Origin of the sequence: Bradyrhizobium sp. HKCCYLRH1030 (assembly GCF_051168395.1) — a bacterium.
In the GTDB taxonomy this organism is placed as follows: Bacteria; Pseudomonadota; Alphaproteobacteria; order Rhizobiales; family Xanthobacteraceae; genus Bradyrhizobium.
This window is the reverse complement of sequence record NZ_JBNPUY010000009.1, coordinates 281143-336333: the sequence shown is the minus strand read 5'-3', so window position 1 is coordinate 336333 and position 55191 is coordinate 281143. Positions and strand designations below refer to the sequence as shown.

The following is a 55191-nucleotide window of genomic DNA, read 5'->3' as shown; positions in this document are numbered from 1 at the left end:
ACGTTCAGCGGCGCCCGGTTCAGCCACACCGGCACGACGGCGGCCTGCGCGAGCTGCCACAACGGCATGGCCGCGACCGGCAAGCCGCAGAAGCACGTGGTCACCAGCGCGCCATGCGAGAGCTGCCACAAGAACACCGTGTCGTTCTCGGGCGCGCGGATGGATCACACCAGCCTGACTGCGCCGTGCGCCAGTTGTCACAACGGCTCCAATGCTACCGGCAAGTCGCCGAAGCACTTCGTGACCAACGTCCCCTGCGAGAGCTGCCACCGGACGATGAGCTGGAGCTCGGTCAATTACCGGCATATGTCGGCAAGCTATCCGAACCATAGCGCCGCCATTGGCTGCACCGCCTGCCACAGCGGCAATTCGCAAGCCGTCGTGTTCAAGTTCGCGGCCTACAAGCCCGACTGCGCCGCCTGCCACGCCAGTGATTTCCGCCCGCAGCAGCACGCCAAGCTCGTGAAGCCGGCGCCGATGGACTACACCGTCGCCGAGCTCAAGGACTGCACCGGCGCATGCCATATCTATGCTGACAAATCGCAGACCACCATCATCACCCGCCGCCAGCGGCAGCACCGGGTCAATGGAGGCGGCTGGTGATGCGCGGCTGCTTCGGACAAGCAGCGGCGGCGAGGTCGGCGGGATGGCTGATCAGTCTGCTGGCCGGCTTGCTCGCAATCCTGCTCGACGGAGCCTTTGGCGTTGCACCGGCCCAGCCGGTCATCGATCAGTTCGTCGCCAATGCAACTGCCACGACGATCGGAAACTGCAGCCTTCTGCGGGTCAACTTTCACGTTCGTGTCCGCTACACCGGGCATTTCCCGCTCGACCAGGGCAGCCAGCTCAGCGTCTCGCTGCAATTGGTCGATCGGGACGCAATCATGGCGCGCCGCCTGGTCAGGCGCGAAGGCGTGCGTGTCGACAACGCCCAGGGCTCCGGCATCCAGGACGTCTATCTGACGCTCGATCAGAACAGAGGACCAATCCTCGTCGTCCAGTTTGCCGGCGAGTTCACCTATCAGATCGTCCAATCCGGCAGCTTCGAGCAGGTGGCGATCGTGGTGGCCCGAAAGGGCCCGGTGTCGGCGTGCAAGGTGAAAGCCCTGGTGCCGAGCGTAGCCGCTCCGGATGCGCCGAAACCGGTTGCGATCCCCGGCGCGGCGGCGTCGGTCCGCAACGACAATCGCACGATGCAGCAGGCGTCCGCGGCGGACATCCGGTTTGCGGAGGCCTCGATGGACGAGGCTCGCGCGTCGATCAAGAAAGGCAATTTCAGCGCCGCGATCGATCTCCTGCGAAAGGTGCTGAAACTCCCCGAGAACGGCTCGAGCGCCGAGGCGCAGGAGCTGCTCGGCGTGGCGCGGCAGAAGGCCGGCCAGACCGCTGCCGCGCAGGCGGAGTATGAAGACTATCTGCGCCGCTATCCGAGCGGCGAGGGCGCCGAGCGGGTGAGGCAGCGGCTCGCTGCGCTTCTCACCGCGACCGGCAGCGCACCGGCGCGGCCGCGCGACATGTCTTCTGTCACGCCCGAGGGCGGAGACATGGGGACAGGCATGCCGACCAAGGCGGCAGGGCCGAACGGCGACACCCGCTGGTCGATGTCGGGCAGCCTCTCGACCACCTTCATCACGAACGACACGACCAGCGCCGTCAAGGACAGGGCGATTGCGCCGAACCCGAATGCGGATCCCGACGCGCACCGGGTGCATCAGAACACGCTGCTGACCAATTTCGACTTTCTCGGCACCGCCGACAACGATCGCATCAGGACCAAGTTCAGGCTGGCCTTCACCCATGAGCGCCAGTTCGATACCGGAAACGACAAATACGGCGTCTCGACCGCCCAGGTTGACTACACGCTGAAGGAGGCCGACGTGACGCTGCGCGTCGGACGGCAGTCCCGCAACACCGGCGGCGTGATCGGCCGCTTCGACGGCGCGGTGCTGAGCTGGCAGAAGAGCCCCGGGCTGCGCCTGAACGTGCTCGCAGGCTCGCCGAACTGGAGCCGTTTCGACGCACCGTTCAAGGATGGCAAGACGCTCTATGGCGCGAGCATCGACTTCGGCAAGATCCTGGGCGGCCTCGAGACTACGGTCTATCTGATCACGCAATACGACCGCAACATCGTCGACCGCCAGGCCATCGGCGCCGAATTCCGCTATTTCGACACCAACAAGTCGCTGCTCGGCCTGATCGACTACGACACGCATTTCCGTGCGCTCAATGCGGCCGTGTTCTCCGGAACCTATACGTTCGAGGACAAGTCGGTCGTCAACGCCTCGTTCGATTATCGAAGGGTGCCATTTCTCTCGACCTGGAATGCGCTGCAGGGGCAGCCGTTCCTCACGCTCTACGACATGATGAAGTTCAATACGGCCGGCGAGATCAGGCAGCTCGCGATCGACCGCACGCCGACGTTCCAGTCGGCGATGGTGAGCTATTCGCGGCCCCTGAACGAGACCTGGCAGGTCGCGGCCGATGCCACGGTGACCAATCTGACCGGCACGCTGCCCTCCGGAGGCGTCGACGGCACGCCGGCGAGCGGCCTCGAATATTATCTGTCGGCTCAACTGACCGGGAACGGCATCATCAAGCCGGGCGATCTGTTCATGGGCGCGCTGCGGTACGCGAGCCTGGCGGATTCGAAGTTCTACGTGCTCGATCTCGCCACGCGCTATCCGATCACGCCCGATCTCGCCATCAGCCCGCGGCTGCGGGCGGGGTACAGGTCCGGGACGAAGACCGACTTGAAGGAGTACACGATTCTGCCGTCGCTGCTGGTCAGCTATCTCTGGTCGAAGGAGATCAGCCTGGAAACGGAGATCGGCTACCGGTTCGTCGACAGCACGCTGGCCAACGTTAAGACGACGACCAAGGACTTGTTCGCGACGGTCACGTTGCGGCGCGATTTCAACGCCGACGGTGTCACGAAGTGCAACGCCTCGATTGTCAGTTGCGCCTGGGCCAGGCCTGCGGCGCTGCAGGGCGGCCAGGGGGCGGGCTCGGGCGATATGCCGCTGCGGTCGCGCGCGTCGATCCTGCCGTCCTACATGCTGGAGACCGGAGTGCGCTACTGGTTCAGCTCCGGGCAGAATCGATACCGCTATTTCGCCGATCAGGCTGCGACGCTTCAGGTCTCCCGGCTCGCCTATGGCGGCATGACCGGGCACAGCGGCGAGATGTTCTTCAGGGTCGATGCGCTCGACGGCCCGTTCACCAACATGTTTCTGAAGGGCTATTTCGGAGCGGGCAAGATCAGCTCGGGCACGCTCGTCGACGAGGACTTTGCGCCCTTCGTCAATCCGTCGTCCAAGACCGTCAGCAGCGTGGGCGGGCGGCTGCAATACGCAAATCTCGATGTCGGTTTCAACCTGCTGGAGACGGACCGCTTCCGGCTCGGCGCCTTCGTCGGCTATCAATATTGGACAGAAACGGTCGACGCGCGGGGCTGCACCCAGGTGGGTGGCAATCCGACGATCTGCAGTCCGGCTCTTGGGGCAGGCGTGAAGGTGGTGACCGAGCAGGATCGCTGGCATAGCGGACGGGCCGGTGTCTCACTCGACACGCGGCTGTCGGACCGGCTGAGCTGGCAGGCAGAGGCCGCCTATGTCTGGACTTCGCAGAATGCGATCGACACGCACTATTTCACCTTCGGGCGCGATCCCGCCTCGGGACAAGGATCCGGATTCCAGGCCGAGACCGTGCTGAACTACCAGTTGACCGACAATTTCCGCATCGGCATCGGTGGGCGCTGGTGGCATCTCAGCACCAATGCGGTCGATTCGTTCAATCAGGTGCTGCGATATACGACGGAGCGTTATGGCGTGTTTCTCCAGGGCTCCTACCAGTTCAATCGGGCAAGATAGTCTGCTGGAGTCGTCCAATCATGAACTACCAGATGCGGCCGTTCGGCCTTCTCCCTGAATATGACGCGATGTTCCGCGGTGCATTGGATCGACTGCATCAGGAACGACGCTACCGTGTCTTTGCGGACCTCGAACGCCTGGCGGGGCGCTATCCGTATGCGATCTGGCATTCGGAGGAAGGCAAGCGTGAGGTCGTGATCTGGTGCTCCAACGACTATCTGGGCATGAGCCAGCACCCGAATGTCATAGGAGCCATGATCGATGCCGCAGCGCGCATGGGCACAGGCGCGGGCGGCACCCGTAACATCGCGGGAACGAACCATCCGCTCGTCGCCCTCGAGCAGGAGCTGGCTGATCTCCACGGCAAGGAAGCCGCGCTGGTGTTTACCTCCGGCTACGTCTCCAACGAGGCGGGGATATCGACGATCGCCAAGCTGCTGCCTGGGTGTTTGCTGCTTTCCGACGAGCTGAACCACAACTCCATGATCGAGGGGGTTCGCAAGGCCGGTGCTGAGAAGCAGATCTGGCAGCACAATGATCCTGAGCATCTCGAACGGCTGCTGCGGGCGGCAGATCCCGAAAGGCCCAAGCTCATCGTGTGCGAGAGCCTGTACTCGATGGACGGGGATGTCGCGCCTCTGTATCGAATTTGTGACTTGGCCGAGCGCTACGGCGCTCTGACCTATGTCGACGAGGTGCACGCGGTCGGGATGTATGGCCCGCGCGGCGGCGGCATAGCTGAGCGCGACGGGGTCATGGAAAGGATCGACATTGTTGAGGGCACGCTGGCAAAGGCCTATGGCTGTCTCGGCGGCTATCTTGCGGCTGGGGCGAACCTGATCGATGCGGTGCGCTCCTACGCCCCCGGTTTCATCTTCACGACGGCATTGCCGCCTCCGGTCTGCGCAGCCGCGACCGCTGCAATCCGGCATCTGAAAACCTCGACAGCGGAGCGCGTCCGGCATCAGGATCGCGCAGCGCGGTTGAAGTCCGTCCTGACGGCAGCAGGCCTGCCCGTGATGCCGAGCGAGAGCCATATCGTGCCGGTGCATGTCGGCGATCCCGAGAAGTGCAGGGCGGCTTCGGACCTGCTGATGTCGGAGCATGGCATCTACATCCAGCCGATCAATTACCCCACTGTCCGGCGAGGACTGGAACGCCTGCGTCTTACCCCAACGCCCTATCACGACGACGCGCTCATGGACCAACTGGTCCATGCGATGATGAAGGTGTGGGACAGACTCCATCTCTGTTACCGCCGGGAGAGCGGCCTCACGCGTGGACATGAAGCGCCATAGCGCTGCCGGCGAAAGATTGGATCAGAAATCGGCGTCCGGCCGGTGTGCGGAAAGGCGGTCGTGCTTCAGCCACTGAACGAACGCACGTGTTCTCCCGCTCCGAGCGCACCATCCAACCTCTCCCTCCTTTCCAGTCCGTTTCCGATCTGTGTGCGGATGGCCGTGTCCAGCGACGAGCCCGAGCTGTCCGACGGCCCATGTCAGGCATCCGGCCGGATCAGCGCCAGGCCCGAGTCCGGATCGTGAAACTTGCGCAGATGCGCCGGCGTTTCGCTGATGATGATCTCGAGGGTCGGGCGGATGGCCCGACCTCATATAGGCGTAACCACCGAAGAAGTCCTCACCCTTGTCCTGCACGCCGATTTGATCGTGCCCGCGATGGTTGCGCTGAATTTGACTTCCACGAAGTGGTCATCGGATCGTTGTCTTCCGAGCTCTTATGCTAGGGAATGCAGCCAGAATCGGAGCGGCCCTCACCACAGCCGGAGATAGAATTGCGGCTGTCAGCCTGAATGAGAATCAACTACTTTAACGACGCAACCTGGACCATATGCAGCAATGAACCGTCGCGAGCGCCGAGCTTCACCCGCTAAAGTGAAGCTCCAACCTGTCAAGCCCGATGGTGCCGCGCTCTTCTATGACGCTGCTTTGCGCGATGTCGCCGATGGCCGACATGCGGATGCCGAACGGTGTTGCCATATGGCGCTTGCGATCGACGGAGGGCATGCGCCGACCCTCAACTTGCTGGGCATCCTTGCCCTGCAGGGGCAGCAGTATGAAGCTGCATTGCAGTGGGTATCCCGCGCGCTCCAGCAGGATGTTCAGCCGCAGTACTTCCTGAGTCTTGGCACGGTGCTGCAGGTCTTGGGACGCTCGGATGAGGTGCTGAAGGTCGTCGACAAGGCGACGGCGCTCGGTCTCGAAAGCGCCGATCTGTGGATGCTGAGGGGGAATGCCCTCGTCAACCTGCAGCAGCTCGCCGACGCCGTGTCGAGCTTCCAACGTGTGCTGGAGCTGAATTCCAGGCATTGGGATGCCGCCAACCAGTGCGGCATCACGCTTCAACGGCTGGGGCGGATCGACGACGCGCTTACCTATCTCGATCTGAGCGACGTCTTGCGGCCCAACCATGTCCCGACACTCTTGATGCGTGGCGCGCTTCTGAACGGCTTGAAGCGCTTCGACGAGGCCCTGACGATCTGCCAGCGAGCTCACGCCATCGAACCGGAAAACTCCGACATCTGCGTCAAGACCGGCATCGTGTTGCGGACGATGTGCCGAGACGAGGACGCGTTGGAATGGTTCGAGCGAGCCCTGGCTCTGCAGCCGGGTTCAAGGGATGCGCTGCACGACAAGGCCTCCGTGCTGACGAAGCTCCGTCGGTTCGACGAGGCGTTCGATATCTACAGGCAGTTGAAGGGGGCCGATCCGAGAGACGCGCTGGCCGATCTTGGAACGGCTCATTTGAACCTGTTGTTGGGAAATCTCGACGCGGGCTGGTCTGGCCGGGAGGCCCGTTGGAGCCTGCCGAGCTCTTATCCGCGCTTCCGGCGACCCATGTGGCTCGGCCAGGATGGCATCGCGGGACAAACCATCGTCATCGCCGCCGATGAAGGACTGGGCGATACGATCCAGTTTGTCCGCTACGTGCCGATGGTCGCAGCGTTGGGCGCGCGCGTCATCCTTGCCGTTCAAAAGCCGTTGCTTCCACTGTTGTCGAACATGCCAGGCATTTCGCAATGTATTCCGGTCTCGGAGGCCGCCGACCTTGCGGGGGTGGATGTCCATTGTCCGATCATGAGCCTGCCGTTTGCCTTTCGGACGACACTGGCCACGATTCCAGCGCCGGCGTCCTATTTGCCGGCGCCTGATCCGGATCGGATCCAACTCTGGCAGGAGCGCCTTGGCACGCCCGAGAAATTGCGCGTCGGCCTGGTCTGGTCAGGCAACCCCAATCATCTCGACGACCACAATCGCTCCATCCCGTTGCGCACGTTGTCCCGCCTGCTCGGCGCGGATGCGGCGTTTGTCAGCCTGCAGAAGGAGCCCAAGGCCGAAGACAAGGCCGTGCTCCAGGAGACGAGCGGGATCGTGGACCTGACGGGTCAACTTGCCGATTTCGCCGATACCGCCGCGCTGATCTCATGTCTGGATCTCGTGATCACGGTCGATACCAGTGTCGCTCATCTCGCCGGCGCGCTTGGCTGTCCGACCTGGACGCTTCTGTCGTACACGCCGGACTATCGCTGGCTGCTCGATCGGGACGACAGCGTCTGGTATCCGCGCATGCGCCTGTTCCGTCAGCGCGAAAGGCGCGATTGGGGCGAAGTCATCGATCAGGTCGGAGATGCGCTTCACGAACTGGTTGGGGCGAGGGCGCCGTCCCCGCCGGTCTCGAGCGATGAGATCGCGTGATCCGTCGCCGCTTCAATTCGACGGCTGGCGGCTTGCCGTCAGCTGCTGCCGGTAGCGTTCGGCGTCCCAGTTGAGCAGCAACTGCTCGTGCTGAGACGAGAGATAGCCGATATCGGCCGATAACGGCAGGCGGCTGGTCACGAGCGCGAGGCAGCTCAGCATGGCCTCGGCGCCCGGGCTGGCGTCGCTGCGGATGATGGCGCCGAGACCCGGCGCGAGGGCCGCGACGGGCGCGGGCAGGCGGCTCGCGTCCGCCCGTGCGAGCAGCGTGGCGAGGCCGCCGGCGCTCTCGATCGTCGGCAGGCCCGGGCCGAGAAACACGACGTGGTCCGGATACAACGAGCCGCCGGTCGCGATGGCGCGGCTGAACGGATCGGTGGCGATGCCGTGGCTACCGGCATCGTGCGGCAGGCGATAGGCGGTGCCGGCGCACAGACGGCGCAAGGCCGCGGCGTCGGCAGCGGGCGCCGGGCGCACCGGCAGCGCCAGCCTGCGCTCGACGTCATGGACCAACGCCTCGGCCTGATCGCAGCTTTCGGCGCCGACGACGAGGCCGTGATTGCCGAGGATCAGCACGTCGATGCGGTCGCGCGCGACGATGGCGCTTACCGCGCGCGCCAGCGGCAGTCCGGGATGAAAGTAGTCGAGATGGCGCCAGGCGAGCCCGTCCAGCCGCGCCGCAAATTCATCGCGCGCATCGCGCCGCACCGCCCAGGCGATGGTGTTGACGGCATGCACGTGCAGCACGACCCGGTGCGGCAGCAGCGCATGCAGCGCGGTCTCGATCGAGGCGCGCAGGGGGCCGGGAGCGGCCAGCGGAATGCGCTCGTCATCAGCGGCGAGCGCATCGCGCGCCGCAGGCAGGAGAACAGGCACGAAGATGTCCTTCGCGTCGGCGTCGGCAAGCCAGGTGCCGGACGCCTTCACCCACAGCACATCATCCTGCTTGAGCGAGGAGTTGCCGCCGGCGCCTTGCACCAGCTCGATGTTGCGGCCGACCCGCGCCGACATCCGGCGCAAATCATCAAGCTCGGCAGGCTCGCGCATTTCGCGTCTCCTTCTCACCATACCAGGTGCTGCATCGTCCAATTCGGCATGCGGCCGGGCGAAGCTGCGAGCTTGCGCGTTGCCACAGCGAGGTCGGGCGCACCGGCCAGCGTCGTGCGATGCACGCCATCGCCGAGCAGCAGGCTCTGCAGGCCTGCAGCGCGGGCGCCGGCGACGTCATGGTCGAGTGAGTCGCCGATCATCAGCACGCGGTGCGGGTCCGGATCGCCGAGCTGCTCCAGCGCCGCCGCGAAGATCGGCGCATGCGGCTTGCCGACGAAGCTCACCGGGCCGCCGAGCCACTCATAGGCGCGCGCCAGCGTGCCGGGCGCCGGCACGAGGCCAGCCGCGCCGAACATCATCAGGTCGGGATTGGCGCAGATCATCGGCACGCCCCGCGCCGCCGCGCCGGTGAATCGATCGCGCCAGAGGTCGGGCTCGGCGAGGTCGTCATCGAGGCCGCCGAGCAGGATGAAGTCGGCGTCACGCATATCCGTCACGAGGACGAGGTCGAGCCCGTCGATCAGCGAGCAATCGCCGCCCCGGGTGATCAGGAAGCAGGCATTGCCACAATCGGTGAAGGGTTCGCGGGTGCGGTCGCGCAGGCCGGTCCATGTCACCTCGCCCGAGGTGAGAATGCCGTCATAGGTCGAGCGCGGCAGGCCGAGCCGGGCGAGGCGCTCGGCATTGGCGCTCGCGCGCTTGCCGGAGTTCGACAGCACCAGGATATGCTTGCCGGCCTCGCGCAGCCGCAGGACGCAGTCGTGCGCAGCCGGAAGCACCGTCCTGCCGTCATGCAACGTGCCCCATTGGTCGAGCAGGACGTGATCGAACCTGTCGGCGATGGCAGACAGGCCGCTGATCTCGCACGCCGCCGCCGTCATCGTGGCGGTCCCTGCAGCGCCAGCAGCGCGGTGCCGTAGCTCGCTTCGGTCTGCGCGGCGACGCTGACGGGCACGCCGACGATGCGCCGGCGGATATCGGTCCAGGCATCATTTCGGGCGCCGCCGCCGATGCTGATCACCCGCCGTAGCGCCGGCGCGCCGAGCGCGTGAAGACGCTGATAGGCCAGCGCTTCCACGCCAGCAATTCCTTCGAGCAGCGCCTGGAAGAAGCGATGATCCTCGACCGGACGTGGCTGGATCCGCGGCGCCAGCGCGGGATCCGCGATCGGAAAACGTTCGCCGGGTTTGGGCAGCGGATAGTAGTCGAGCCCGGTCGGCTCGTCGGGGCGGAGCAACGGTGCCATGCGGTCCATGTCGGCGGCGGTGAAATGCGCAAGCAGTGCGGCGCCACCGGAGTTCGATGCGCCGCCGGCGAGCCATTTGTCGCCGAGGCGATGCGAGTACACGCCCTGATCGGCGGCGAAGATCGGCTGCGTCGCGATCAGCTTCACCACCAGCGTGGTGCCGAGCGAGGTCACCGCATCGCCCGGCGCATCGGCGCCGGTGGCGATGAAGGCGGCGACGCCGTCGGTGGTGCCGGCGACGATGCGCGCCGACGGCGACAGACCGAGCGCGCGCGCGGTCGACGGATCGATATCGGCGAATGGCGTGCCCGGCACGAGAACGCTCGGCAGGACGTCGCGAGGAACGCCGAGCTGATCCATCCAGCGCGGCCATTCGCGCCTGACGGGGTCATAGCCAAGCTTCAGGGCGTTGTTCTCATCGCTGACGCCGTGATGGCCGGCGAGGCGTCCGGCGATCCAGTCGGCCTGGTGCACGGCTTGTCGCGCGCCGCTCGTGGAGGCGAGCAGATGCAGCAGCTTGGCGAGCGGGCTGCTCGTGCCATGCGCACCGCTCTCGGGCGGCGCGATTGCGGCGATGCGCCTGGCCTCGTCGACGCCGCGGGCATCATTGTACATCAGGCCGAGCGAGCGGGGCCGCCCGTCGGCGTCGATCAGCAGCAAGGTGCCGGAGGTGCCGTCGACCGCGATGCGCGCGACGGCGCCGAGATCGACGATCCTGCCGAGCTTGTCGAGCGCCGCGACCGTCGCCTGCCACCACAGCTCGGGATCCTGGTCGATGGCGTTGCCGTCCTGACGCGGCGCGACCAGCGGAACGGCGGCTGCGCCCTTGATCTCGCCGCTGATATCGACGGCGCAGGCGCGCACACCGCTCGTGCCCACGTCGATGCCGACAAACAACTCCGTCATGCGACCTCATCCCGTTGTGCGCCGGCGAGCATGGCTGTGCTCGCCCGGCGCGTCATCCCTGACGCGCTGCAGCACGTTTGGGGGATTGACGGCCGGACCGGCGTCTGCAATTTTTTGCAAGGTGTGAAGAATTTTGCAAGCAGGCATTCAGGCGTGACGACAGCTTCCGACAGGACGCCCATGGTGGACGGCGAGGCCTCGCTCGCGACGCGCGCCGCCTGGCTGTATTTCGCGGCCGGGCTGACGCAGTCGGAGGTCGCCGACCGCCTCAACATCCAGAGCACCAAGGCGCATCGCCTGATCGCGCGGGCCAGCCGCGAGGGTATGATCCGTGTCTTCGTCGAGGGTCCCGTCGCCGAATGCGTCGCACTCGAGAACGCGCTGGCCGAACGCTACGGGCTCGACTTCTGCCGTGTTGCGCCGGATCTCGGCGAGGGCGATCTGCCACTGAAGGCCCTCGCGCTGGAGGGTGCGAGCTTCCTGCGCCAGGTGCTGGAGCGCGGCGACGACAAGATCATCGGCGTCGGCCACGGTCGCACGCTTGCGGCGGTGGTGGCGCAACTGCCGCAGACGCCGGCGCGCGACGTGCAGTTCGTGTCGCTGCTCGGCGGCCTGACGCGCAAATTCGCCGCCAACCCGTTCGATGTGATCCATCGCCTGGCCGAGCGCACCGGCGCCGAAGCCTATCTGCTGCCGGTGCCGGTGTTCGCCAACTCCGTCGCCGATCGCCGCGTGCTGATGCAGCAGTTCGGCATATCGGACGTGTTCGCGCTGGCGCAGCGGGCGTCGCTGCTGTTCGTCGGCATCGGCCAGATCCATGCCGACGGCTTCCTGGTGTCGAGCGGCATGATCAAGCCGGATGAGGTCGTCGAGCTGAAGCGCGCCGGCGCCTGCGCCGATCTGCTCGGGCATTTCTTCAACGCCCAGGGCGAGCTGCTCGATCTCGATCTTTCGGCGCGCGCCACCTCGATGGCCGCTGCCGATCTGAAGAAGCACCGCATCGTCGCCATCGGCGGCGGCGAGGCAAAGATCACGGCCCTGCGCGCGGTGCTGCGCAGCGGCTTCCTGAACGGTCTCATCATCGATGAGGTAACCGCTCAGGCATTGGCGACCGACAAGCCGGAGAAAACATCCGGCAACTCCAAGAACAAGAGTCGGAAGGGCAGGTAACGCGAACACGTCTCTACAAAAAACAAAGGGAGGGTTGAATGTACGATCGTGAGAAGAATCTCTTTGCGGCCTATGCCGGCAAGCGCATCAGCCGGCGTGATCTGCTCGACGGCGCTGCCAAGCTCGGCATCGCCGGTGTCGCCGCCAATGCCGCCTTTGCCTCGGCGATGTCGAGGGCGATGGCCGCTGACTTCAACTGGAAGGCCCATAGCGGCAAGACCGTCAAGCTGCTCTTGAACAAGCATCCTTACGTCGATGCGATGATCGGCGACATCGAGGCGTTCAAGAGCCTCACCGGCATGAACGTCACCTACGACATCTTCCCGGAGGACGTCTATTTCGACAAGGTGACGGCGGCGCTGTCGTCGAAGTCCGATCAGTACGACGCCTTCATGACCGGCGCCTACATGACCTGGACCTACGGTCCGGCCGGCTGGATCGAGGACCTCAACGCCTACATCAAGGATTCGGCCAAGACCAATCCGGCGTTCGCCTGGGACGATGTGCTGCCGGGCCTGCGCTCCTCCACCGCCTGGGACGGCGTCGCCGGCTCCGAGCTCGGCTCCGGCAAGGCCAAGCAATGGTGCATCCCGTGGGGCTACGAGCTCAACAACATCACCTATAACCGCAAGATCTTCGACAAGGTCGGCGTCAAGCCGCCCACCAATCTCGACGACATGCTGGAGGTCGCGGCCAAGATCACCAAGGACGCTGGCGGCCCCTATGGCGTCGGCGTGCGCGGTTCGCGCTCGTGGGCGACCATCCATCCGGGCTTCCTCTCGGCCTACGCCAATTTCGGCCAGAAGGATTTCGTGATGGAAGGCGGCAAGCTGAAGGCCGCGATGAACACCAAGGCCTCCAAGGACTTCCACGAGAAATGGGTCAGGATGATCCAGGGGTCGGGTCCGAAGAACTGGTCGACCTACACCTGGTATCAGGTCGGCACGGACCTCGGCGCCGGCGCCTCCGGCATGATCTTCGACGCCGACATTCTCGGCTACTTCATGAACGGCGGCGAGAACAAGGAGCGCGGCAATCTCGGCTATGCGCCGTTCGCGGCCAATCCGGCCGCGAAGGCGCCGACGCCGAACGTCTGGATCTGGTCGCTGGCGATGTCGAGCTTCTCCAAGCAGAAGGATGCGGCCTGGACCTTCATGCAGTGGGCGGCCTCCGTCGAGCACGGTCTGTTCGGTGCCCGCAAGATGGATTTCGTCAATCCGGTCCGCGCCTCCGTGTGGAAGGACGGCGAATTCCGCGACCGCATCGCCAAGTCCTATCCTGGCTATCTCGAGCAGCATGACCTCTCGGCGCCCGGTGCGAAGATCTACTTCACGGCGCAGCCGCTGTTCTTCGACCTCACGACGGAGTGGGCGGCCTCGCTGCAGAAGATGGTGGCCAAGGAGATCAGCGTCGATGAGGGCCTCGACAAGCTTGCCGAGAGCATCAACCGTCAGCTGAAGCAGGCCGGCCTCGGCTGAGGCCGCGCCCCATCTCCCATGACCGCCTGCCGGCCCGGACGCTCCCCACAGCGTCCGGGTCGGCCCGCCCCATCCCGCGCTGATGTGATCACGCCTGTCATGAGCATGGCCCAACTTGTCGAGACCAAGGCGACGCCGCGCCGCACGAAACGCTGGCGCGGCCGGCTGCTGCCGTATTTGCTGAGCCTGCCGGCGCTGCTGGTCTGCATCGCCATCCTGGTGCCGTTCGTGACCGCTGCGGTCTATTCATTGCAGCGCTACCGGCTCAATCTGCCGTATCTGCGCGGCTTCATCGGCATCGACAACTATATCGACTTCCTGTCCGATCCGGCGTTCTGGAACACGCTGCGCATCTCGCTGGTCTATACCGCGGTGACCGTCATCGCCGAGCTGCTGCTCGGCCTCGGCATCGCGCTGCTGCTGCGGCGGCCGACGCGCTTCCACAACGCCGTCTCGATCATGCTGCTGCTGCCGCTGATGACGGCGCCGGCGATCGCCGCGCTGATGTGGAAGCTGATGACCAATCCGAGCTTCGGCATCCTGTCCTATCTGGTCGGGCTGCTCGGCGTGCACGACTTCAAATGGGCGTCCGATCCGTCGACCGCGCTGTTCACCGTCGTCCTGGTCGACGTCTGGGTCTACACGCCCTTCATCATGATCCTGCTCCTGGCTGGCCTGCGCTCGCTGCCGCGGCAGCCGTTCGAAGCGGCGGCGCTCGATGGCGTGCCGGCGAGCTTCGTCTTCTTCCGCATCACCCTGCCGATGCTCGCGCCCTACATCATCACCGCCTCGCTGTTCCGGCTGCTCGATTCGATCCAGCAGTTCGACATCGTCTACGCGATGACGCAAGGCGGCCCCGGCGACCGGCTGATGGTGTTCCAGGTCCAGGCCTATCTCGAGTTCTTCCAGTACACCAATGTCGGACGCTCGGCGGCGCTGCTGATGATTCTGTGGCTGATCACCAACATCCTGTCCAACATCTTCATCAAGAACTGGCTGCGGCTGCGCGCACGCGCCCACGGTCACGCCTGAGGGAGAGACATCATGGATCACTCCAGTCTGGCAGGGCGCATCTTCCGCGGCATCGCGCTGGCGTTGGTGCTTCTGTTTTTCATGTTTCCGATCGTCTGGATCCTCCTGATGTCGTTCCAGACCAATGAGCAGATCCTGCGCATCCCGCCGCGCATCCTGTTCGAGCCGACGTTCGCCAATTATGAGGCGCTGATCTCGGGCCAGCTCAAGACCGCCGCCGGCAATCTGCAGCTCACCTTCATGCGCAATCTGATGAACAGCTTCGTGCTGTCAAGCGCGTCGGTGATCCTGGCGCTGCTGCTCGGCGTCCCCGCGGCCTATGCGTTCGCGCGCTTCAAGTTCCGGCTCGGCGAGACCATCGCCTTCACGCTGCTGTCGTTCCGCTTCGCGCCGCCGCTCCTGGTGCTGCTTCCGCTGTCGCTGTACTACCAGCAGCTTGGCCTCAACGACACCTATTTTGGCATCGTCTGGGTCTACCAGCTGATCGCGCTGCCGCTGATCCTGTGGATCGTGCGCGGCTATTTCGAGGACATCAGTCCCGACATCGAGCACGCCTACCGGCTCGCGGGGCATTCCTGGCGCGAGGCGTTCACCCGCATTGCCGTGCCGCTGGCCGGGCCCGGCATCGCCGCAGCGGGCCTGCTGTCCTTCATCTTCTGCTGGAACAACTTCGTCTTTGCGCTGATCCTGGCCTCGGCCGACAAGCAGCCGGTAACGGTCGGCGCATTGGCCTTCGTGACGGCGTCCGGTATCCAATACGGCCAGATCGCCGCCGCGATCGTGCTGTCGGTCACCCCGACATTGCTGCTCGCGCTCTATGCGCAGCGCTATCTGGTCGAAGGTCTCTCGCTCGGTGCAGTGAAGGGTTGAGGATACATGGCGCGTCTCGAACTCCAATCGGTCGACAAGAGCTTCGGCGCCGCAAGCTGCGCCAAGGGCGTGTCGCTGACGGTCGAGCCCGGCGAGATCGTCGCGGTGTTCGGCCCGTCCGGCAGCGGCAAGACCGTGCTGCTGCGGATGATTGCCGGCATGTTCGAGCCTGACGGCGGCGACATCCTGGTCGGCGGCCGCTCGATCGTCGACGCGCCGCCGGAGCAGCGCGGCATCGGCATGGCGTTCCAGAATTTTGCCCTGTTTCCGCACATGAGCGCGCGCGACAACATCGCCAGCGGGCTGCGCGCGACGGGCGCGGCCGACATTGCGGCGAAGGTTGCGGCAATGAGTCGGCTGTTGAAGATCGAGCACGTGCTCGGCCACAAGCCTCGTGAACTGTCCAACGGCCAGAAGCAGCGCACCGCGCTGGCGCGCGCGCTGATCGGCAATCCCGGGGTGCTGCTGCTCGACGATCCCTTGCGCAACGTCGATGCCAAGCTGCGCTATGAGATGCGGTTGGAGCTGCCGAGCCTGCTGCGCAGGAGCTCTGCGGCGGTGCTTTACGTGACGCAGGACTATCGTGAGGCGATGGCAATCGCCGATCGCATTGCCGTGCTGATCAATGGCCACCTGGTGCAGGTGGCCCGTCCGGAGGAGATCTATGCGCGGCCGGCGTCGGTCGCCGTGGCCCGGCTGTTCGGCGATCCCAGCATCAATCTTGCCGAGGTCACGCCGGTGGCGGAGCAGGGGCGGCTGACCGCATCTGTTGCCGGGACGCTGATCCGGCTGGATGCGGACGGCGTGCCGTCCAATATGCGTGAGCGTTGCTGGCTTGGCGTCCGGCCCGACGATGTCGTGGTGACGCGTGATGGCGGCGAGGGTGTGATCCCGGCGCGGATCGTCGCGGTCACGCCGATCCACGAGCGCGCCGTGGTGCTGCTGCGCTTCGCCGACGGATCGGAGTGGCTGGCGGCGCAGGCGCCCGAGGCGCTGGAGGCGCATGCCGACGAGGACGTGTTCGTGCGGTTCGCGCCGGAAGCGGCGCTGCTGTTCGACCACGCCACGGGCGAGCGCATCGGCCTGGCGCCGCGGCGGCAGGCGGCGTGAGGATCGGGGATGGGCATGCTCGAAATCCGCAACGTCGACAAGGTCTATCACAGCCGGGGCAAGCCGCCGGTTCATGCCGTGCGCGCGCTCGATATGGAGGTGAAGGCCGGCGAGATCGTCGCGCTGCTCGGCTCTTCCGGCTGCGGCAAGACCTCGACGCTGCGCATGATCGCCGGCTTCGAGAGCGTGAGTTCGGGGTCGATCGCGCTGGCGCAGCGGACGATCCATGATCTGGCGCCGGCGAAGCGCAAGGTGGCGATGGCGTTCGAAGGCTATTCGTTGTACCCGCCGCTCACGGTGCGTGAGAACATTGCGTTCGCGCTGAAGGCGCGGCAATTGTCGCGCGCCGAGATTGCGCAACGCGTTGTCAGCATTGCCCGCCTGGTGGAGATAGAGGACATTCTCGATCATCGTCCCCACGCGCTTTCCGGCGGACAGCAGCAGCGGGTGTCGCTGGCCCGAGCGCTGGTGCGTGATGCCGACCTCTATCTGCTCGACGAGCCGATGGGTCAACTGGAGCCGCAGCTGCGTGCCGTGCTGCGCGGCCGCATCAAGGGTCTGCTCGCCGAGCGCGGCATGACGGCGATCTTCGTCACCCATGACCAGACCGAGGCGAGCGCACTTGCCGATCGCATCGCCGTCATGGAAGACGGCGTGCTTCAGCAGTTCGCCAGCGAGCGGGAGCTGAAGAACCGCCCGGCCAATCTGTTCGTCGCGAGCTTCATTGGCGAGCCGCCGATGAACCTGATGGAGACTGTGGTGACGCAGGAGGAAGGCGGGTTCCGCTTGTCTGTGGGCTCCGATGTTGCCTTTCACATTCCCGGGCAGACGTTGGACGCGGCGGGACAGCGGACGCTGGTGCGGGCCGATCGGATCAAGGTCGGCATCCGGCCGCAGCGGATCGCGATCGGCAGCGGCGAGGCGCGGCTGCGCGTGGTCTCCAACCAGTGGCTCGGCGATCAGTCGCATATTGCGGGCGAGTGCGCCGGTCATCTGCTGGTTGGCGTGACATCCAGCAAGGTCGCGGCGCGACCGGGCGACGTCGTGCCCTGCGCGCTGGAGTCACGCCATCTCCATATCTTCGGCGCCGACGGCGTTTGCGTCCGCCACGCGGAGGCGCGCTGAACATGACCTCGGCTGCGATCCGCGACGTGATCATCGGCATCGACGCCGGGACCTCGGTGATCAAGGCGGTGGCGTTTGCGCGGGATGGACGCCAGCTCGGGGATTTCGCGATTCCCAACAGCTACGCGACGTTGCCGGGCGGCCGCGTCGAGCAGGACATGGCGCGGACCTGGACCGACACCGTCGCGGCCTTGCGCGGCCTGGGCGGCACGCTGCCGGATCTGTTCCGTCGCGTCGCCGCGATCGCCGTGACCGGGCAGGGCGACGGCACCTGGCTGATCGATGCGGACGGCCATCCCGTCGCGCCCGCGCTGCTGTGGCTCGACTCGCGCGCGGCAGGGTTCGTCGAAGCCTTCCGCGGCGGCGAGCGCAATGCCGCGCACTATCAGCGCACCGGATCGGGGCTCAACGCTTGCCAGCAGGGGGCGCAACTGGCCTGGCTGCAGGCGCATGACGCAGAGATGCTGGGACGCGCGGGTACGGCGTTCCACTGCAAGGACTGGCTCTACTTCAAGCTGACCGGCGAGCGGGCCACGGACCCGTCCGAGGCGACGTTCTCCTGCGGCGACTTTCGTAAGCGCGGCTTCGACGGCGAGGCCGCGCGTCTCATCGGCATCGCTGGTTCCGCGCGCCTGTTTCCAGATGTCGTCGATGGTGTCACGACGACGCATGGCTTGACCGCGGCGGCCGCGGCGGAGACGGGCTTGCCCGAGGGCGTGCCGGTGTCGCTCGGCTATGTCGACGTGATCTGCAATGCGCTCGGTGGTGGGCTATATGATCCCACACCCGACGTCGGCTGCACCATCATCGGCTCGACCGGCATGCACATGCGGCTGGCGAACAGCGCCGACGCGGTCAAGCTGAATGCCGAGGCGACCGGCTATACGATGCCGTTCCCGGTGCCGGACCACTATGCCCAGATGCAGTCGACCATGGCTGCGACCTTGAACATCGACTGGTTGCTCGATGTCGCGCGAGGCGTGCTCGCCATGGAAGGCATCGCCCGGTCGCGCAATGATCTGATCCGGCGGCTGGACGAGCGCGTGCTCGCGGCGAAGGCGGGCGAGCTGCTTTATCACCCCTTCATCTCCGATGCTGGCGAGCGCGGACCATTCGTGTCCCACGAGGCGTCTGCGCAACTGGTCGGCCTGCGCACCCGTCACGGCTACTGGGATCTGATGCGCGCCGTGATGGAGGGACTGGCCTTCGCCGCACGCGACTGCTACGCGGCGATGGGACCGCTGCCGACGGAAATTCGCCTGACCGGAGGCGCGGCACGCAGCCGCGCGCTCGGCGCGATTCTTGGCGCGGCACTCGGCAGCACGATTCGAGTCTGCCGTCGCGAGGAAGCCGGCGCGTCGGGCGCGGCGATGATCGCCACGGTCGCGACCGGACTCTACCCGGACATGATGATCTGCGCGGAGGAATGGGTGAGACCGTATCTGGATGAGCCGCAGGCGCCGGATGCGGCGCTGGCGGAGCGCTATGCGCAGCTGTTCCCGGCCTATGTCGAGGCTCGCCTCGCGGCTCGGCCGGTGTGGAAGCAGCTTGCGGCCCAGCGTGCAGGAGCCAATCATGTCTAGCTCCATCGCCATCATCGGCGACCGCTTCATGCTGCCCTCGGTGTTCGCCGAACGCATCACCGCCATCTGCGGCGACGGCGTCGACATCCGCATGCTCGAACAGCCCTGGCCGGACGAGCCGATGGAGCACGGCTATGCCGGCTCCAAGCTCGATGGTCTCAAGGAGTTCATGGGCGATCCGGATGAGCTCGCCGAATTCATCGGCGAAGCGCCGCTGCTGGTGACGCATCTCGCGCCGATCTCGCGCGCGATGCTGCAGCGGCTGCCAAGGCTCAAGTTCATCGCGGTGTCGCGCGGCGGTCCGGTCAATGTCGACATGCAGGCGGCGCGCGATCATGGCGTGCTGGTCGTCAACACGCCCGGACGAAATGCCAGCGCGGTGGCGGAGTTCACCATCGGCGCGATGCTCGCGGAGACCCGTCTGATCAGGAGCGGTCACGAGTCGATGCGGGGCGGGGAGTGGCGCGGCGATCTTTATCGCGCCGACCGGACCGGACGCGAGCTCGGGGAGATGACCGTCGGCATCGTCGGCTATGGCGCGATCGGCACGCGCGTCGTGAAGCTGCTCAAGGCGTTCGGCTGCAGGATCCTTGTGACCGACCCTTACGTCCAGCTCAGCGCACAGGACCGCAACGACGGTGTCGAGCACGTCGCGCTTGCCGATCTTCTGGCGCGCGCCGACGTCATCAGCCTGCATGCCCGCGTGACGCCGGAGACCACCGGCTTCATCGATCGCGAGGCGCTGGCGAAGATCAAGCCGGGGGCGATCCTGATCAACACCGCGCGCGGTCCGCTGGTCGACTACAAGGCGCTGTTCGAGGTGCTCAGCTCGGGACGGTTGGCCGGCGCGATGCTCGACACCTTTGCGGTCGAGCCGGTGCCGCCGGACTGGCCGCTGTTGCAGCTCCCGAATGTCACGCTGACGCCGCACATCGCCGGCGCATCCGTGCGCACCGTCACCTTTGCCGCCGACCAGGCGGCCGAAGAGGTTCGCCGCTATCTGGCCGGCGAGCCGCCGCTCAATCCCTGCTGACGACGAAAGGTTTTCGACATGAATCGCGAGGAACGGCTGATCCGCGAGAACATCATCGCCAAATGCCGATGGATGAATGCGTCGGGGCTGAACCAGGGCACTTCGGGCAACATTTCCGCCCGCTACAAGGACCGCATGCTGATCACGCCCTCGGCGACGCCCTATGACTCGATGAAGCCGGAGATGATCGCCTCGATGCCGCTCGAGGGTGAATACGGTTCCTGGGAGGGGCCGTTGAAGCCCTCGACGGAATGGCGCTTTCATCTCGACATCATGCGCGGCCGTCCGGATGTCGGCGGCGTCGTTCACACGCATTCCACCTATGCCACCGTGCTCGCCATCGCGCGCAAGCCGATCCCGGCCTGCCACTACATGATGGCGGCGTTCGGCGGCACCGACATCCGCTGCGCCGGCTATGCGCGGTTCGGCACGGCCGAATTGTCCGAGCTTGCGCTGGAGGCGCTGGAAGGCCGCAACGGCTGCCTGCTGGCCAATCACGGCATGATCGCGGTCGGCGCCAACCTCGACAAGGCGATGTGGCTTGCGGTCGAGCTCGAGACCATCGCGAAGCAGTACTACCTGTCGCTCGCCCTCGGCCAGCCGCACATTCTGGGTGACGCCGAGATCGCCGAGACGGCGCAGGGCTTTTCGACCTATGGCCTGCAGGAGCCGAAGGCGAAAGCGGCAAAGCCGGCCAAGGCTGCGACGAAGGCGCGTGCCGCTGCGCGCAGCAAGCCAGAGAAGAAGCGCAGCAGCAAGCGATGAATGCGACGGTCTCACGCAGCGGAACCGATCACGGTCTGTTGGACCTCGCCGTGATCGGCGGCGGCATCAATGGCGCTGGTATCGCCCGAGATGCCGCCGGCCGCGGCCTGAAGGTGCTGCTGTGCGAGAAGGACGATTTTGCGCAAGGCACCTCGTCGCGATCGGGCAAGCTGATCCATGGCGGCTTGCGCTATCTGGAGTACTACGAATTCCGCCTGGTGCGCGAAGCGCTGATCGAGCGCGAGGTGCTGTTGGCCTCGGCGCCTCACATCATCTGGCCGATGCGCTTCGTGCTGCCGCACTCGCCGGAGCAGCGTCCCGCCTGGCTGGTGCGCACAGGGCTGTTCCTCTACGACCATCTCGGCGGCCGCAAGCAGCTGCCGGCGAGCCGCAACGTCGATCTCGCGCACGAGCCGGAGGGCGCGCCGCTGCGCCCCGAGTTCCGGCGCGGCTTCGAATATTCCGACTGCTGGGTCGACGATGCCCGGCTGGTGATCCTCAATCTCGTCGATGCCGCGCAAAAGGGAGCCATCATCCTGCCGCGCACCCGCGCCGTGAGCGCACGGCGTGAGGGTGATGCCTGGCGTCTGGAGATGCGCTCCGAAGACGGCGAGGTTCAGATCGTCCGAACGAAGGCGCTGGTGAATGCCGCAGGTCCCTGGGTGCAGGACGTGGTTCAGGGTGTCGCCGGGCTCAACTCCGCGCACAATGTGCGGCTTGTCAAAGGCAGCCATCTCGTGGTGCCAAAATTCTGGAGCGGATCGCAGGCCTATCTGCTGCAGAACACCGACCGCCGCGTGATCTTCGTCAATCCTTATGAGACCGACCTGGCGCTGATCGGGACCACCGACATCGTGCATGACGGCCGCGCAGACGACGTCGCTGTCGATGGTGCCGAGATCGACTATCTGCTCGCCGTGCTCAAGCGCTATTTCCGGGCCGCGCCGGGCAAGGGGGATATCATTCACGCCTTCTCCGGGGTGCGGCCGCTCTACGATGACAACGCCGACAATCCGTCGGCGGTGACGCGCGACTACGTGTTCGAGATGCATGGTGCGCCCGGACAACCGCCGTTGCTGTCGATCTTCGGCGGCAAGATCACGACGTTTCGCCGGCTCGCCGAGCAGGCAATGGAACGTCTCGCGCCGTGGTTTCCGCAGATGGCGCCGGCATGGACGGCGGGCGCGCGTCTTCCGGGCGGCGATTTCGGCGTGCCGTTCGATCAGTTCCTCGCCGATCTCGCAGGCGCCTATCCGGGATTGCCGCGCGATGTAGTGGCGCACTATGCGCGGCTCTACGGCACCCGTGCGCGCGATCTGCTCGGAGCGTCCCGCAACGTCGGCGATCTCGGCCGCCATTTCGGTGCCTCGTTCTATGAGCGCGAGCTCGTTTTCCTGCGCGAGCAGGAGTGGGCCGTCACGGCCGCCGACGTCCTGGACCGGCGCACCAAGCATGGCCTGCATCTGAGCCGCGCCGAGCGCGAGGCGTTCGAGCACCAGCTTTGATCGCGCCTTGACGCGTCGAGCCCCTCCGCGACCGCCGCAGCGCTTGGCGGGCGCCGATGACACGCCCCGGCAAACCGTGCTATCGAGCGCCCGCGATATGGATCGCGACGCGCCAGGAGACGCGGAATTCGGCACAATCCGGACCTTCGCCGATGCCCCCTGCGCCGATCGATTCACAATCAAACCGCCCGACGACCTCCTGAATTCGACGCCATGCCGGACCAGATCAAAGCGAGAGCCGACCATCGGCGCGGTCCGCGGCAGGAAGGCATCGTCGACGCCTGGACGAGGTTCGCGTCCGGCTCCTGGATGGACCGGCGCTGGACTCCGTGGATCATCGTGCTGAGTGGCCTCGTGCTGGCGCTGCTGTGTGATGCCTTCGTGGCCCACATGCTTTCCGTCAACTATCGGGAGACCTATCGGACCACCGAGGCGGCCAACGGAGATCTCGCCCGCGCGCTCGAAGAATACATGTTGCGCAACATCCAGGGCGTCGACGTGCTCTTGAACACGACGATCGACAGTCTCAAGCAGGACCCATCGCTGCTCACTGCCGGCAACCCGGCCCTGATCGGAGAGTTGAAGCGCAGGGTGGTGCCGTACCCCGCCGCGGGCGGCATCGTCGTGCTGGATGCGGACGGCAATCTGCTCGGCGACAGCGCCGGCAACGGAGTTCCCGGCCGCGAGAACAATTTCGCCGATCGGGCCTATTACAAGGTCCAGCGCGATGACCCCGGCCGCGGTCTCTTCATCGACGTGCCGGTGGCCTCGCGCGTGAACAGGGGTCGGTTCATCGCGGTCAGCCGCGCCTTGATGATGCCGGACGGACGATTTGCCGGCGTGATCGTCGTGGCGGTGGACTACGAGAATCTGCGGCAGTTCTTCCTGTCGCTGAACGTGGGGCAGCGCGGAACGGTGACGCTCTATCGCGACGACGGCACGATCCTGCTGCGCTCGCCGCATGCCGACGATTTCGCCGGCCGCAACGTCGGGTCCAATCGCCTGTTCAGCCTCTATCTCCCGCAGGCGCCTCACGGCAGCTTCGAGGGCAGCGGCATGACGGACGGGACGTCGCGGAGCATCAGCTATCGGCGCGTCGCCGGCCTGCCGCTGGTGGTGACCGTGGCGCGCGACCCGGTCGAGTATCTGGCCGGCTGGAAGAACAATGCGCTGTACTACAGCGCCATCGCCGCCGGTCTCAATCTGCTGATCGCCGGATTCGGCCTCGTCCTGGCGCGGCAATGGCGGCTGCGCGCGGCCTCCGAGCAGGCGCTGCGCGACAGTTTCGAGCAGCATCTGCTGGTCACGGAGAACGTGCCCGCGCTGATCGTCCAGGTCGGCGCCGATGGTGACATCCGCTATGCCAACCGCGTCGCGCGCGAATGGTATGCGCAGCCGTCCAGCGGGGTCGGTCGCAGCCGGCGGATCGACGACTACATCGACCCCGCGCGGCGAGACGAGGTGAGGCCGAAGATCGAGGCCGCGCTGGCCGGCCGAACCGCGGGCGGTGAGGAGAAGATCGCGTTTCCCGACGGCCGTGAACGCTGGTGCGAGACCATTCGCGTGCCGGATCGCAGCCAGGATGGCACGGTGCGCGGCTATTTCGTGCTGTCGGTCGACATCACCGAGCGCAAGCGCATCGAGGACGAACTGCGTCAGGCGCAGAAGATGGAGGCCATCGGCCAGTTGGCGGGAGGCATCGCGCACGACTCCAACAACATGCTGGCGGCGACGCTCGGCAATCTCGATCTGCTGCTCGACGCGCTCACGCCCGGCGAAAGCTCCCGCCGCAGCATGGTCGAGCGGGCGATCGAGGCGGCGGAGCGGGTCGCCGATCTCAACCGCCGGCTGCTCGCCTTCGCCCGCAAGCAGGCGCTGCAGCCGCAGGTCACCGACGTGAACCAGCTCGTCAACGGCATGACGACCATCCTGCAGCGGACGCTCGGCGAGAACATCGAGATCGAATTGGCGCAGGACCCGATGCTGTGGCACTGCCTGATCGATCCGACGCAATTGCAGAACGCGCTGCTCAATTTGGCGCTCAATGCGCGGGACGCGATGGACGGCGGCGGGCGCCTGACGATCGCGACGACGAATGCCGTGCTCGACCAGCCGCTCGACGACGGCGACGAGCGCATCATGCCCGGGGACTACGTGACGATCGCGGTGTCGGACCTGGGGGCCGGCATGCCGCCCGAGATCGCGCGCCGCGCCTTCGAGCCGTTTTTCACCACCAAGGAATTCGGCAAGGGCAGCGGCCTCGGCCTCAGCATGGTCTATGGCTTTGCGCGGCAATCGGGCGGCACGGTGCTGATCGACAGCCGGGTGGCGGAAGGCACCTGCGTCACGCTGTATCTGCCGAGCGCGGGGCCGGGCGCCACGGGCCGCGCGCGCGCCGGTGCGGCGCGGCTGGCGCGGCCGCAGACCGGCGAGCGGATCCTGGTGGTCGAGGACAATCCGCTGGTCGGCGCGATGGCATCGACCATGCTGACGTCGATGGGCTACAGCCCGGTCGTCGTCACCCATGCGGCAGCCGCGATCGCCGCGCTGGAGCGGTCGGACCCGTTCGCGCTGCTGCTGACCGACATTCTGCTGCCGGATGCCATGACCGGCATCGACCTGGCGCGCGAGGTGCGCCGCCGATGGCCTGAGCTGCCGATCGTCTTCATGTCCGGCTTCGCCGACCCCTCGCTGGTGCCGGAAGATTTCCGCGCGACGAGCAGGCTGCTCGCCAAGCCGTTCCGGCTCGGCCAATTGTCGGAGGCGATCGTCTCGGCCCTGGCCGGCAGGAAGGCGACGTGAGCCCTCAGCGATCATGCGGTGAGCGATCCCGTGTTCGCCCCGATCGACAGCGCCGTCCGGGCAAGTCCTTTCCGCCTCGCGGCGCGCAGGGCGCCCGAGCTGTGCCGGTCGTTTCGCCCTCTCGACGACGAGGGCGCGGGGAATGCCGGGTGCTGGCCGCACCCATGGCCCGCCTGCGAACAAGAATGCAGGCGGCAGGAACCACAGGTTCAGCCGAGACATCCCGGCATTCCCCGCGCGATGGTTTTCCGGCTTATACGTCCTCTCCCCGGGGACCGGCTGTCTTGCCCCCGTCACCCGCGCAACGCGAACGCGTTGTCGCGAGCTTGGCCTCAGCATCGGGAGGCCAGGACCCTACGATTTCGCCGGCGCAACGGCTTCGTTCGTCCGCATGACCTTCGTCATGCTGCGAACCGCCGCGCCCACCGCATCCCACCCCGCGTGCCGTGACGATCGCGATACGCCCCTCGTGCCGAGGCGGGACGGCTGCACTCAATCATGATTTCTGAAAATGAGAAAGCGGAATATTTTCGCCGGACGGACTGGACAGGGGTGATGTGCTTGAGGCGTCTCGTGAAATGAGAATCTCCGCGCATCGACCTTGGCCCATGATTGGGGGCCCAGGGCGTGGGGAGGCAAGGGCCGAGTCGCCCGTCGGGTCGGGACTTGGGCTTGAGACAGTCGTCCATCGGATGATTGCAGCGCTTCGGAGGTCGAGTCCGTCGGTATATCGAGAGACGAGACGGGCGCGTTCTACGTGCGGGTCGATGTCGAGCCGGGCGCTGACAAGGCGCGCATCAGTCGCTTGTGGAAAGAGATCGGCGCACCGGTTGTGGTGCGAACGGTTTCTGGCAGGCTCGTGAGCCACTCGCGATCGTTTGGACCCAATGACAGGTCCCGCGAACGAGCCGGTGCCGACAGGCTTAGTAGCTGTGGTCTTTCGCACCTCCGCTGCTCGGTGGGAGTGGAGAAGCATCAGCCGTCTGTCGTGAGCTTGCGGAAGTCGCTCTGCTGCTGAGGGCACTTTCAGTTGTGGGCCCCAGCGAGTGCGCTGGGTTACGCCGGAGGCTTCACCTCACTCCACCGCATCCTTCTTCGCAATCCGGTGCAGCTGCTCGAACAGATCGGCCTGCTCACTCGTACAGAGACACACACCCTGCGCGGAGTCGGCATCGCCGGCGTTGAGGTAGGCGTGGCCCATGGTGCTGTCGAGATACATGCCGTCGCCCTCGTGCAGGATCTCCGGGGCGTAGAATTCGGTGTGCACGGCGATGGTGCCGCGGGTGACGAGGAAATACTCCTCGCCGCTGTGGCGGAGCAGGGGGCCGAACTCCTCGAGCGTGCGGGCGCGCACCTCGGCGATCATCGGCACCATGCGCTTGCCGATCAGGTCGGTGCATTGATAGGTGTAGGTGTAGAACCTGGTGTTGACGATCTGGCCCTGGCCGGCGCGGCTGACGCTGCGGCGGGCGGTCACCGGGCGACCCGCCTCGGGACGCGGCGAAGCCGGGCTGAACAGTTCGGCAATGTCCATCTGCAGGCCCGAGGTGAGCTGCAGCAGCTTGTCATAGGTCAGCGACATCAGGCCGTTCTCGACCTTGGACAAGGTCGACAGCGCCATGCCGGTCTTTTCGGCGACCTGCTTCAGGGTCAGGCCGCGCGCCTGCCGGGCCGCCTTCAGGCACTGGCCGAGCTGGGAGTGGGGGCCTTCGGTCGGCGCGCTGATGGCGGTGTCTGTCAAAGCGATCTCCGGAAAATCCGTTAGCGGATCAGGCGTGTCGAGAGCCGAGCAGCCCGGACAATCTCGGCCCATAGAGCAGGAAATTCAATCGGGTGCTCCAATGTCCGAAGGTCATGCGTGGACAGCGGTGGAACAATGCGTTTTCGGGTCGTGCATTCGATTTCCTATATGCTAAATAGTTTTCCGAAACGGAAAAGAGAAGCCCCGTGGAATCGATTTGCGACAAGACGGCCGTCGAGCTGGTCAAGCTGCTGAAAACAAAGGCAATATCGCCGGTCGCGCTGCTCGACTCGTGCCTGGAGCGGATTGCGGCGGTGAACCCGGCCGTCAACGCGGTGGTGACCCTGGACGAGCCGGCCGCCCGCGCGGCGGCCGAGGTCGCCGAGGCCGAGATCGTGAGGGGCGAGGACCGGGGGGCGCTGCACGGCCTGCCGGTGCTGATCAAGGATACCCAGGACACCGCCGGGATGCGCTCCACCTATGGCAGCCCGATCCTGGCCGACAACGTGCCGGCCGTCGACCAGGCCTCGGTGGGCCGGCTGCGCGCCGCCGGCGCAATCATCTTCGGCAAGACCAACACGCCGGAATGGGCGGCGGGCGGCAACACCCGCAATCCCGTGTTCGGCGCCACCGGCAACCCGTTCGATCCCGCGCGCTCGGCCGCCGGCTCCTCCGGCGGCTCGGCGGTCGCGCTCGCCTGTGGCATGGCCCCGCTCGCCTCGGGGTCAGACACCGGCGGCAGCTTGCGCAATCCGGCCGGCTTCTCCGGCATCGTCGGCATGCGCCCCTCCTACGGCCTCGTCGCCAGCGAGAAGCGCGCCCATGGCTGGTCGTGCCTGTCGACCGACGGGCCGATGGCGCGCGATGTCGCCGACACCGCGCTGATGCTGTCGGTGATGGCGAGCGACGATGCGCGCGATCCGCTCGCCTACACCCTGCCGGGCGAGGCCGTGCGCGGCGCGCCTGCGCGCTGGGCCGTGCCGCCGGCGGTCGAACTCAACAAGCTCAGGCTCGCCTTCACCGAGGATTTCGGCTTTGCGCCGACCGAACAACTGATCCGCCGCGCCTTCCGCGCGCGGGTGTCGCGCATCGCGCCGCTGTTTGCCGACGCGCAGGAGGGCGCGCCGGATTGCAGCGGCGCCGACGAGACCTTTGCGGTGCTGCGCGCCTCGCTGTTCCTCACCCAGCACGGCAAGAATTTTCGCGAGCGGCCCGACATGCTCGGGCCGAACGTGCGCGCCAATGTCGAGGAGGGGCTCGGCTACAGCCTCGAGGATTTTTCGCGTGCGAGCGCCAACCAGACCCGCATCTATCGCGCCTATCAGGGCTTCTTCGCACGCCACGACGTGCTGATCAGCCCGACCATCACCTTGAGCCCGCGGCCGTGGGCGGAGCTGTATCCGGCGGAGATCGACGGCGTGCCGACGCGGTCGTACTTCCACTGGTTGGCGCTCGCCTACGCGGTGACCCTCGCCGGACATCCCGCGCTGAGCCTGCCGCTCGGCCTCGACGACAACGGCCTGCCGTTCGGCCTGCAGATCGTCGGTCCCCGCGGCGGCGACGCGCTGGTGCTCGGCGTTGCCGCGGCGCTGGAGGCCGCGTTCGCCGACGATGCCGAGCTGCGCCGTCCCCGGCCCGATCTCGAAAGGCTCGCGTCGCTGCCGCCGCTGGCGCAGACGCCCGGCTTCTTGGCGTGGGATTGAGGCGGCACTCATGATCACTACATCTTGGAGCGACTAACGATGTCCGACGCCCCCTCATGGCCGTTCTCGCTGGTGCGCCGCGCCGGCGGCCTGGTGTTCCTGTCCGGCGAGATTCCGGTCGCCGATGACGGCAGCATCCCCGAGGGCATCGCGGCGCAGACCGACCTCGTCTTCAAGCACATCGCGGAAACGCTGGCCGGCGAGGGGCTGACGCTCGACGATATCGTGTCCTGCATGGTGCACCTCGCCGACAAGGCGGATTTCGCCGCCTACAACGAGGCCTATCGCAGGCACTTCAAGGACCCGATGCCGGTCCGCACCACGGTGCAGGCGCAGATGATCGCGGATGTGAAGATCGAGGTCACCGTCGTCGCGGCGGCGCGGACCTAAGCAGGAGTGATGACGATGCAAAGCGCGATCGTTCTCGGTGGCGGCATGGTCGGCGTCGGCACGGCGCTGCACCTGCAGAGCCGTGGCTGGTCAGTGGCGCTGGTCGACCGCAGGGAGCCGGGCCGCGAGACCAGCTACGGCAATGCCGGCATCATCCAGAGCGAGGCCGTCAGGCCCTACGCGATGCCCTATGATATCGCCGGCGTGCTCGACATCGCGCTCGCGCGCACCAACGACGTGCACTACAGCCTCGCGGCGCTGCCCTATCATGTGCGACCGCTGCTGCAATACTGGTGGAATTCGTTCCCCGCGCGCCACGAGGTGCTGACGCGCACCTATGCGCAACTGATCGCGCGCGCCGCGCCCGAGCACGAGCCCCTGATCCTCGCGGCCGGGGCCGGCAACCTCGTGCGCCGCGACGGCTTTCGCGTGCTGCACCGGACGCAGGCGCAGTTCGACAAGGAGGCGAGGGAGGCCGAAGCGGTCGGCAAGGCGTTCGGCGTCAAGTTCAAGCTGCTCAGCGCCCAGCAGCTCAAGCAGGCCGAGCCCGGGCTGATCGACAGCGGCATCGGCGGCCTGCACTGGCAGGAGCCGTGGACCGTGTCGGATCCCGGTAGCCTGGTCGCCTCCTATGCCGAGCTGTTCACGCGCCGCGGCGGCAAGCTGCTGCGCGGCGACGCGACCACGCTGGCGCAGGCGGGCAGCGGCTGGGCCGTCACCACCGCGGAGGGACGCATCGAGGCCGAGGCCGTGGTGGTCGCGCTCGGGCCATGGTCGCCGGAGTTCCTGACGCGGTTCGGCTACGACATCCCGATGGTGCGCAAGCGCGGCTATCACCGTCACTACACCGGCGGCGCGCCGCTCGATTTGCCGCTGCGCGATGCGGCGCGCGGCTATCTGATGAACCCGATGGCGCTCGGCGTACGCATCACGACCGGTGCCGAGCTGTCATCGCCGAATGCGAAATCGACCCCGGTTCAGCTCGGCAAGGCCGAGGCTGCCGCGCGCCAGCTCATCGATCTCGGCAAGCCGGTCGAGCCCGAGCCGTGGATCGGCACGCGGCCGTGCATGCCCGACATGCTGCCGGTCGTCGGCCAGGCGGCGCGTCACAAGGGCCTGTGGCTGCATTTCGGCCACGGCCACCAGGGCTTCACGCTGGGGCCCGCGACGGGCCGCATCCTCGCCGAGCTGATGAGCGGCGAAGCGCCGAGCGTCGACGTCGCCGCCTGCGCACCGGCGCGATTCGGCGCATAGCTGCGAGCGCCGTTGCAGTCCTGCAATTGCAGGCTGCAGCGGTGCCCGCCGGGCAGTCCCTTGTTTACCAAGCGTGGCTGTTCTGCGCCGTTCTGGCGCTGCAAAATTTCCACTTCACGAATTCGCAAGCCCGCTCTCCTAGGGTGACGCCGGTTGGACCAGGACGCGGGGGCGAAACGCGTTTCGTGAGTTCTGTCGTCGGCCAGTGATCCGAACATCATGTGGGGGAGCAGATGAACTTCACGGGCCTCATGTACCGCTTCATCTCGAATTTCGTATTTCTCGCGGCCGTCTATCTCAGCCTGAACTACGTCGAGAAGTACCAGAACCGCGCCGTCCTGGCGCTGGTGGTGCTGATCTATGCCGGCATGCGCGCCGTCACGGTGGTGCGCACCTTCCACTTCTTCGGACGGATCGAGAAGATGGAGTCGGACGTTCGCCGTCTGGCCGGCATGCTGGGCGACGGGCCGGTGGGGCAGGTGGTCTCTAGGCAGGTGGTGTCCGACGTCGGATCGCTGCGCAAGGACGGCGAGAAGAAGTCCTACATGGACCTGTTCTTCCTGGCGGCCACCGTCATCCTCTGCGTCAGCAAGCTGGTCTCGAGCTGATCGCGCGCGGCGCAGGCGAATTGTCCCGCGTCCTCACCTGCAACATCTGCGAATGTTCAGCGCCGCCTGAGGCTGGCGAGGCGCACCGGGCGCGGCGCCGGCTTGGCGGCCACAGCCTTCGGGGCCGGGCTCTCGAGCCGGGCCAGCTGGCGCCGCTGCGCCGACAGCGGCGCGACAGGCGGCCATGCGAACAGATCGGACGCCGGCGCTGCCAAGGCCGGCGCCGCAAGCCGCGGCGCGAGCGGCGGACGCGGCCATGCCGGCTTCTGCACGACACGCGCGACGGCCGCCGGCACGTTGAGAATCCCGAAATCGTCCAGCCTGGCGCGGGCCCCCGTATCGGCGCCAGCGAGATCGACGGGCGCGATCTTGGGCCAATGCGCCACCGGGGTCTCGTCCGACGGGCGGTGCACCAGCCAGTCCTCAGGCTCGGTCGGCGTCGCCGGCCGGTCCGGTGTCGCCGCCACGACGTGGACGATGCGGTAGTTCTTGGCCTTGAGCTCGGCGAGGATCTTCGGCAGCGCCGTAGCGGTGCGCGCATGGATGTCGTGCAGCAGCAGGATGCCCTTGCCGCGCGCCTCCAGCCGCTTCATCGCGAGCTCATAGACCTTGGCGCCGGAGATGTTGCGCCAGTCGTCGGCGAGGAAATCGGCGCTCCAGACCTGCAGGCCGAGCGAGGCGGCGTAGCTCTCCACGGCGTCGCCGCGCAGCAGGCCGGGCACGCGGAAGAATGGCGACAGCGCCGACGGATCGGTGAGCGCCGCGGTCGTCCAGGCGATTCCCTGGTCGACCTCGGGCTTGACCTGGTCGAGCGTCATCTTGTTGAAGCTCAGCGGATGGTTCTGGCTGTGGGTGCCGATGGTGTGGCCGGCGGCCGCAAGCTTCCTCACGCCCTCGGGATCGGCCTTGGCCTGGCGGCCGATGGTGAAGAACGTCGCCTTGACGCATTGATCGGCGAGGATCTGCAGCACCTGATTGCTGTATTTCGGCAGCGGGCCGTCGTCGAAGGTGATGACGACCTCGTGATCTTTCAGCGGCAGCGTCTCCTTGTACTGCATCGCGCCGATGCGCGGATGCTCGCGCGGATCGACCACCAGGACGCGCGACGTGCCGAGCGCGTTCGGATGCCCGGGGCAATCGGCTGCCGATGCCGCCGATGATCCGACACTGGAGGCAAAGCAGGCGACGGTGCCCAACAGCACCGCGAGCCATGTTGGCCGTCCGACGCAAGCCCACCGACGATCACGCATCACGCTGCTCACATTCCCTTCACCGTCCCGACGCCTTCGGCCAGGGTCTTCGACGCTCGATGATGTGTCGCAGCCGCGCGGAAGGGGCAAGCGACCACCAAGACATAGCAGGGATGTTCGGCTGTCGCGAGATGACATCGTTCCGGGTTCCGGTTTGCGCGCGGCTGTTGCCGGATTGCAAGCGGCAGAAATCGCCGCGATCACGGCCGTCGAGCGTAGACAGCGGCCCTGAACGACGGATTAACCACCTTCGTGCGGCGGCGTCGGCGCAGGTGAAGGGCGCTCGCTACGCTGCTCGTGATGCACATCCGCCGGCTGCTTCGGAACCATATGGACCACGCGATAGCCGTGGTTCTTCAGGTAGCGCAGGAACGCGGGCAGCATGGCGACCGTGCGCGGCTGCGGATCGTGCAGCAGGATGATGCCCTTGCGCGCCTGGCTCAGCCGGGCGGTCAGCAGCTTCAGCGTCTGCTGCGGTGACATCGGGTTCCAGTCGCTGGCCCAGAGATCGGCCCCGAACACGACGATGCCGCGCGACTGCAGCAGGTCGAGCGTCGCCGGTGTCGATTCGAAATAGGGGAAGCGGAAGAATGGCGTCGACGGCGTGGTCGTCTCCGCGCCGTTGAGCGCCTTCTCGTCGGCGGCGATGCCGCGATCGATCTCATCGACGGCCTGTTCCGGCGTGATGTGCGCGAGATTCGCATGCGTGAAGCTGTGATGGCCTATGGTGTGGCCTTCGGCCGCGATCTTCCGCACCCACGCGGCGCGGCGCGACGCAGGCTCGCCGACCAGGAAGAAGGTCGCGCGCACGCATTCCCTGGCGAGCGCGGCCAGCACCTTGTCGGTCATCGGCGGCGACGGGCCGTCGTCGAAGGTCAGAACCACTTCGCCGTCATGCAGCGGCAGCGTGTCCGGGAAGCTCTTCAGTCCGACGCGCGGATGTGTCGCGGCGTCGACGGTGAGAACGCGCGACGTGCCGAGCGTACCTTCATGCGGGCAAGCGGCAGGCGCGGCTGCGGTGACGTCAGCCGCGAGCAGCGCCGCCACGACGCCGGCCGCGTTTACCCATCCCGTCATCGATCGCCAAGGCCGCATCTTTTCCCGTTGCGCTCGCTGTTGCCGATTATGTAATGCGTGAAAGCACAAATCAGACCATTTGCTCTGAAATCAAGCGCGTGAGGCACGTCATGAACGAGACATCGGACGTTGCCCATGCTGATGCCACTCTACGCGATCGCGCGCCGATGCGCACTGAATCCGGCGAGATTCGCGCCGAATTCATCGCGGCCATCACGGCGGCCATCGCCGCCGAGGACGAGGCGTTCCTGCGCGCCGAGGTCGCCGAGCTGCACGAGGCCGATCTCGGCGACCTGATCGCGGCGCTCGCACCGGACGACCGTGTCCGGCTGGTCGAGCTGACCGGCACCGATTTCGACTTCTCCGCGCTGAACGAGGTCGACGACGCGGTCCGCGAGGAGATCCTCGAGGAGCTCGAGCCCGCGACCGTCGCGGAGGGCGTGCGGGAGCTCGAATCCGATGACGCCGTCGAGCTGTTGGAAAGCCTCGACGAGGAGGACAAGGAGGAGATCCTCGAACGCCTGCCGCCGTCCGAGCGCGACGCGCTCGCGCGCAGCCTCGACTATCCCGAGGGCTCGGCCGGCCGCCGCATGCAGAGGGAGTTCATCGCGGTTCCGCTGGGTTGGACGGTCGGCGAGGCCATCGACTACATGCGCGAGACGCGGGATCTGCCCGAGCGGTTCTACGAGATCTATGCGGTCGACGACGCACGGCATTGGCAGGGTGCGGTGTCGCTCGATACGCTGCTGCGCGCCCGCCGTCCGGTTCCGCTGGCCGATCTGATCGACGAGGACCGCCGTCGCGTCACCGTCACCGACGATCTGGCCGAGGTGGCGCGGCTGTTCGGCAAGTACAATCTGGTCGCGGCCCCCGTGGTCGATGCCGAGAACCGGCTGGCCGGCGTCATCACCATCGACGACGTGGTCGACGTCATCGAGGAGGAGGCCGACGAGGATTTCAAGGCGCTCGGCGGCGTGTCGGGCGACGAGGAACTGTCCGACAGCGTCTGGACCATCGCCAAGGGCCGCTTCAACTGGCTGCTGATCAATCTTGCCACCGCGTTCCTGGCGTCATCGGTGCTCGGCCTGTTCGAGGACCAGTTGCAGCAGATGGTGGCGCTCGCCGTGCTCGCGCCGATCGTCGCCAGTCAGGGCGGCAATGCCGCGACCCAGACCATGACGGTGGCGGTGCGCGCGCTGGCGACGCGGGAGCTCGGGCCGAACAATGCGATGCGGGTGGTGATGCGCGAGGGGCTGGTCGGGCTCGTAAATGGCCTGGCCTTTGCGCTCGTCACCGGCATCGCCGCCGTGGCGTGGTTCAAGATGCCCGGGCTCGGCATCGTGATCGGGCTTGCAATGATCTCGAATCTCGTCGCGGGTGCGCTGGGCGGCATTCTGATCCCGATGGTGCTCGAACGGGTCCGGGCCGACCCCGCCGTCGCCTCCGGAACCTTCGTCACGACGGTGACCGATGTGGTCGGTTTCTTCTCGTTTCTCGGCATCGCCACGCTCTGGTTCGGCCTGAAATAACCCCGGCGCCTGAACGACTTATATCGTTAATCCGGCCTTAACGTGGTTCGGCGAGACTGTCGCTCGACACGGAGTCGGACGATGCAACGCTTGCGGCTGAAGGCAGATGGACGGATCGTGGAGCTGCGCGACGGGGAGGAGATTCCGCTGGCGCCCGCGGCTCCGCTCGAAGTGCGTGATCTCAGGCGGCGGGTGCATCTGACCCAACAGGAATTCGCCGCCAAGCTCGGTGTGCCCGTCGAGACCATCCGCAATTGGGAGCAGGGCAAGCGCATGCCGCGCGGCCCGGCGCGCGCGCTGCTCACCGTCATCGCGCACGCGCCCGAGACGGTGTTCGCGGCTTTAGCCAAGACTTAAGCCCACCACGGGCCGTGCGTTGGCAACGCCCAGCGTGTGCCTACATAATGTTGCACGCGCGCTGGAGTGCACGGCCATGCTGATGATCGAGGCCAATGGTGCCAGGATTCCCGCCTTGGGTCTCGGAACCTGGGAGCTGCGTGGCCGCGCCTGCAGCCGCATCGTCGAGCAGGCGCTCACTCTCGGCTACCGGCACATCGACACCGCGCAGGTCTATGAGAACGAGCACGAGGTCGGCGAGGGCCTGCGTGCGTCCCGCGTCCGGCGCAACGAGGTGTTCCTGACGACCAAGGTGTGGACCACGCATTTTGCGCCGCACGATCTCGAGCGCTCGGCCAAGGAGAGCCTGGTCCGGCTGCGCGTCTCCGAGGTCGACCTGTTGCTGCTGCACTGGCCCAATCCGCACGTGCCGCTGACCGAGACGCTCGGCGCGCTGGCCCATGCCAAGACGCTCGGGCTCGCACGCCATATCGGCGTGTCCAATTTCACGGTCGGTCTGCTCGACGAGGCGTTGGCGGCATCGCCGGAGCCGCTGGTGTGCAATCAGGTCGAGTATCATCCCTATCTCGATCAGACCAAGGTCCGCGAGGCCTGCGCGCGCCATGGCATCGCGCTCGTCGCCTACAGCCCGATCGCCAAGGGCAAGATCAAGAACGATCCGACCTTGACGCGGATCGGCCGCGCCCATGGCAAGAGCCCGGCGCAGATCTGCTTGCGCTGGCTGGTGCAGCAGAACGTCGTGGCGATCCCGCGGACGTCCAAGGTCGAACGGCTGTCCGAGAACCTCGACGTGTTCGATTTCGAGCTCTCGGAGCAGGACATGGCCGACATCTTCGCGATGGGCAGCCCCGAAGGACGGATGACCAACTTCGCCTTTGCGCCGAAATGGGATTGAGGGCAGCGCCCGCGCATTTGTGCTACAGCCTGACATGACGGGGAGCGGCCGGCGGGCCGCACGACGGCGGCTGCCGCGTTCCCTGCCGATGATCAGAGCGATGGCGCGCCCGCGCCTTCGCTCATGCGCGGGCGTAGTGAAGCAGCATGGAACGTTGGCAGTTCATCCGTTGGGGCATCGCCGCGTCCGTGCTCGCGCATCTCCTGATCGCCGGTGGGGTCGTGGTCTCGACCTCGGTCCGGCCTTACGAGCTGCCCAAGAGCGACGAGATCGAGGTCAACATCGTCGACGCTGACGAGCCGCAGAAGACGCCCGAGCCGGTCGCCACGCCATCGCCATCCCCGACGCCGGATCTGGTGCTGCCGCAGCCGGACCCGAGCGCCTTGCCCGCGGCCGCCGCACCGCCACCGCCCAGTCCCCCGCAGGACGCCAGGGAGACCCCCAATCCTCCGATGCCGGCCACGCCGGCGGCGAAACAGCCGGCGCAGGCTGCATCGCCCAAGGCGGTGAAGACGGCCGCAAAGGCGGAGAGCAAATCCGCCGTCAAGCCGGCGCCGCCGCCCGTGCCGGCACCTGCGCCGACCTATGTGCCTCCCGAACCGGATCTCACGGTGAAGTATGGGGTCATGCTCGGTCTACCCGAGCCGCTGTCACCGTTGCCGCGTCCCGGCGGCCCGGAGGACGGCAAGGACGCCGGGCCGACCGCGACGACGAACCTCGCCGCCAATCTGGAAGCGGCCCTGCGGCAGAAGGTCAGGAGCTGCGCGCGGCTGCCGGCGTCGCTGTCGCTGTCGGACAACGTGCTCATCAGGCTGCGCTTCGGCATGACACCGGATGGACGGCTGGCGACGGAGCCGGAGGTGATAGAGGTCGTCGCAGCCTCCAAGGCGATCCAGCTCAAGGAGAGCGCGGTCCAGGCGTTGAATGCCTGCCAGCCCTACGCGATGTTGCCTCCCGATCGCTACAACGAGTGGAAGGTGATCGAGATGTCGTTCACGCCGCAGGATTTCGCCCGCTGATCTACCCTGCGGCCGGCGACGGCACGGGGGCGGGCGCGTGGTCTAGGCGTAGCGCTTGTGTGTCGACGCAACGGCCGATCATCCTGTATGCGTCGCCCATAGCATGAGCGTCGACGGCGCGGCTGCGCGGGCCGTCCACGCCCAACACGGAGACGGTGCGACATGACGCTGAAGCTGGTGATCGGCAACAAGAACTATTCCTCATGGTCGATGCGGCCGTGGCTGGCGCTGCGCGGCTGCGACATCGCCTTCGATGAGATCGTGATCCCGCTCTACACCGCCGATCCCGCCGACAAGGCACGCATCCTTGAGCATTCCCCGGCCGGCAAGGTGCCGATCCTGATCGATGGCGCGATCAGTGTGTGGGATTCGCTCGCGATCATCGAATATCTCGCCGAGCGCTTCCCGCAGGCGGGGCTGTGGCCCGCCGATGCCGCTGCCCGCGCCCATGCCCGATCCGTCTGCGCGGAGATGCACTCCGGCTTTCCGGCCTTGCGCAACGAATGCCCGATGAACCTGCACCGGCCGGTGCGGCCGGTGGAGCTGTCTGCCGATGCCAAGGCCAACATCGCCCGGATCGAGGACATCTGGCGCGACTGCCGTGCCCGCTACGGCCATGGCGGGCCGTTCCTGTTCGGCCGCTTCGGCGCCGCCGACGCCATGTTCGCGCCGGTGGTCACGCGCTTCCACAGTTTCGCCATTCCGGTCGCCGCCGAAACCCGCGCCTACATGGACATGATGATGGCGATGCCGGCCTTCGCGGCCTGGGTGAAGGACGGCCTGGCGGAGGACTGGGTCATCGAGCGGGTCGAGAACATCTGAGCGGCCTCGTCCGTTCGCGATTTGGTCCGTGTTGGACGAGCGCCCCCCGAGCCGCTCGTCCAAGAATACCGTTTGCGGGCCCATCCCGTTGAAGACTCTCGCAATCTCCGCGTTTGCCATGTCGTGAGGTCGCTGGTCAGGGCGGGCGGCGGCGTGATATAAGCGCGATATTTATAAAGACACGCCGGCCCGGGCAGCGGGACCAGGGGCTCTTGCCGGCATGCGAGCAGGAGAGGGCGTTGAAACACAAGTTCCCCATTGGGGCGACCGTCTATTTCACCGCGAGCAACGTCTCGCGTCCGGCCGCCACCGGCACCTACGAGATCATCCGCCAGCTTCCGACGGAAGACGACGACTGCCAGTATCGAATCAAAAGCTCGACGGAAGCCTTTGAGCGGGTTGCCAGAGAGAGCCAATTGGCCTTGTCTTGAAGATGACGTGCCGCGTCGGCGGACGCGGCCGCCGGAGACATGGCCGAAGCGAGAGGGGGAGTTGCCACGCGTTCGGGAGCCGTGGCGCGAGACGATGACGATTGCTGCGCGATCCCTTTTGGGGATAGCGGGTAGCTTCACACCATCCGGCGCCCGCAGGCGTATGGAATCGTCTTATTGTCTTGGTGGGGCCGCAATCGATCGGGTGATCATTTGAATTTGATGATCGTTTCACGGCCGTCCCATGTAGGGACGCCATCGGGGCCGTTTTCGCTGGCCCGCGTCAGGAACAAGCGCGCATGAACTCGACCTGGCCTTCCTCGTTGGATCAGCTCTTGAACTCACCGGCGTTCCCGATGTGGCTCACCGTTGCCGCGGCGGGTTTCTTTGCACTGGTCGTGCTGATGACGCTGCTCAGGGCCGAGAAATCGGTCGCCAACGGCGCGCTGACGGTGATCACGCTGCTGGCGGTCGGGATTGCGGTCGCGTCGATGATGCGGAGCCAGGATGCGACCCCGCGTGGCGCCAATGGCGATCCCGCGGTGACCGCCTCCGTCGGCCTCTCGCCACCCGCCCTGGCCTGCGTGGATGATCTCGCCGGCGATCTGGTGCTCGCGAATTGCGAGAAGAGCCTGTTCGGATCGGCCGAGATGACGGCCGCCGCCGTCAGTTATGCGGCGGGCATGCTGAGCCGGCTGTCCCAGGTGGGCGACGTCGCCAGCGCCAACAAGGTGATGACCGCGGAGCTGCTGGCGCTGCGCCGCGCCGTCGAGCGCGATCGTTATGGCCTGATGGCCTATGTGCTGCTGACACGCGACCGCTGTACGCCGAGCGATTGCGTGATGTTCCGTGCCGTGGGCGATCGCCAGCAACTGATGAACAACATGGAAGGGCGGACCTATGAGGGGCTGGTGACGCGCTATGCCTCGCAGTGGAATGCGGCGCCGGGCCAACCGGCCGCTGGGACCTTTGCGGGATTGGCGCCTCCAGGGCTGGCGCCGTCGGCGCCGAACGGCAAGCCGACGACCGCCGAATTTCCCAGCTCGGCGAACACCCCGCCGGTCAGCATCATGAATCCCGAGCCGACGGCCTCGACGCGCTCGGTCGCCCCGGCAGCCGCCGCGCCGAAACCGCCGACGCAGCTTACGCCGCCCGCAGCCCCACCGACCGTAGCTGCCAGCCACGCCCAGGCGCCGCCGGCGGCCAAGAAGGCCGCGCCGAAGCCGAAGCCGGCCGCTGCGGCGCCTCAAGCGGCGCCTGAGGCCGCCGAGCCGGCCGCCAACAACGAATAGATCCCGCTGGTCGAACCGCCATCATGCCTCTGCACCTGATCAAGCTCGCCGTCGGCTGCGAGTCCGTGAAAGAGCTGAAGGAGTGGATCGCCGAGCGCATGCTCGCGGCCAAGAAGAAGGGCCTGCCGCAGCAGCACGTCCATGTCACGCGGATGACGCCGAAACGGGTCGAGGACATCCTCGCCGGCGGCTCGCTGTATTGGGTGATTCGCGGTGAGGTCGCCGCGCGCGAGAAGATCGTCGGCATCGAGCCGTTCCGCGACGGCGACGGCATCGGGCGGTGCCGCATCATCATGCAGCCGAAGGTGATCGCGGTGTCGCCGCGGCCGATGCGTCCGTTCCAGGGCTGGCGCTATCTGACGGCCGAGGATGCGCCGGCCGATCTCGGCAAGTCCAGTGCGGCGGGCGTCGAAGCCATGCCCGAGCCGCTGCGCCGCGAGCTGCGCGATCTCGGCCTGCTGTAGGACTTCGATGAGCCTCACGCGAGGCGGAAGTCAGCCTCGCTCGCAAGGGCCGGGCGTACGCTCGACGCGGCGTCAGTTGTCCTTGCCTCTGCCTTGCGGGCGAGGGCGCGCTCACGGTGTTGGCGGACGGCTGGTCTCCCGGCGGCTCACGCGGCGATATTGTCGATCAGTCGCGTGGTTCCGATCTTGGCCGCGACCAGGATGCGTTTCGGTCCTGACTCGTTCGGGGCGATGGGCGCCAGCGTCTCGGCGTGGCGGACCTCGAGATAGTCCAAGGCAAAGCCGGCTTCGGTGATCGCGGCGGCGCCATCCCCAATGGCCGCCTGCATGTCGTCGCCGGCGCGCAGCCGGGCCGCCAGCTCCTTCAGGACACGGTGCAGCGTCGGCGCCGCCCGCCGCTCGTCTGCCGTGAGGTAGACATTGCGCGACGACATCGCGAGTCCGTCGCGTTCGCGCACCGTACGGGACCCGACGACACGGACGCCGAGATCGAGGTCGCGCGCCATCTGGGCGACGACGCGGAGCTGCTGATAGTCCTTCTCGCCGAAGATCGCGACGTCCGGCCGACATTGCGTGAACAGCTTGGCGACCACGGTCGCGACCCCGCCGAAGAAATGCGGACGGAAGCGATCCTCCAGCCCGGCCAATGCCGCGCCTTCCGGCACGATCCGCGTCGCGAAGCCGTCCGGATACATCGCCTTCGCGTCGGGATGCCAGATCAGATCGACGCGCTCGGCCGCGAGTTTCGCAACATCCTCCTTCCAGGTCCGGGGGTAGGACCCGAAATCCTCCGTCGGCGCGAACTGAGTCGGGTTGACGAAGATCGAGACGACCACCTTGTCGGCGCGGCGCTTCGCCAGCCGGACCAGCGAGATGTGCCCTTCATGCAGCGCGCCCATGGTCGGCACGAGCGCGATGCTGGCTTTTCTCGCGCGCAAGCTGTCGAGCTCGCGGCGGAGGGCGGAAACGGTGCGGGCGACGCGCGGGCTTCGTGACATTTTTGCTCGATCTCACAGCGAAAAATTGCGGTTGCACTGTTCGGCCTTGACGCTCGGGCGACTGCCCTTAACAAGAACGCGACACGCCGCTCAGCATACTTGAATACGCCTGTTAGCACGTCTCCGCGTCCGATGCGGAGTTGGTAAACGCGCGCGTCAAGTAGTAGCGGAGGATGCGTCCCCCGTGGGATTCACGATGACGATGCATTTCACTTGACCGCAGACGACCGTGACTCGAAGATGATCGTAAGAGGTCGACAACATGCTGGTGCAAACTAGCCAAGGACAATCGGGCTCGGCCCACGTGGTTGTGCTTGGAAACGAGAAGGGCGGGTCGGGCAAGTCGACCACCGCCCTGCACATTGCCGTGGCACTCCTGAAGGCCGGCCAGCGTGTCGCCACGATCGATCTCGATTGCCGCCAGCAGAGCTTCACCCATTACATCAACAACCGGAGCGCCTGGGCGCGCCGCACCGGCCTGCGCCTCGAACTGCCGACGCACTACTGCATCCAGCTCGGCCGGACGTTGCAGATCGACGAGAACGAGAACACCGAGTTCCAGCAGTTCATGGAGGCCGTGAGCGCCGTCGAACGCTCGTTCGATTTCATCGTCATCGATACGCCCGGCAACGACAGCTACCTGATGCGCCTGGCGCATTCGATGGCGGATACGCTGGTCACGCCGATCAACGACAGCTTCCTCGACTTCGACGTGCTGGGAACGGTCGATCCCGCGACCTATGCTGTGACCGGCGAGAGCCACTATGCGGAGATGGTGCGTGACGTCCGGCGCAAGCGCCGCCAGGTGGACGGTGCGATGACCGACTGGATCGTGGTCCGCAACCGGCTGTCGATGCTCGGCTCCCGCAACAAGCAACTGGTCGCCGACGGCCTCAAGGACCTGTCGCTGCGGCTCGGCTTTCGCGCCATCGACGGCTTTGCCGAACGCGTCGTCTACCGTGAGTTCTTCCCGCGCGGACTGACCGCGCTCGACGACATCGACGAGGCGACCCTGGGCACCCGCCCCAATCTCGGCCACGTCACGGCCCGGGAGGAGGTCACCAGCCTGCTGCGCCAGCTCAAGCTGCCGCTGGACGAGCGCGGCCGCCGCCGCGCCGCGAACCGCGCCGAATGGTTCGCCCAGGTCGACAAGCCACTCGACCTGCACGACATCATCAGCGCCTGAATACCGTCCGCATTCGGGTGAGACCTCGCCTGAGACATTGTGCGCGTTGAACGTGCGCCCGGCTTGGTTAAACAATCTGCGGACAGCGGTGGCGGGTAACGGCGCGTTCGGCCTGTTTGGGGGCGGACAGAGGAAGATTTGTCTCAGGTCAACGCCGCAGCCGCCAATTTCGCTAGATTACCGTCAAATTCATGACTGATTTGAACCTGACGTTCAGGGCTCAAGTCGCAAGAGACGGGCGGCGGAACCCAGCTATGCTGCACAGCAACTAGGTGCGGCGCACAACGAACGGGCGACGGATACACAACATTTGGTCTTCCTGTCACAGCGCCGTTACATATATTAAACAGAACGGGTCGCGAGAGTCTTACAGGTTCAAAACTACCTTTGATTGTGCTCCCGAGGGACGAACATGAAGCGTGGAATAACCGTTCTTGTGTCTGTCAGCGTGCTGGCGGCGGTCGGCTACTTCACCGCGAGCAAGTGGGCTATCCGGCACGAGACCATCAGGTTCTATGACGCCTCGCGCGACAACCGGCTGGTCGAGGTCGCCGTGGCCGTCCGGCGCGACAAGGAGATGCAGGCCGAAGCCGGCATGATCAAGCTGCCGGTGGCGATCCTCAATCACGGCAACACCGTCAAGTTCACCGAGTACTCGTTCCTGGCCAACGTATTTGCTGCGCGCGGCTACATGGCGGTCAGCATCCAGCACGACCTGCCGACCGATGCGCCGATGGTGACGAAGGTCGGCGAGCCCTATGTCGGCCGGCTGCCGCAGATCCAGCGCGGTGTCGCCAACATCCGGTTCGCCGTCGAGCAGATGCACCAGGTGCAGCCGAATGCCGACTATGATCATCTGACGATGGTTGGTCATTCGATGGGCGGCGACATCTCGATGTATTTCGCCAAGCAGTATCCCGAAGACGTCCGGAAGGTCGTCACGCTCGACAACCTCCGCGTCCCGTTCGTCACCGACGGCAGGTTCAAGATCCTGTCGTTCCGCTCGAAGGACCCGCAATTCAAGACCGATCCCGGCGTGATCCCGAGCGACGACATCTGCGAGAAGGAAGGCATCACCGTCGTCAAGACGGACTTCCAGCACAACGACATGCGCGACACCGGACCTGACGACGCCAAGTCGTCGATCCAGGCCATGCTGGACAAGTTCCTCGCCGACAGCGACAGCACCAGCGACATCGGGCCGGTCAAGACCAACACTCCGTTGCTCGATCCGGGTCCCGTCGCGCCTTATGCGCCGGTTGGCAAGACCGCGACGCCGGCCAAGCCGCTGACGCATTGAGCGCGCAAGCCGCCGGGGCGCGCGCCAGCCTCGCCTGATCGTTGCCTGCCACGACGGCGGGTAGATGCGTTGCCGTCGTTGAAGCCGTCCGTCCGCCTGCCCACATGATGCGCGTCCGAGCAAGGTGCGTGCATGGTCGATGATCGTTCGAAGCCCGGTTCTGCCCCGTTGACCTCGGCCGAAGAGGGATCGCGCCAGCAGCGGTTGCCCGACAATGAGCGCTCCACCGCAGACGCCATTGCGGCGTTCGTTGCGCAGGCCAAGGCCGTGGCTCCAGCAGCTCAGGGGACCAGAGGTCGTCTCGTCTTTGCGCTTGATGCGACCCTGAGCCGCCAGCCAACCTGGGACATGGCCTGTGCCCTGCAGGCCGACATGTTTCGCGAGGCCGCCGCACTCGGCAGCCTCGATATCCGGTTGGTGTACTATCGTGGCTTCGATGAATGCCGCGCCACTGGCTGGATCTCCGACAGCGCTGAGCTCGCCCGGCTGATGGGCAAGATCGATTGCCGCGGCGGCCAGACCCAGATCGGCAAGGTTCTTGCCGAGGCGCGGCGCCATGCGACAGCATCCGGAATCCGCGCCGTCGTGTTCGTTGGCGACGCGATGGAGGAGAATGTCGACGTGCTCTGCGCAAAGGCCGGCGAGCTCGGGCTGCTGAAGGTCCCGCTGTTCATGTTCCAGGAGGGCCATGAGCCCGCGGCCGAGCAGGCGTTTCGCGAGATGGCGCGGCTGTCGGGGGGAGCCTGGTGCCGTTTCGATCCCGGCGCATCCGCGCAGTTGCGCGACCTTCTGCGCGCCGCCGCGGCCTACGCGGCGGGTGGCCGCGCGGCGCTGCTCCGGCTGGCCGGCTCCGAAGCGGGCGCGGCACGCCTGATCGGGCAGATGAAGTAGAGATCGATTTCGGCGGCCGCCAACGTCAAGCCCGGCGCAGCGGCTCGAGCCTGCCGGTCGCGGACGCAGCCGATCATGCTTTTTGTCCCGGCACGCCCTATATTCGGGCCATGACACTGATCGCTGGCGCCGTCGCCGTCATCACCCTTTATCTGTTGCTGCAGATGTTCCGGAACGCGAATCCGGCGGCGCTGGCGCGCGCGATCAAGATTGCCGGCGGTATCGGCTGCCTTGCGGTGGCAGCCTTCACCGGCCTCCGCGGCGAGCTGGTGGTGGCGATCCCGATCGGGTTGTTCGGGGCGGGGCTGCTCGGCTGGTCACCCGGTGGTCTCGGCAATGTCGGCAGCATGTTCGGGCTGGGTGGGCAGCGCTCGTCGGGTCAGAGCTCGCGGGTGCGCTCGCAATTCATCGAGATGGTGCTCGATCATGACAGCGGGCAGATGCAGGGCCGCTTTGTCGCCGGCGCCCATGCCGGCCGGTCGCTGGACGAGTTCGATCTGCCGCAGCTCGCCGCGATGACGCCGAGCCTCGATGCCGACAGCGTCGCTCTACTTGAAACTTATCTGGACCGCCGGTTTCCCGCTTGGCGTCAGCACGCGCAGGGCGATGCGGCAGGGCGGCAGGGCCGCGCGGCGTCGAGCTCCAAAATGACGGAAGAGGAGGCCTATCAGATCCTTGGCCTGCAGCCGGGCGCGGGGCGAGACGAGATCGGGCGTGCCCACCGCGCGCTCATGAAGAAACTGCATCCCGACCAAGGGGGGTCGACGTACCTCGCCGCCCGGGTGAACGAGGCCAAGGATACTCTGCTTCGTACGCATCACGGCTAACTCCGGCAACGCCACCAACGCCACAACACCGAACCCGCTTTCAACGCAACTTTGTCGACGCCGGCGGCTCTCGCCCTTGCCAGGCACGATCGTTCGTCATGGTGAAAAAGTTCTAGCGGGAAATCCTTGACGAGTGGTTTGCACCCGTGCGTCCCGCCGTCGATCGCGTGGTCCGCAAACGAAAAGGCCCGCGCTGTGTCGCGCGGGCCTCATCGGAACAGGATCAGTGCCGGCGTTAGTTGTGCACGGTCATGCAGGAGATGTCGGCGCGCTTCAGCTTCTTGCAGACGGCCTCGGCCTGATCACGATCGAGCCCGGCGAAGCGGGCGCGGATCAGCTTCTTGTCGCCCTTCGCAACCGTCTCGGTGAAGGGATCGGCCTTGCTGAGGAGACCTTGTGCCGAGCTGCGGGCCGCCTCGATCCGCTTCTGGGCCTCGGCCTCGTTGTCCAGCGCTCCCACCTGGATGATCCAGCCGCTGCGCGTGACGGAAGGCTTGCTCGGAAGCTCCGGCGCAGCGCTCGCGGAGGCGATCTGCGTCGGCGCCGGCTGGGCCGGAGGCGCCGCATAGGCCATGGCCTGCGACGAGCCTGCCGGCAGGCTGGAGGCGGGCAGCACGCCGAGAATGCCGTTGCCGGTGCCATGGCCCGGCGGCTGCGGCGGCATGTCGGGACGGGCGGCCTCGGTACGGGCGATCGGCGACGCCGGCTCGATGGCCTCGACACGCTGAGCGAAGGGTGCGGGAGCAGGGGCGGCCGGCTGCGGCGCGGCGGTCGCGAGCTTGACCGCGCCGGCCTTGACCTGGACCGTCCTGACCTTGACCGGCTTCATCGGCTCGGTCGAGCCGGGAACGATCGACATCGGCTGGCTCTGGATCACGCCGGAGGTCATCGGCGCCGGCTCGACCTTGGCCTCTCTCGGTGCCGCCGGCGGCAGGGCCGCGGTGGCTTCCGAGAGGGTTGAGATGATCTTGGAGGCGCGGCTCGGGGCCGGCGTCTCCGGCGCCGCCGAGGCGAGCTGCATCGTGCCCTGATCGGCATCGCCGCTGTCGGAGCCGCCGCGCTCGCCGATCGCCGCCACGGTGCGCCGGGTCGCGCCCTTGTCGAGATTTTCGGCGAGCAGGTTGCGCATGATGGCGTCACGCGAGCCGCCGCTGCGGCCGCCGAGTACGACGCCGATCAGATGGCGGTTGCCGCGGCGCAGCGAGGTCACGATGTTGAAGCCGGAGGCGCGGGTGTAGCCGGTCTTGATGCCGTCGATGCCCTCGACATTGCCGAGCAGATGATTGTGGTTGCGGATCGACTGGCCGCGATAATTGAACACCACCGTCGAGAAGTAGCGGTAGTACCGCGGGAAGCGGTCCTGGATCGCGCGGCCGAGGATCGACTGGTCACGCGCCGTCGTGATCTGCGCGTCGGCCGGGAGGCCGGAGGCGTTCACATAGGTGGTGCGGCTCATGCCGAGCGAGCGCGCCTTGCGCGTCATCATCTTGGCGAACTCGTCCTCGTCGCCGCCGATCGCTTCTGCGATGACCACGGCGGCGTCGTTGGCCGAGCGCGTCACGAGGCCCTTGATCGCGTCCTCGACGCGGATGCTCTGGCCGGGGCGCAAGCCGAGCTTGGTCGGCGACTGCTCGGAGGCGTGCTCGGACACCGGCATCTCGGTATCGAGCTTCATCTTGCCGGAATCGAGCCGCTCGAACAGCAAATAGAGCGTCATGATCTTGGTGAGCGAGGCGGGGTGCCGCAAGGCGTCGGGATTGGTCGCCGTCAGCGTCGCGCCGGAATTGCCGTCGACGACGATCGACGCGAACGCCGGGCTGTAGCTGCCCTCGTCATTATGGGGGGAGTGACGCGCGTGATGCTGCCGATGGCGCCGACGCGCCTCCGCGCTGTCGACCGTGACCACTGCTGCCGTCGCGAGGGTGATCAGTCCGTAGACGCCAACTCGCAACAGGCGCGAGGAAGCCATTTTTTTGCGAAGCATGAAATCCCCGTCCAATTTCTGACGTGATCACCGGCTCGTAAGGCGAAATTGTGCCGAACGCCCCCGTAACCGTGCCTGTCGGACCTCCCGATCGCGCCGTGACGCTGCCAAGCATCGAAGGCCTCGAACTGAGGTTTTGTTAAGACGCTGTTTTAGAACAGCTTTACGGTTCGGCCGACGCTGGCCGGGACCACCGGAGAGGTTAGGACGGTCGAGTTGCCAAAGGATTAAAGAAACCTTGCGGCGATGGCTGGTATTTCTGCCGAACTGCCCCGGCTTGGGGCGTCCGACGGTGCGTCGAGACCGCAATGCCCGGGATGGTGCATTGCACAAGATTCTTGTTTTTTTGTGCGCTGCACTATATTATGAATGCGTCAGGGAGCCGGGGCTTCCCTGAGGGCGCTCAAAATCAGGGAAAGGAATGCCACATGTTTAAGGTTGAAGACTTTCAGAACTACGGCAAAGAGCAGTTCGAGACCGTCGTGAACTCCGCGACCACCGTGCAGAACGGCCTTCAGGCCATCGCCACCGCGTATGGCGACTACACCAAGAAGTCGTTCGAGGACACCAAGTCGTTCGTCGAGAAGCTCCAGGGCGTGAAGTCGCTCGATAAGGTGCTCGAGGTGCAGACCGAGTTCGCCAAGTCGGCCTACGAGACCTTCGTCGCCGATTCGCAGAAGATCGCCGGGCTGTATTCGGATCTCGCCAAGCAGGCGTTCAAGCCGCTGGAAGGCATCGCCGCCAAGTTCACCCCGCCGGCCGCGCACTGACCGTTCGCGCCTGCAGGGAGCACAAAGCCCGGCTTGCGCCGGGCTTTTTTGTTGGCTGAAGGTGGAGCGCTGTCGGTGCCCGGCGCTTCTGTTATTTGGCGACCCGCAGCTTCGACAATGCGGTGCCGATCGAGTTGAACGTGGTCACGATCTGGCTCGAGCTCGTCAGCATGTAGAACTTGTCGGGACTGCTGGCGCAGTTCTGCAGCACGGCCGAGGTCGGATCGGCGGGCGAGCTCGTGTTCACCTGGATCGTGTAGATCGTGTACATCGCGTTGCCCTTCGAATCCTTGGTGTCCTTCAGGTTCGAGCAGAGCAGGGCCTGGCGCGCGTCGATCGGGTTGCCCGAGGCTTGCGACGAGCCGTTGCCGTATTCGGGCCAGCGGTCCTCGGTGTTCAGGCCGTCCGACAGCAGGATGATGACACGGTTATAGGTGGTGTTGACGTCCTCCGCCGGCGCGCCCAGCACGCCGTTCGGAATCAGCGACTGCACGGCCCAGGCAAGTCCGATCGCCTGGTTGGTGCCGCCGGTCGGCTGCATGGCGTTGACGGCGCTCTTCAGCGAGCTCCAGTTGTAGCTGAGCGGCACGATTTCCGCGAGTTTCGTGGAGGCCGTGCTGCTGCAGTACTGGATGTTGTTCTCCATGTGCTGGTTGGCCGGGAACAGCGTCGTCACGTCGGAGGTCGCCGGTGACACGGCATTTGCGTCGTTCGGCTGGGTGCGGTCGGCGACGCATCCGGTCCAGGTGCTCTTGGTGTTGGCGACCCAGGTGTGGGTGAAGGTGTTGACCTTGCACACCGTGCTGGATCCGCTTCCCGTGCAACTACACGTGTTGTTCGGAAGATTGCTGCCGCTGGTCGGGCAACTGCAATAGCTGCCGGTGCACCAGTTCACCCGCGTGCTGGTCTGAACGCTGTTCCAGCAGCCGTTGTAATAGCTGTGCGAGGCGGAATCGTAGCCCGGGCAGATGTAGCCCGTGTAGCTCCCACTCGTCGGTATCCGCGAGGCGCTCGAACTCCCGGTCGCCGGGTCGCTGGTGCAGGAGAAGTAGGGAAAGCCGTTGCCGGACTTGAACGGACAGGAGGATCCCGGTCCCACCATGTCCCATTGCGATTGCGTGTAGCTGCCGTTCGGGATTGCGGCCTGATAGGAGCCATTGGCAGGCTGGATCGTGGGCGGATTCTGCCAGTCGGTCCAGTCGATCCAGTCCTTGGCGTAATTGCTGGCGCCGACGTTCACGACCTTGGCGAATGGAACGACCGAGATGTAGACGTCGCCCGGGGTCTTGGCCAGCGCGCTGAGCTGGTCGATCAGCCCGCCGCTGCCGGCCACGGCGTTCTGCAGCGCGGACATCTTGCCGCTGGATGCCATCGAGCCGGTATTGTCGAGCGCGAGCGCCACCCGCATCTTCACGTCGCCCCAGGTCGATGTCGTTTTGGCGCCGAAGTCCATGGTCGGAAAGCCGGCAATCTTCATGAACTGGGTGACGATCTGACCGTTGGCCGACAATTGGATGTTGGAGGCCGACGAGCTGGTCGAGGCGGTATAGCTGGCCGTCACGGTGACGTTCTGTGCGTCCGTGCTGGTGTAGAGCGCCTTGAAATAGGCGCTTGCCTTGGTTCCGATGTCGGCTGCGCTGATCGTGCCCTGCGCCAGGTCGCGCGACAGCATCAGCGAGGTGGAGTCGAGCGCCGCCTGCATCGACGACCGCGCGGCGTTCAGCCGGCTGTAGTCGACGCCTGCCCCGACGAAGGCCAGGATGGGGACGAGCGCGATGGCGAACAGCATGGAGATATTGCCACCGCGGTCGCAGGCGAACCGTCGGACGGCGCGGCGGCAGAGTCGAATGAAGGAGACATCGGTCATGTCGCTCACCAATTATGGTTTTCTGCAGGTGTTTTCGGTTCGGCTTCGTCAAGGACGGGTAAATCGAAACCGCGAAACACCGGGCCAATGCCCGCAGCGTGGCGCCGCGCCCGCAACCGGGCTGGTTCCCTGTCAATGCCCGCTGAATGGGCTTTGTAAAATGCGACCGGTTTGATTAACCTTGCGCCTCATCGCCGGGGCAGGGAATCGGTCCTGCCGGAGCGTCGGTCCGTCCCGGGCCTGCGCTTGCGGCAAACCGGGCGCTGACCCATATTCCCGGTGTCGGTCCGACCGGACCGGTCGGCTGGGACAGGCGATCTGGAAAGCAGGACCGGGTGGCGGAAAGCGGCCCGGCAGGGGACAGGTCGGGGGGCACCCCTTATTGAGAGCAACGCGCCGAGGGAAACTCTTTATTGGGAGCCTCGCAGCCATATCTAACGCGTGCAAGATGTCGCAGCCAACTTCCAGATTGAACCGATCCGCGCCCAGGATGAGCAATAACGACAACAAGTCCGGTGGCACCGGTGGCCCGGTCACGTCCGTGATCACCAAGGTCAAGCCGAAGACCAAGCGCCCCAACCTCTACCGCGTCCTGATCCTGAACGACGATTACACGCCGATGGAGTTCGTCGTTCACGTCCTGGAGAAGTTCTTCAACAAGGACGTCGAGGCCGCGACCAAGATCATGCTCCACGTGCATCATCACGGCATCGGGGAGTGCGGCGTCTTCACCTACGAGATCGCCGAGACCAAGGTGACGCAGGTGATGGACTTCGCCCGCAAGCACCAGCACCCGTTGCAGTGTGTGATGGAGAAGAAATAGCCGGCTCCCTCCGCGAAGGGAGCCGCCGACGCGCGCATCTGCTGGCCAGGGGCGGGGGCTGGGGCGCTGCCCGATTGATCACCGCGAATCGGCATCGGACGAAGGGTCATCGAAAGCCGCAAATTGCTGCAGACGGGGTCAGCGCAATCCGGGCAGGTTTCACTTCTCGTCCGAAGAATTACGGCCGCTCTGGTCCTTATCTCTCCCCGCTCGGCGGCGTGCGCCGTTCGGTTGTCGCAGCCGGATTTGCCGCAATCGGAACGGGTTTTGCATTGACGATCCGGTGAACCCGTAATCGAGCGGCTCGGCCGGTCTTTTGTCGCACTCGGTTATAACTATATTTGACGAAGGTTGTTGTTGCCTGACCGGGCGGCGGCGATCATGATGGCAAGGGGCCACAGAGGACGCGCATGCCGACTTTTTCTCAAAGCCTTGAACAATCCCTGCATCGTGCGCTGGCGATCGCCAACGAGCGTCATCATCAATACGCGACACTGGAACACCTCCTTCTGTCCTTGATCGATGACTCCGATGCAGCGGCCGTGATGCGCGCATGCAGCGTCGACCTCGACAAGCTGCGCGGCAGTCTCGTGAACTACCTCGAAACCGAGTTCGAAAATCTGGTCACGGACGGCAGCGACGACGCCAAGCCGACCGCAGGTTTCCAGCGCGTGATCCAGCGCGCCGTGATCCACGTTCAGTCGTCGGGCCGCGAAGAGGTCACCGGCGCCAACGTGCTGATCGCGATCTTCGCCGAGCGTGAGAGCCACGCCGCGTACTTCCTGCAGGAGCAGGACATGACGCGTTACGATGCCGTGAACTACATCAGCCACGGCATCGCCAAGCGCCCTGGTGTCTCCGAAGCGCGCCCGGTTCGCGGCGTCGACGAGGAGACCGAAGCCAAGGGCAACGAGGACTCCAAGAAAAAGGGCGAGGCGCTGGAAACCTATTGCGTCAATCTCAACAAGAAGGCGCGTGACGGCAAGATCGATCCGGTGATCGGCCGAAACTCCGAGATCAACCGCGCCATCCAGGTGCTGTGCCGGCGCCAGAAGAACAACCCGCTGTTCGTCGGCGAAGCCGGCGTCGGCAAGACGGCGATCGCCGAGGGCCTCGCCAAGCGCATCGTCGACAGCGAGGTTCCGGAGGTGCTGTCGGCCGCGACCGTGTTCTCGCTCGACATGGGCACCTTGCTCGCGGGCACGCGCTATCGCGGCGACTTCGAGGAGCGCCTGAAGCAGGTGCTCAAGGAACTCGAGGCGCATCCGAACGCGATCCTGTTCATCGACGAGATCCACACCGTGATCGGTGCCGGTGCGACGTCGGGCGGCGCGATGGATGCGTCCAACCTGCTCAAGCCGGCGCTGGCCTCGGGCTCGATCCGCTGCATGGGCTCGACGACCTACAAGGAGTATCGCCAGCATTTCGAGAAGGACCGCGCGCTGGTGCGCCGGTTCCAGAAGATCGACGTCAACGAGCCGTCGGTCGAGGATGCGATCGCGATCCTGAAGGGGCTGAAGCCGTACTTCGAGGACTATCACCGGCTGAAATACACCAACGAGGCCATCGAGGCCGCGGTGCAGTTATCGTCGCGCTACATCCATGACCGCAAGCTGCCGGACAAGGCGATCGACGTGATCGACGAATCCGGCGCGGCGCAGATGCTGCTGGCAGAGAACAAGCGCAAGAAGACGATCGGCATCAAGGAGATCGAGACCACGATCGCCACGATGGCGCGGATTCCGCCGAAGAGTGTGTCGAAGGACGATGCCGAGGTGCTCAAGCATCTCGAGCAGACCCTCAAGCGCGTGGTGTTCGGCCAGGACAAGGCGATCGATTCGCTGTCGGCCTCGATCAAGCTGGCCCGTGCCGGCCTGCGCGAGCCGGAGAAGCCGATCGGCTGCTATCTGTTCTCGGGTCCGACCGGCGTCGGCAAGACCGAGGTCGCCAAGCAGCTCGCCTCGACCCTGGGCGTCGAGCTGCTTCGCTTCGACATGTCGGAGTACATGGAGCGGCACACGGTGTCGCGCCTGATCGGCGCGCCTCCTGGCTATGTCGGCTTCGACCAGGGCGGCCTCCTGACCGATGGCGTCGACCAGCATCCGCACTGCGTGGTGCTGCTGGACGAGATCGAGAAGGCGCATCCGGACCTGTACAATGTGCTGTTGCAGATCATGGATCACGGCCGGCTCACCGACCACAACGGCAAGCAGGTCAACTTCCGCAACGTGATCCTGATCATGACCACGAATGCAGGCGCGGCTGACATGGCCAAGCAGGCGTTCGGCTTCCATCGCTCGAAGCGGGAAGGTGACGACCACGAGGCGATCAACAGGCAGTTCGCGCCGGAATTCCGCAATCGGCTCGACTCCATCGTCTCGTTCGCGCACCTCAACGTCGAGGTGATCGGAATGGTCGTTGAGAAGTTCGTGCTGCAGCTCGAGGCCCAGCTCGCCGACCGCGACGTCACGATCGAGCTGTCGGAACCGGCCAAGGCCTGGCTGATCCAGCACGGCTATGACGAGCAGATGGGCGCGCGGCCGATGGGCCGTGTGATCCAGGAGCACATCAAGAAGCCGCTGGCCGACGAGGTGCTGTTCGGCAAGCTGAAGGGCGGCGGTCACGTCCGTGTCGTCCTCGTCAAGGACGAATCCGGCGTCGAGGAGAAGATCGGCTTCGAGTTCGTCGAGGGCCCGGTCACGCCGAAGTCCGAAGTTCCGGCCGCGCGCAAGCGCAAGCCGAAGTCCGGCGGCGGCTCGAAGGGGCCGGCGCCGAAGGGACCGCTGGTCAAGGCGTAGGCCTGACGCGACGAGATCACTACGAAAGGTCGGCCATCGCGCCGGCCTTTTTCGTTTGACGCGAGGTTCTTTGATGCGACGTCCGGCTCAGGCCGGCTTGACGAAGAAATACACCGTCAGGCCGCAGCCGACGGCAATGATGAAGCGGCGCACATGGGCCGGCGGGATGATCTGGCCAAGCCGCGCGCCGACGAAGCCGCCGATCATGGCAGCGCCCATCATCGTCAGCGTCTCCAGCCAATGCACGCGGCCTGAGAACGCAAAGATGGCGGAGGCCGTCATATTCATGAGCGCAGCGAGCAGCACCTTCATGCCGTTCATGGCGCGAATGTCGCGCATGCCGTAGAACACCAGGGCCGCCAGCATCAGGATGCCGATGCCGCCGCCGAAGTAGCCGCCATAGATCGCGATCACGAACTGCACCGCCTGGATGGTCCGCGGCCCGAACCAGCGAGCGCCATCCTTCGGCGTAAAACGCATGCCGAATGCAAACACGCTCGTGGCGAACAGTAAAAGCCAAGGCACGAGCCGGCTGAAGGCGGTCGACGGTGTGACCAAGAGCAGCACGGCGCCGAGCGTGCCACCGAGCAGGCTGATGATCGACAGCCGCACGAGGTCGTGGCGCCAGGGCGCCTTTGCGTCGTTCAAGATCTCACGGGAGGCCCAAGCGCTGACGAACTGGCCGGGGCAGAGCGCGACCGTGCTGGAAGCGTTGGCGTCAATCGCGGGAATGCCGGCGGCGAGCAGCGTCGGGAAGGTCAGGAACGCGCCGCCGCCGGCCAGCGCATTGACGATGCCCGAGCCGAAGGCGGCGAGGGCGAGCAGGGCCAGCATCGTCCAATCGACCGTCGGCACGGGCTATGCTTCCGATGTTCGCAAAACGTAGCCCGGGCCGTCGCTTCGGACCTCTCTCCTGTAGAGCCTCTTCGGCTCACCGATTCGCAGCCCGCCTCCGAGCGAACGGGCCGTCTCCAAGCCCTCCAATGCCAACACACCTGCGACCAACTCAGCAACACCGTCGAGACTGCCGTGGCCGCCTTCTGACAGGCCGCTAGGAGCGCTGAAGGTGAGCCAGTATCGATAGTCGTTGAATTCCGTATCGTCGGCTAGCGACAATTTGACCATCATGCCCAGTGCTTCACCAACGATGTAGGTGTTGTTCACGTAGAACGAACTCTCGCGAATTTCCACGAACCTCACATTCAGGCGGCTGAAGAGGTAGAGAGCGAACGTCTCCAGGTTCTCTGAATCATCGCCTCGAATGAACACTTCGCTCATCGACCGTTACTCCCCCTTCAGCCGCTGGCCGTCCTGGACGCGGACGCGCTCGGCGCCGCGCGCGCCGGCCGGCGACAGCCTGAGCATGCTCAGGAACGCGCCGACCAGCGCGAAACCGACCCCGGTCAAGAGCGACAGCCGCGTGCCGTCGGTCGCGTCGATCGCGAGGAACATCGCGACCAGGGCGGCGCCCGTGGTCTGGCCGAGCAGGCGCGCCGTGCCGAGCATGCCGCTGGCGCCGCCGGCGCGCTCGCGTGGCGCAGCGGCGATCATGGTGCGGTTGTTCGGCGTCTGGAACAGGCCGAAGCCGCAGCCGGCCAGCGCCATGCGCCAGACGACATCCCATGCCGACGGCTCGCGCGGCAGCAGGCCGAGCGCAC

46 protein-coding genes (1 of these 46 only partly in view) are annotated in these 55191 nt (G+C 66.0%); 34 read left to right on the top strand and 12 right to left on the bottom strand.

Annotated elements, in window-relative coordinates:
* The 4 genes from ACQR1E_RS26000 to ACQR1E_RS25985 form a co-directional block, all read left to right on the top strand.
* Window positions 1-603 (top strand): cytochrome c3 family protein (locus ACQR1E_RS26000; protein WP_434897734.1); only part of this gene is annotated, 603 nt, incomplete at its 5' end.
* Complete coding sequence (locus ACQR1E_RS25995) at window positions 603-3869, top strand: hypothetical protein (protein ID WP_315718397.1); 3267 nt, start codon at window positions 603-605, stop codon at window positions 3867-3869. The genes ACQR1E_RS26000 and ACQR1E_RS25995, both read left to right, overlap by 1 nt.
* Window positions 3870-3889: 20 nt before the next feature.
* Complete coding sequence (hemA, locus tag ACQR1E_RS25990; protein ID WP_434897733.1) at window positions 3890-5167, top strand: 5-aminolevulinate synthase; 1278 nt, start codon at window positions 3890-3892, stop codon at window positions 5165-5167.
* Window positions 5168-5725: 558 nt separating this feature from the next.
* Window positions 5726-7582, top strand: coding sequence for a tetratricopeptide repeat-containing glycosyltransferase family protein (locus ACQR1E_RS25985; protein ID WP_316165085.1), 1857 nt, complete (start codon window positions 5726-5728; stop codon window positions 7580-7582).
* Window positions 7583-7594: 12 nt separating this feature from the next.
* On the opposite strand, the gene ACQR1E_RS25980 is transcribed toward ACQR1E_RS25985, so the two are convergent.
* Genes ACQR1E_RS25980 through ACQR1E_RS25970 form a run of 3 tightly spaced genes read right to left on the bottom strand, consistent with a single transcriptional unit; the run spans window position 7595 to window position 10784 of the window.
* A complete protein-coding gene (locus ACQR1E_RS25980; protein ID WP_316165086.1) occupies window positions 7595-8629 on the bottom strand; it encodes a class II aldolase/adducin family protein in 1035 nt (344 codons plus the stop codon).
* Between the two features lie 14 nt (window positions 8630-8643).
* A complete protein-coding gene (locus ACQR1E_RS25975) occupies window positions 8644-9513 on the bottom strand; it encodes a TIGR01459 family HAD-type hydrolase (protein ID WP_316165088.1) in 870 nt (289 codons plus the stop codon).
* Entirely contained in the window at window positions 9510-10784 is a 1275-nt protein-coding gene (locus ACQR1E_RS25970) for an FGGY-family carbohydrate kinase (RefSeq protein WP_434897732.1), read from the bottom strand. Before ACQR1E_RS25970 ends, ACQR1E_RS25975 begins: the two co-directional genes overlap by 4 nt.
* Before the next feature lie 180 nt (window positions 10785-10964).
* On the opposite strand from ACQR1E_RS25970, the gene ACQR1E_RS25965 reads away from it, so the two are divergent.
* The 11 genes from ACQR1E_RS25965 (at window position 10965) to ACQR1E_RS25915 (ending at window position 25257) form a co-directional block, all read left to right on the top strand.
* A complete protein-coding gene (locus ACQR1E_RS25965; protein WP_315718398.1) occupies window positions 10965-11954 on the top strand; it encodes a sugar-binding transcriptional regulator in 990 nt (329 codons plus the stop codon).
* A gap of 38 nt (window positions 11955-11992) precedes the next feature.
* A complete protein-coding gene (locus ACQR1E_RS25960; protein WP_316165090.1) occupies window positions 11993-13432 on the top strand; it encodes an extracellular solute-binding protein in 1440 nt (479 codons plus the stop codon).
* A gap of 105 nt (window positions 13433-13537) precedes the next feature.
* Window positions 13538-14464, top strand: a complete 927-nt coding sequence (locus tag ACQR1E_RS25955; protein ID WP_315753025.1) for a carbohydrate ABC transporter permease — start codon at window positions 13538-13540, stop codon at window positions 14462-14464.
* A gap of 12 nt (window positions 14465-14476) precedes the next feature.
* On the top strand, window positions 14477-15334 hold the full coding sequence (locus tag ACQR1E_RS25950) for a carbohydrate ABC transporter permease (protein WP_315718345.1): 858 nt from the start codon (window positions 14477-14479) through the stop codon (window positions 15332-15334).
* A gap of 6 nt (window positions 15335-15340) precedes the next feature.
* Window positions 15341-16444, top strand: a complete 1104-nt coding sequence (locus tag ACQR1E_RS25945) for an ABC transporter ATP-binding protein (protein ID WP_434897731.1) — start codon at window positions 15341-15343, stop codon at window positions 16442-16444.
* A gap of 15 nt (window positions 16445-16459) precedes the next feature.
* Window positions 16460-17569 (top strand): ABC transporter ATP-binding protein, encoded by a 1110-nt coding sequence (locus ACQR1E_RS25940; protein WP_434897741.1) that lies wholly within the window; start codon window positions 16460-16462, stop codon window positions 17567-17569.
* Between the two features lie 2 nt (window positions 17570-17571).
* On the top strand, window positions 17572-19152 hold the full coding sequence (locus ACQR1E_RS25935; protein WP_316171459.1) for an FGGY-family carbohydrate kinase: 1581 nt from the start codon (window positions 17572-17574) through the stop codon (window positions 19150-19152).
* Window positions 19145-20185, top strand: coding sequence for a 2-hydroxyacid dehydrogenase (locus ACQR1E_RS25930; RefSeq protein WP_315718348.1), 1041 nt, complete (start codon window positions 19145-19147; stop codon window positions 20183-20185). The genes ACQR1E_RS25935 and ACQR1E_RS25930 overlap by 8 nt, the downstream gene beginning before the upstream one ends.
* Window positions 20186-20203: 18 nt before the next feature.
* Window positions 20204-20950, top strand: a complete 747-nt coding sequence (locus ACQR1E_RS25925; protein ID WP_315827284.1) for a class II aldolase/adducin family protein — start codon at window positions 20204-20206, stop codon at window positions 20948-20950.
* Window positions 20947-22455: a glycerol-3-phosphate dehydrogenase gene (locus tag ACQR1E_RS25920; protein WP_315827283.1), complete on the top strand. Its 1509-nt coding sequence runs from the start codon at window positions 20947-20949 to the stop codon at window positions 22453-22455. The genes ACQR1E_RS25925 and ACQR1E_RS25920 overlap by 4 nt, the downstream gene beginning before the upstream one ends.
* 213 nt (window positions 22456-22668) lie before the next feature.
* Window positions 22669-25257, top strand: coding sequence for an ATP-binding protein (locus ACQR1E_RS25915; protein ID WP_315753011.1), 2589 nt, complete (start codon window positions 22669-22671; stop codon window positions 25255-25257).
* Window positions 25258-26332: 1075 nt separating this feature from the next.
* On the opposite strand, the gene ACQR1E_RS25910 is transcribed toward ACQR1E_RS25915, so the two are convergent.
* Complete coding sequence (locus ACQR1E_RS25910) at window positions 26333-26998, bottom strand: helix-turn-helix domain-containing protein (RefSeq protein ID WP_434897730.1); 666 nt, start codon at window positions 26996-26998, stop codon at window positions 26333-26335.
* Window positions 26999-27204: 206 nt separating this feature from the next.
* Between ACQR1E_RS25910 and ACQR1E_RS25905 the strand changes: the two genes are divergently transcribed.
* The 4 genes from ACQR1E_RS25905 to ACQR1E_RS25890 all read left to right on the top strand — a co-directional run bounded on the left by ACQR1E_RS25905 (window position 27205) and on the right by ACQR1E_RS25890 (window position 30953).
* Window positions 27205-28701 (top strand): amidase, encoded by a 1497-nt coding sequence (locus ACQR1E_RS25905; RefSeq protein ID WP_316175128.1) that lies wholly within the window; start codon window positions 27205-27207, stop codon window positions 28699-28701.
* 39 nt (window positions 28702-28740) lie between these two features.
* Window positions 28741-29091, top strand: coding sequence for a RidA family protein (locus tag ACQR1E_RS25900; RefSeq protein WP_315753009.1), 351 nt, complete (start codon window positions 28741-28743; stop codon window positions 29089-29091).
* Between the two features lie 15 nt (window positions 29092-29106).
* Entirely contained in the window at window positions 29107-30345 is a 1239-nt protein-coding gene (locus tag ACQR1E_RS25895) for an NAD(P)/FAD-dependent oxidoreductase (RefSeq protein ID WP_316175130.1), read from the top strand.
* Window positions 30346-30578: 233 nt separating this feature from the next.
* Complete coding sequence (locus ACQR1E_RS25890) at window positions 30579-30953, top strand: hypothetical protein (RefSeq protein ID WP_315718356.1); 375 nt, start codon at window positions 30579-30581, stop codon at window positions 30951-30953.
* A 56-nt stretch (window positions 30954-31009) separates the two neighbouring features.
* Here ACQR1E_RS25890 and ACQR1E_RS25885 read toward each other — a convergent pair whose 3' ends face one another.
* Together ACQR1E_RS25885 and ACQR1E_RS25880 are read right to left on the bottom strand one after the other, a co-directional pair.
* Window positions 31010-32203: a polysaccharide deacetylase family protein gene (locus ACQR1E_RS25885; protein WP_315718357.1), complete on the bottom strand. Its 1194-nt coding sequence runs from the start codon at window positions 32201-32203 to the stop codon at window positions 31010-31012.
* A gap of 240 nt (window positions 32204-32443) precedes the next feature.
* Window positions 32444-33280, bottom strand: a complete 837-nt coding sequence (locus ACQR1E_RS25880) for a polysaccharide deacetylase family protein (protein WP_434897729.1) — start codon at window positions 33278-33280, stop codon at window positions 32444-32446.
* A gap of 110 nt (window positions 33281-33390) precedes the next feature.
* Between ACQR1E_RS25880 and mgtE the strand changes: the two genes are divergently transcribed.
* The 8 genes from mgtE (at window position 33391) to ACQR1E_RS25840 (ending at window position 40089) form a co-directional block, all read left to right on the top strand.
* Window positions 33391-34809 (top strand): magnesium transporter, encoded by a 1419-nt coding sequence (mgtE, locus tag ACQR1E_RS25875; RefSeq protein WP_316187315.1) that lies wholly within the window; start codon window positions 33391-33393, stop codon window positions 34807-34809.
* An 81-nt stretch (window positions 34810-34890) separates the two neighbouring features.
* Window positions 34891-35166: a helix-turn-helix domain-containing protein gene (locus tag ACQR1E_RS25870; protein WP_315718360.1), complete on the top strand. Its 276-nt coding sequence runs from the start codon at window positions 34891-34893 to the stop codon at window positions 35164-35166.
* 76 nt (window positions 35167-35242) lie between these two features.
* A complete protein-coding gene (locus ACQR1E_RS25865) occupies window positions 35243-36061 on the top strand; it encodes an aldo/keto reductase (protein ID WP_434897728.1) in 819 nt (272 codons plus the stop codon).
* A 146-nt stretch (window positions 36062-36207) separates the two neighbouring features.
* On the top strand, window positions 36208-37080 hold the full coding sequence (locus tag ACQR1E_RS25860; RefSeq protein ID WP_434897727.1) for a hypothetical protein: 873 nt from the start codon (window positions 36208-36210) through the stop codon (window positions 37078-37080).
* A 162-nt stretch (window positions 37081-37242) separates the two neighbouring features.
* A complete protein-coding gene (locus tag ACQR1E_RS25855) occupies window positions 37243-37902 on the top strand; it encodes a glutathione S-transferase family protein (RefSeq protein ID WP_316171452.1) in 660 nt (219 codons plus the stop codon).
* A gap of 239 nt (window positions 37903-38141) precedes the next feature.
* Entirely contained in the window at window positions 38142-38333 is a 192-nt protein-coding gene (locus tag ACQR1E_RS25850) for a hypothetical protein (protein ID WP_315718364.1), read from the top strand.
* Between the two features lie 299 nt (window positions 38334-38632).
* Complete coding sequence (locus ACQR1E_RS25845) at window positions 38633-39625, top strand: hypothetical protein (protein WP_434897726.1); 993 nt, start codon at window positions 38633-38635, stop codon at window positions 39623-39625.
* Between the two features lie 23 nt (window positions 39626-39648).
* A complete protein-coding gene (locus tag ACQR1E_RS25840) occupies window positions 39649-40089 on the top strand; it encodes a DUF1489 family protein (RefSeq protein ID WP_316171451.1) in 441 nt (146 codons plus the stop codon).
* Window positions 40090-40235: 146 nt separating this feature from the next.
* Here the strand turns inward: ACQR1E_RS25840 and panC are convergent, their stop codons facing one another.
* The gene (gene panC / locus ACQR1E_RS25835; RefSeq protein ID WP_315753003.1) at window positions 40236-41087 is read right to left on the bottom strand and encodes a pantoate--beta-alanine ligase; all 852 of its coding nucleotides are present in this window, start codon (window positions 41085-41087) and stop codon (window positions 40236-40238) included.
* Between the two features lie 262 nt (window positions 41088-41349).
* Between panC and ACQR1E_RS25830 the strand changes: the two genes are divergently transcribed.
* From ACQR1E_RS25830 to ACQR1E_RS25815, 4 genes are all read left to right on the top strand, one after another.
* On the top strand, window positions 41350-42273 hold the full coding sequence (locus tag ACQR1E_RS25830; RefSeq protein ID WP_315718368.1) for a division plane positioning ATPase MipZ: 924 nt from the start codon (window positions 41350-41352) through the stop codon (window positions 42271-42273).
* A 412-nt stretch (window positions 42274-42685) separates the two neighbouring features.
* Window positions 42686-43573 carry an alpha/beta fold hydrolase gene (locus ACQR1E_RS25825; protein ID WP_316175136.1) on the top strand — a complete coding sequence of 296 codons (888 nt, stop codon included), beginning with the start codon at window positions 42686-42688 and terminating at the stop codon, window positions 43571-43573.
* A gap of 132 nt (window positions 43574-43705) precedes the next feature.
* On the top strand, window positions 43706-44464 hold the full coding sequence (locus tag ACQR1E_RS25820; RefSeq protein WP_316188510.1) for a VWA domain-containing protein: 759 nt from the start codon (window positions 43706-43708) through the stop codon (window positions 44462-44464).
* Window positions 44465-44574: 110 nt separating this feature from the next.
* A complete protein-coding gene (locus ACQR1E_RS25815; RefSeq protein WP_434897725.1) occupies window positions 44575-45291 on the top strand; it encodes a DnaJ domain-containing protein in 717 nt (238 codons plus the stop codon).
* 235 nt (window positions 45292-45526) lie between these two features.
* Here the strand turns inward: ACQR1E_RS25815 and ACQR1E_RS25810 are convergent, their stop codons facing one another.
* Window positions 45527-47275, bottom strand: a complete 1749-nt coding sequence (locus tag ACQR1E_RS25810; RefSeq protein WP_434897724.1) for a serine hydrolase — start codon at window positions 47273-47275, stop codon at window positions 45527-45529.
* Between the two features lie 428 nt (window positions 47276-47703).
* Here ACQR1E_RS25810 and ACQR1E_RS25805 point away from each other — a divergent pair, with 428 nt between their 5' ends.
* A complete protein-coding gene (locus ACQR1E_RS25805) occupies window positions 47704-48045 on the top strand; it encodes a phasin family protein (RefSeq protein ID WP_315718372.1) in 342 nt (113 codons plus the stop codon).
* A 91-nt stretch (window positions 48046-48136) separates the two neighbouring features.
* On the opposite strand, the gene ACQR1E_RS25800 is transcribed toward ACQR1E_RS25805, so the two are convergent.
* A complete protein-coding gene (locus ACQR1E_RS25800) occupies window positions 48137-49912 on the bottom strand; it encodes a pilus assembly protein TadG-related protein (RefSeq protein ID WP_434897723.1) in 1776 nt (591 codons plus the stop codon).
* 490 nt (window positions 49913-50402) lie between these two features.
* Between ACQR1E_RS25800 and clpS the strand changes: the two genes are divergently transcribed.
* Window positions 50403-50735 (top strand): ATP-dependent Clp protease adapter ClpS, encoded by a 333-nt coding sequence (gene clpS, locus ACQR1E_RS25795; RefSeq protein ID WP_008960690.1) that lies wholly within the window; start codon window positions 50403-50405, stop codon window positions 50733-50735.
* Between the two features lie 410 nt (window positions 50736-51145).
* Window positions 51146-53533, top strand: coding sequence for an ATP-dependent Clp protease ATP-binding subunit ClpA (clpA, locus tag ACQR1E_RS25790; protein ID WP_315718374.1), 2388 nt, complete (start codon window positions 51146-51148; stop codon window positions 53531-53533).
* A gap of 87 nt (window positions 53534-53620) precedes the next feature.
* Here clpA and ACQR1E_RS25785 read toward each other — a convergent pair whose 3' ends face one another.
* The 3 genes in view from ACQR1E_RS25785 to ACQR1E_RS25775 are tightly spaced (at most 24 nt apart) and all read right to left on the bottom strand, a layout consistent with a single transcriptional unit that may run on beyond the window.
* The gene (locus ACQR1E_RS25785) at window positions 53621-54367 is read right to left on the bottom strand and encodes a sulfite exporter TauE/SafE family protein (RefSeq protein WP_434897740.1); all 747 of its coding nucleotides are present in this window, start codon (window positions 54365-54367) and stop codon (window positions 53621-53623) included.
* A 24-nt stretch (window positions 54368-54391) separates the two neighbouring features.
* Window positions 54392-54811: a hypothetical protein gene (locus ACQR1E_RS25780; RefSeq protein ID WP_434863506.1), complete on the bottom strand. Its 420-nt coding sequence runs from the start codon at window positions 54809-54811 to the stop codon at window positions 54392-54394.
* 6 nt (window positions 54812-54817) lie between these two features.
* Window positions 54818-55191 carry the final stretch of an MFS transporter gene (locus tag ACQR1E_RS25775; protein ID WP_434897739.1) on the bottom strand. Its footprint extends 1051 nt past the window's final position, so 374 of the gene's 1425 nt are visible here — the last part of the coding sequence; its start codon lies beyond the right edge, outside the window; its stop codon occupies window positions 54818-54820.

What these genes read in the sequence shown, in the direction of transcription:
- ACQR1E_RS25865 (WP_434897728.1), top strand. Translation starts at nt 35,243, where the DNA reads ATGCTGATGATCGAGGCCAATGGTGCCAGGATTCCCGCCTTGGGTCTC.
- mgtE (WP_316187315.1), top strand. Translation starts at nt 33,391, where the DNA reads ATGAACGAGACATCGGACGTTGCCCATGCTGATGCCACTCTACGCGAT.
- clpA (WP_315718374.1), top strand. Translation starts at nt 51,146, where the DNA reads ATGCCGACTTTTTCTCAAAGCCTTGAACAATCCCTGCATCGTGCGCTG.
- clpS (WP_008960690.1), top strand. Translation starts at nt 50,403, where the DNA reads ATGAGCAATAACGACAACAAGTCCGGTGGCACCGGTGGCCCGGTCACG.
- ACQR1E_RS25830 (WP_315718368.1), top strand. Translation starts at nt 41,350, where the DNA reads ATGCTGGTGCAAACTAGCCAAGGACAATCGGGCTCGGCCCACGTGGTT.
- ACQR1E_RS25925 (WP_315827284.1), top strand. Translation starts at nt 20,204, where the DNA reads ATGAATCGCGAGGAACGGCTGATCCGCGAGAACATCATCGCCAAATGC.
- ACQR1E_RS25855 (WP_316171452.1), top strand. Translation starts at nt 37,243, where the DNA reads ATGACGCTGAAGCTGGTGATCGGCAACAAGAACTATTCCTCATGGTCG.
- ACQR1E_RS25915 (WP_315753011.1), top strand. Translation starts at nt 22,669, where the DNA reads ATGCCGGACCAGATCAAAGCGAGAGCCGACCATCGGCGCGGTCCGCGG.
- ACQR1E_RS25815 (WP_434897725.1), top strand. Translation starts at nt 44,575, where the DNA reads ATGACACTGATCGCTGGCGCCGTCGCCGTCATCACCCTTTATCTGTTG.
- ACQR1E_RS25810 (WP_434897724.1), bottom strand. Translation starts at nt 47,275, where the DNA reads ATGCTTCGCAAAAAAATGGCTTCCTCGCGCCTGTTGCGAGTTGGCGTC.
- ACQR1E_RS25785 (WP_434897740.1), bottom strand. Translation starts at nt 54,367, where the DNA reads ATGCTGGCCCTGCTCGCCCTCGCCGCCTTCGGCTCGGGCATCGTCAAT.
- ACQR1E_RS25920 (WP_315827283.1), top strand. Translation starts at nt 20,947, where the DNA reads ATGAATGCGACGGTCTCACGCAGCGGAACCGATCACGGTCTGTTGGAC.
- ACQR1E_RS25780 (WP_434863506.1), bottom strand. Translation starts at nt 54,811, where the DNA reads ATGAGCGAAGTGTTCATTCGAGGCGATGATTCAGAGAACCTGGAGACG.
- ACQR1E_RS25930 (WP_315718348.1), top strand. Translation starts at nt 19,145, where the DNA reads ATGTCTAGCTCCATCGCCATCATCGGCGACCGCTTCATGCTGCCCTCG.
- ACQR1E_RS25940 (WP_434897741.1), top strand. Translation starts at nt 16,460, where the DNA reads ATGCTCGAAATCCGCAACGTCGACAAGGTCTATCACAGCCGGGGCAAG.
- ACQR1E_RS25820 (WP_316188510.1), top strand. Translation starts at nt 43,706, where the DNA reads ATGGTCGATGATCGTTCGAAGCCCGGTTCTGCCCCGTTGACCTCGGCC.
- ACQR1E_RS25870 (WP_315718360.1), top strand. Translation starts at nt 34,891, where the DNA reads ATGCAACGCTTGCGGCTGAAGGCAGATGGACGGATCGTGGAGCTGCGC.
- ACQR1E_RS25860 (WP_434897727.1), top strand. Translation starts at nt 36,208, where the DNA reads ATGGAACGTTGGCAGTTCATCCGTTGGGGCATCGCCGCGTCCGTGCTC.
- ACQR1E_RS25985 (WP_316165085.1), top strand. Translation starts at nt 5,726, where the DNA reads ATGAACCGTCGCGAGCGCCGAGCTTCACCCGCTAAAGTGAAGCTCCAA.
- ACQR1E_RS25975 (WP_316165088.1), bottom strand. Translation starts at nt 9,513, where the DNA reads ATGACGGCGGCGGCGTGCGAGATCAGCGGCCTGTCTGCCATCGCCGAC.
- ACQR1E_RS25945 (WP_434897731.1), top strand. Translation starts at nt 15,341, where the DNA reads ATGGCGCGTCTCGAACTCCAATCGGTCGACAAGAGCTTCGGCGCCGCA.
- ACQR1E_RS25890 (WP_315718356.1), top strand. Translation starts at nt 30,579, where the DNA reads ATGAACTTCACGGGCCTCATGTACCGCTTCATCTCGAATTTCGTATTT.
- ACQR1E_RS25880 (WP_434897729.1), bottom strand. Translation starts at nt 33,280, where the DNA reads ATGACGGGATGGGTAAACGCGGCCGGCGTCGTGGCGGCGCTGCTCGCG.
- panC (WP_315753003.1), bottom strand. Translation starts at nt 41,087, where the DNA reads ATGTCACGAAGCCCGCGCGTCGCCCGCACCGTTTCCGCCCTCCGCCGC.
- ACQR1E_RS25950 (WP_315718345.1), top strand. Translation starts at nt 14,477, where the DNA reads ATGGATCACTCCAGTCTGGCAGGGCGCATCTTCCGCGGCATCGCGCTG.
- ACQR1E_RS25970 (WP_434897732.1), bottom strand. Translation starts at nt 10,784, where the DNA reads ATGACGGAGTTGTTTGTCGGCATCGACGTGGGCACGAGCGGTGTGCGC.
- hemA (WP_434897733.1), top strand. Translation starts at nt 3,890, where the DNA reads ATGAACTACCAGATGCGGCCGTTCGGCCTTCTCCCTGAATATGACGCG.
- ACQR1E_RS25965 (WP_315718398.1), top strand. Translation starts at nt 10,965, where the DNA reads ATGGTGGACGGCGAGGCCTCGCTCGCGACGCGCGCCGCCTGGCTGTAT.
- ACQR1E_RS25955 (WP_315753025.1), top strand. Translation starts at nt 13,538, where the DNA reads ATGGCCCAACTTGTCGAGACCAAGGCGACGCCGCGCCGCACGAAACGC.
- ACQR1E_RS25900 (WP_315753009.1), top strand. Translation starts at nt 28,741, where the DNA reads ATGTCCGACGCCCCCTCATGGCCGTTCTCGCTGGTGCGCCGCGCCGGC.
- ACQR1E_RS25845 (WP_434897726.1), top strand. Translation starts at nt 38,633, where the DNA reads ATGAACTCGACCTGGCCTTCCTCGTTGGATCAGCTCTTGAACTCACCG.
- ACQR1E_RS25800 (WP_434897723.1), bottom strand. Translation starts at nt 49,912, where the DNA reads ATGACCGATGTCTCCTTCATTCGACTCTGCCGCCGCGCCGTCCGACGG.
- ACQR1E_RS25805 (WP_315718372.1), top strand. Translation starts at nt 47,704, where the DNA reads ATGTTTAAGGTTGAAGACTTTCAGAACTACGGCAAAGAGCAGTTCGAG.
- ACQR1E_RS25980 (WP_316165086.1), bottom strand. Translation starts at nt 8,629, where the DNA reads ATGCGCGAGCCTGCCGAGCTTGATGATTTGCGCCGGATGTCGGCGCGG.
- ACQR1E_RS25895 (WP_316175130.1), top strand. Translation starts at nt 29,107, where the DNA reads ATGCAAAGCGCGATCGTTCTCGGTGGCGGCATGGTCGGCGTCGGCACG.
- ACQR1E_RS25995 (WP_315718397.1), top strand. Translation starts at nt 603, where the DNA reads ATGCGCGGCTGCTTCGGACAAGCAGCGGCGGCGAGGTCGGCGGGATGG.
- ACQR1E_RS25885 (WP_315718357.1), bottom strand. Translation starts at nt 32,203, where the DNA reads ATGCGTGATCGTCGGTGGGCTTGCGTCGGACGGCCAACATGGCTCGCG.
- ACQR1E_RS25935 (WP_316171459.1), top strand. Translation starts at nt 17,572, where the DNA reads ATGACCTCGGCTGCGATCCGCGACGTGATCATCGGCATCGACGCCGGG.
- ACQR1E_RS25840 (WP_316171451.1), top strand. Translation starts at nt 39,649, where the DNA reads ATGCCTCTGCACCTGATCAAGCTCGCCGTCGGCTGCGAGTCCGTGAAA.
- ACQR1E_RS25825 (WP_316175136.1), top strand. Translation starts at nt 42,686, where the DNA reads ATGAAGCGTGGAATAACCGTTCTTGTGTCTGTCAGCGTGCTGGCGGCG.
- ACQR1E_RS25960 (WP_316165090.1), top strand. Translation starts at nt 11,993, where the DNA reads ATGTACGATCGTGAGAAGAATCTCTTTGCGGCCTATGCCGGCAAGCGC.